The following is a 57,266-nucleotide window of genomic DNA, read 5'->3' on the forward strand; positions in this document are numbered from 1 at the left end:
TCCGCTACCGGCGCGATTCAGTCTGGTGGGACCGGCTGCTGGCCGGTCGCAGCGCACGGGTGATCACCACGCTGGATACGCCGCCCTGGTATTACCGCTGGATCTACCGCGACCCGGGCATCACCCAGATCCGCGCCACTATTCTGGAATTCTGCGGCATCCGCCCGGTGCGGGTCAGCCGACTCGGTGCGGTGCGCAGCAGCTCGCCGGAGCAACGCAACCGGTGGCTGGCGTTGGCAGCGGAGCTGGGCTCACGGGCCAACTAGCTGGAAGAGCGTGCGAACCAAGGTTCGCACCCACCTGGAGCGTTCGCACCCACCTGGGGCGTTCGTTGCGGGTGTCGCGTTTGCCAATTGACCGTCAGGCACTGCGCCTCAAGGCTGTGGGCCCTTGTTACGGCCCAGGCAAAGCCCATGAAATCCTCGACCGTCTTCAGCAAGTGCGCCAGGAAGACCGGCTTTGCCGGTACGTCGACGACCCGCTACCGCTTGCTGGACGCCGCGCTGCTTGTCGTGAATCACCAGCGCGCCAGCGAAAGCCGGGGCTTCTATGTGAATGCTGGACTCTACTTTCCGGAACTGCTCACGTATCCCCTCGCGCCTGACGATCTTGAAACGGCTTTCCGGTACCGCTCCAGCATCCCCACGCCCCATGTCGACTGGCGGATCGAAGAAACGCCGGGCCTGCGCCGGACCTTCATCCAGCAGGATCTTGAAGATCTGCTGGAGGCCGGTAACCGCGACGCGTTGAAGGCCCTGCTGCTCGATGCCCTGGCCGACGTGGCGGGTTTCGCGGCAGCCCATGGGAACAGGGAATCGGTGCGGCGATTGAACCGGGACGGGAGCTTCCGGGCAATCATCCGCAGAGAAGTCTGAACCCCGAGAGCGTGCGAACCAAGGTTCGCACCCACAGGGCGAAGGTTCGCACCCACAGGGCGAAGGTTCGCACCCACAGGGCGAAGGCCCGCACCCACCGGCCGAAGGTTCGCGCCCACCAGGCGGCCGCAGCCGAACAGGCTCGACGCTACTTCACTTCTTGCTCGGCCCGCAGCTGTCGCAACCGCCACAGGCACCACCACCACCCGTTGCCGGCGGCGCGATCTTCCGCCCCAGCGCCTGCAGCCAGGCGGCGCGGCCCGGCTTCAACAGGGCCAACGCCAACGCACCGCGCAGCGTGCGCACGGTGCCCGGGAACTGCTTCTTCAGCACCACCCAGGCACTGACCAGCACAGCCACCGCGATGATCAGGTACTGGATCAGCAGGCCGGTATCCATCAGCCGCCTCCCAGCGCCCTGGTCACCTGGTAGGTGATCAGTGCGGCCACATAAGCCGCTGCGAACAGGTAGAACGCGGCAAAGCCCATCTGCTTCCACGAATTGGTCTCGCGCTTGATGGTGGCCAGCGTCGAGATGCACATCGGGGCGTAGATGTACCAGACCAGCAGCGACAGCGCGGTCGCCAGCGACCAGCCATCGCTGATCAGCGGGGTCAGCGCCTGGCTGGCGGCATCGTCATCGGCGGCCGACAGCGCATACACGGTGGCCAGCGACGACACCGCCACCTCGCGCGCGGCCAGGCCCGGGATCAGCGCGATGCAGATCTGCCAGTTGAAGCCCAGCGGCGCGAAGAACACCGCCATCGCATGGCCGATCTGGCCGGCGTAGCTGTAGTCGATGGCTGGCATCGTGGCGTCGGCCGGTGCCGCCGGGAACGACAGCAGCACCCACAGCAGGATGGTCAGCGCCAGGATGATGCCGCCGACGCGCTTGAGGAAGATCATGCCGCGCTCGTACAGCCCCACGGCCAGGTCGCGCACATGCGGCAGGCGGTACGACGGCAGCTCCAGCATCAGCGGGTGCTCGCTCTTGTCGCGACGCCACTTCTTCATGATCCACGACATCGCCAGCGCGCTGAGAATGCCCGCCGCATACAGGCCGAACAGCACCAGGCCCTGCTGGTTGAACACGCCCCACACCGTCTTCTGCGGAATGAACGCACCGATCAGCAGCGCGTACACCGGCAGGCGCGCCGAGCAGGTCATCAGCGGCGCCACCAGGATCGTGGCCAGGCGGTCACGCGGGTCCTGGATGCTGCGCGTGGACATGATGCCCGGCACCGCGCAGGCGAAGCTGGACAGCAGCGGGATGAACGAGCGACCGGACAGGCCGGCGGCCGCCATCATGCGGTCGAGCAGGAACGCCGCACGCGGCAGGTAGCCGGACTCCTCCAGCACCAGGATGAAGAAGAACAGGATCAGGATCTGCGGCAGGAACACCACCACGCCGCCGACGCCTGCGATGATGCCGTCGGTCAGCAGGCTGGCCAGCGGGCCTTCCGGCAGCACGCTGCCAACAAAGGTGCCGAGCCAGGCGAAGCCAGCCTCGATGCCGTCCATCAGCGGCGTCGCCCAGGCGTACACCGCCTGGAAGATCAGGAACATCACCACCGCCAGGCTGACCAGGCCGAACACCGGGTGCAGCAGCCAGCGGTCCAGCGCGTCGTCGATCTTCGCGGTCCGTGCCGGCATCCGCACGGCGACCGACAGGATCCCGCGCACCTTGGCGTGGTAGTCGATGCCACCTTCCGGGCCCGGCACCGGTGCATCCAGGTGCGGCACCATCGCGTCCAGGCGCTCGACCAGGGCCTTGGCGCCCTGCTTGCGCACCGCCACGGTCTCCACCACCGGCACACCCAGCTCGCGCTCCAGCGCGGCCACATCCACCTGGATGCCGCGGCGCTGGGCCGCATCGACCATGTTCAGGGCCACCACCATCGGCTTGCCCAGTTCGCGCAGCTCCAGCGCGAAGCGCAGGTGCAGGCGCAGGTTGGTGGCGTCGATCACGCACAGCAGCACGTCCGGCGCGGCCTCGCCCGGGTAGAAGCCCCGGCACAGGTCACGGGTGATCGCCTCGTCCAGGCTGGCCGGATGCAGGCTGTAGGCACCCGGCAGGTCAAGCACGGCGAATTCACGGCCGGACGGCGCACGCAGGCGGCCCTCCTTGCGCTCGACGGTGACGCCGGTGTAGTTGGCGACCTTCTGCCGGCTGCCGGTCAGCTGGTTGAACAGCGCGGTCTTGCCGCTGTTGGGGTTACCGACCAGCGCAATGCGCAGGGGGGCGGTGGCGGCGATTGCGGTCATGCACGTCGTTCCTGGCTGGCGGCGTCGACCACGACCCGCTTGGCTTCACTGATCCGCAGCGCGAACCGGGTGAACCCGACCTGCACCAGCAGCGGCTCGCCGCCCACCGGGCCCTTGGCCACCAGGCGCACTTCCTCGCCGTTCACGAAACCCAGCTCGCGCAGGCGACGGGCAATGGCATCGTTGGCATGCAGGTCCTGCACGGACTCGACCACGGCCGAGGTGTGCAGCGGCAGTTCGGACAGCGTCATCTAGCGTGTTCTCTGCTGGATGTAAATGGTTCTCGATTCTAACATTCCCGCGTCGCGTCATGGCCCATGACCAATGGCCCGCTATGATCCATACAGGTATGGAGTGACCCTGGAATCCCATGAACGATGCTTTGCAGATCGAGCGCCGTGGCGCCGTCCTCACCCTCTGGCTGAACCGGCCGGAGCTGCACAACGCCTTTGACGCCAGCCTGATCGCCCGGCTGACCGCCGCGCTGGAAGCCGCCGGCCGCGATGATTCGGTCCGGGCCGTGGTGGTCGCCGGCCACGGCGCCTCCTTCTCGGCCGGCGCCGACATGCAGTGGATGCGCGGCATGGCGGCGGCCAGCGAGGCCGACAACCGCGAGGACTCGCTGGCACTGGCACGGCTGATGCGCACCCTGGACGAGCTGCCCAAACCGACCCTGGCCCGGGTCCACGGCGCGGCCTTCGGTGGCGGCGTCGGCCTGGTTGCCTGCTGCGACATTGCCATCGCCAGCACCTCGGCCCGCTTCGGCCTGACCGAAAGCCGCCTTGGCCTGCTGCCGGCGGTGATCTCGCCTTACGTGATCGAGGCCATCGGCCCGCGCCAGGCGCGGCGCTGGTTCGCCACCGGCGAGCACTTCGACGCCGATACCGCACTGCGCATCGGCCTGGTCCACCAGCTGGTCGAGCCCGAGCGCCTGGACGAAGCGCTGGAGCGCCAGCTGGCCCTGCTCGACAAGGCCGGCCCGATCGCCTCGTCCACCGCCAAGCAGCTGGTCCGGCAGGTCCGCGACAGCCATGACCGCGACGCGCTGGATCGGGATAATGCCGCCCTGATCGCGCGCCTGCGGGTGTCCGCCGAGGGCCAGGAAGGCCTGGGCGCCTTCCTCGACAAGCGCGCCCCCCATTGGGTCACGGAAGCCTGAACATGCTCGATCATCTTGGTTTGACCAGCGCCGACCTGGCGCGCAGCAAGACCTTCTTCCTGCAGGCGCTGGCGCCGCTGCAGATCGGCGTGGTGATGGAAGTGAGCGCCGAACAGACCGGCGACCACGACCACATCGGCTTCGGCAGCGACGGCAAGCCGTTCTTCTGGCTCGGCAATGGCGGCACCGCCAGCCACGGCGTGCACGTGGCCTTCGCCTGCGCCAGCCGCGCGCAGGTGGACGCCTTCCACGCCGCCGCCCTCGCCGCCGGTGGCCGCGACAACGGCGCGCCGGGCCTGCGCCCGTGGTACCACCCGGATTACTACGCCGCCTTCGTGCTCGACCCGGACGGCAACAACATCGAAGCGGTCTGCCATCGCCCCATCGGCGAGGTGGCTGCATGAGCGACTACGTCCGCATCGTCGAGGTCGGCCCGCGTGACGGCCTTCAGAACGAAAAGCAATCGGTGTCCACCGCCGACAAGATCGAACTGATCAACCGCTTGTCGGCCACCGGCCTGCGCAGCATCGAGGCGACCAGTTTCGTCAGCCCGAAGTGGATTCCGCAGCTGGCCGATGCCGCCGAGGTCTACGCCGGCATCCAGCGCCGGCCGGGCATCCACTACCCGGTGCTGGTGCCGAACGAACAGGGCTACGACCGCGCCCGCGCGGTGGGCGTGGAGGAAGTGGCGGTGTTCACCGCTGCGTCCGAGGCCTTCAACCGCACCAACACCAATGCCGGCATCGACGAATCGCTGGCCCGGTTCGAGCCGATCCTGCGCCGCGCCGCCGCCGATGGCGTGCGCGTGCGCGGCTACGTCTCTACCGTGCTCGGCTGCCCCTACCAGGGCGAGGTGCCGCTGGCCGACGTGGTGCGGGTGGCGCGCGCGCTGCACCAGATGGGCTGTTACGAAATCTCGCTGGGCGACACCATCGGCGTCGGCACCCCACGCAAGGCACGGGCGATGCTGCAGGCGGTCGCTGCCGAGATCCCGATGGAAGCCTTGGCCGTGCACTTCCACGACACCTACGGCCAGGCCATCGCCAACATCGCCACCTGCCTGGAAGCAGGCGTGCGCGTGGTCGACAGTTCAGTCTCGGGCGCCGGTGGCTGCCCGTACGCGAAGGGGGCCAGCGGCAACGTCGCCAGCGAGGACGTGGTCTACCTGCTGCAGGGCCTGGGCCTGGACAGTGGCGTGGACCTGCCGGCACTGGCCGAGACCGGCCGCTGGCTGGCCGGCCTGCTCGGCCGCGCCACCGCCAGCCGCACCGGCCAGGCGCTCGCAGCGGCCGGCTGAGCACCCCGCTGCGCCGCTCCCGCTCGGGCGGCGCAGCGCACAACGGCGACGGTCGCCGCTTCCGTTAGAATCGGCGGCTCTCGAACCTGCAGGACCGTTCAATGCAGCTGTCTTCCGTACGTGCCGTGATCACTGGCGGCGTCTCCGGCCTCGGCCTGGCCGTGGCCCAGCACCTCGTCGCCCAGGGCGGCAAGGTGGCTCTGTTCGACCTCAACGACGACAAGGGTGCAGCTGCCGTTGCCGGGCTGGGTGCCGACAAGGCCCGCTATTTCAATGTCAATGTCAGCGATGAGGCGGCCGTGGCTGCAGCCATCGACCAAGCCCACGATTTCCTCGGCGGCCTGAACGTGGCGATGAACTGCGCCGGCATCCTCGGCGCCGGTCGCGTGCTCGGCAAGGAAGGCCCGATGCCGCTGGCCGGCTTCCAGGGCACGGTGATGGTCAACCTGGTCGGCAGCTTCAACGTCGCCAAGGCCGCGGCCAACCGCATGCAGCACAACGACGCCGGCGAAGACGGCGAGCGCGGCGTGATCATCAACACCGCCAGCATCGCTGCCTATGAAGGACAGATCGGCCAGGCCGCGTATGCCGCCAGCAAGGGCGGCGTGGTGTCGATGACGCTGCCGATGGCGCGCGAACTGTCGCGCTTCGGCATCCGCGTCAATACGATTGCTCCTGGCGTGTTCTGGACGCCGATGGTCGATGGCATGCCCGAAGCCGTGCAGCAGTCGCTGGCCGCCTCGATCCCGTTCCCGTCGCGCCTGGGCAAGCCGGAAGACTTCGCCAGCCTGGTCGGCTTCATCCTCGGCAACACCTACCTCAACGGCGAGACCATCCGCCTGGACGGCGCTACCCGCCTCGCTCCGAAGTGATTCCCCCCGGGCGCCGGGACGGCGCCCTCCCCCAACGACCTAGATCACCATGAAAGCCAACGACATCAAGAAGGGCAACGTCGTCGAGTACAACAACGGCGTGTACCAGATCCGCGACATCGAGCGCAGCTCGCCGCAGGGTCGCGGCGGCAACGTCCGCTTCCGCTTCATCATGTACAGCGTGCCGGGCGGCAACAAGCTCGACGCCAGCTTCGATGCCGACGACAACCTGGTCGAGGTCGAACTGCTGCGCCGCCAGTCCACCTATTCGTACAAGGACGGCGATGCCTTCGTGTTCCTCGATGACGAGGACTACACGCCCTACACCCTGGACGCGGACGTGATCGGCGACGACGCCGGCTACATCACCGACGGCCTGACCGGCATCTACGTGCAGGTGATCGACGAGCAGCCGGTGGCGATCCAGCTGCCGGCCTCGGTGGTGCTGGAAGTGATCGAGACCCCGCCGGAACTGAAGGGCGGCACTGCCACCAAGCGCCCGAAGCCGGCCAAGCTCAACACCGGCATCGAGATCATGGTGCCGGAATACATCGTCAACGGCGAACGCGTGCTGGTGAACACCGCCACCGGCGAATTCGCCGGCCGCGCCGACTAAGCGCCTTGCGCTGATCGGCTGCCTGTCCCTGCTTGCGGCGTGCTCGCCGCAGGCAGCGGGCAGCGCATCGGATGTAGCGATCGTGTAGAGCCGAGCGTGGACTCGGCTCTACAGAAGGCTTACGGCTGCTTCGCGCCGAAGTTGCCGCAGCCGTGGTACTGGCGGGTGCCGATGGTCAGGTTCACCTTGGCATCGAACGCCTCGCCGCTCATGTCGTCCTGGCAGGTGGTGCGCTGGAAGCTGAGCTTGACGTCGGTACCGTCGGACGCCTTGCCACTCCAACCGTCAGCACCTTCGGTGGGCGTGGCGACGTCGAAGCGACGCTCGCCATAGTCAACTTCCACCCGCAGGCCCGGCGCGTCGCCATCGACGACCGCCAACCAGCCCGGCTCGTTGCCCGTGGCGCGGAACGCGGCCGTGCCCGCGCTGCCATCGCCTTCGGTCGCTTCGACCGCATGGCACTCGCGGTCCGCCTCGCCCTTCAGGCTCAACAGGCCGTCATCGCTGCCCTTGGCCCAGAAGCTGTTGCCCTGGCCATCACCGTACCTGGCACCCGACGCCGTACGTTCGGAGGTCATGGCGAAGGTACGTTCGCCGATCACCACCGTGGCCGCATCCTCGCCATTGAAGGCCGCGCGCACGCTCAGATCACCACACTGGTACGTGGTCTCGCTGCCAGTACCGGCGCTGGTGCTGGCAGCCGGTTCGGGCGCCGCCGGCGGCGCGGCATCGGTGCCGCCCGCAGCGGGTGCCTGGGCCGGCTGGCACGCGGCCAGCACCAACCCGAGCGAGGCTGCCAACAGACTGGGAACTACACGCATGGCTCGACTCCTTGTCGACACTACAGAGACCTTCGACCCTACCACCTGCCGGTGAGCGCGGCCTGAAAGCGGCCTGACCGTACTCACGCGGCCAGTACCGCCATCGACAACAGCTGCGCACCGCTGCCGGCGGAACTGCAGGTCCAGACCCGCAGCAGGCGCAGCTTCACTTCACGCTCCCGGCCCTGCCGCCACACGGACAACCGCACGTCGCTGGACAGCAACGCCAGGCGGCCACACAGCAGCGCCTCCACCGCGTGCAGCTGCAGGCTTCGCACCTGCAGGCTGCCGGCCAGCCAATCGCCCAGCCATGGCAGATCGAGCATGCGGCCGCCGTGGCCTTCCATCATGAACAAGGCCGGCGATACCAGCGCGTTCAACGCATCGTGGTCATTTTCCAGCAGCGCCGCGCACAGGCGCTGCTCCAGCGCCATCAACTGTTGCTCATGCAGATCTTCAACGATGTTCCGTTCCATCCACGGTTCCTCCCGGCATCGGCCGGCGCCTGCGCAGGCGCTGCGCGATCCACTGCCGCGCGCCCTGCACCACTACATAGAAGACCGGCACGAAGAACACGGCCAGCACGGTCGCACTGACCATCCCGCCGAACACACCGGTTCCAATCGCCTGCTGGGTTTCCTTCGACGCGCCCTGCGCCAGCATCAGCGGCACCACGCCCAGCGCGAATGCCAGCGAGGTCATCACGATCGGGCGCAGGCGCAGCCTGGCCGCCTCCAATGCCGCCTCGACCAGGCCGCGCCCCTGCTGCTGCAGCTGCCGCGCGAACTCGACAATGAGGATCGCGTTCTTCGCCGACAGCCCGATCACGGTGATCATGCCGACCTTGAAGAACACATCGTTGGGCATGCCACGCAACAGCACCGCGGCGACCGCACCGAGCAGGCCGAGTGGCACCACCAGCATCACCGCCAGCGGGATCGACCAGCTCTCGTACAGCGCCGCCAGCACCAGGAACACCACCAGCATCGACAACAGCAGCAGCCACGGCGCCTGCGCCCCCGACTCACGCTCCTGCAGCGACTGGCTGGTCCACTGCAGGGCAAAACCGGACGGCAGCTTCCCAGCCAACCGCTCCATCTCCGCCATGGCCTGGCCGGTCGACACGCCGGAGGCCGGTGCGCCGGACAGATTCAACGCCGGGAAGCCGAGGTAGCGCTGCAGCTGCAGCGGCGCCTCGGTCCAGTGCGGGGTCACCAGTTCCGACAACGCCACCATGCCGCCCTCGCTGTTGCGCACGTACAGATTCAGCACGTCCTCCAGTTCCATGCGATGCGGCGCGTCGGCCTGCAGGATCACCTGCTGCAACCGGCCCTTGTTGGGGAAATCATTGACGTACTGCGAGCCCATCGCCGCTGACAGCGTGCTGCTGATGTGCTCGAAGCCCACGCCCATCGCCTCGGCCTTGGCGCGATCAATGTCCAGCCGCACGCTGGTACCTGCCGGCAGGCCATCGGCATGCACCTCCGACAGCAGCGGACTGGCGTCGGCCAGCTTCAGCAGCTGCTGCAGGGCCGCGCGCAGCTCGGCCTGGCTCTGCCCGGTACGCGCCTGCAGGGCCAGCGAGAACCCGGACGAACGGCCCAGGCTGTCGATCGCCGGCGGCATCACGCTCATCACTTCGCCCTCGGCAACCGTGGCCATCGCCTGCTGCGCGGCCTCCACCTCGCCGGCCGCGGTGGCGCCAGCACGCTCGCCCCAGTCCTTCAGCATGGTGTAGGTCAGCGCCGCGCTCGGGCCGGAACCGGAGAAGCTGTAACCGAGGATCGACTGGTTGGAGCCGATGCCCGGGCGCGAGGCCACGTGCCGTTCGTAGGCTTCGACCACCGCCAGCGTGCGTTCGGCGGTGGCTTCGGCCGGCAGCTGGATCGAGGTCATGAAATAGCCCTGGTCCTCTTCCGGCAGGAACGCGCCCGGCAGCCAGTGCAGGCCCAGCAGCAGCGCCGCCACCAGCGCGGCGAACACGCCCATCACCCGGCCGCTTCGCTGCAGCACGGAGGCCACGCCACGCTGGTAGCGCCCGGTCAACGCCTCGAAGCCACGATTGAAGGCGCCGAACAGCCCGCCACGACCATGATGGCCGTAGGTGTTCGGGCGCAGCAGGGTCGCGCACAGCGCCGGTGTCAGGCTCAGTGCCAGCAGCGCCGAAAACAGGATCGACACCGCCATCGCCACGGTGAACTGGCGGTAGATCGCGCCCACCGAGCCGCTGGCCAAGGCCATCGGAATGAACACCGCAGTCAGCACCAGGGTGATGCCGATCACCGCGCCGGTCAGCTCGCGCATCGCCTTGATGGTCGCCTCGCGCGGCGGCAGGCCCTCCTCGGCCATGATCCGCTCCACGCCCTCGACCACCACGATCGCGTCGTCGACGATGATGCCGATCGCCAGCACCATGCCGAACATGGTCAGCACGTTGATCGAGAAGCCCAGCGCCAGCATCACCGCGAAGGTACCGAGCAGCGCGATCGGTGCAACCAGCGCCGGAATCAGCGTGTAGCGCCAGTTCTGCAGGAACAGGTACATCACCGCGAACACCAGCAGCATCGCCTCCAGCAGCGTCTGCACCACCTTCTGGATCGAGATCTTCACGAACGGCGCGGTGTCGAACGGGATGCTCGCCTCCACGCCGCGCGGCAACAGCGGCGCCAGTTCCGCCATGCGCTCACGGACCGCCGACGCCGTGCGCACCGCATTCGCGCCCGGCCGCAGCTGCACCCCGGCGGCGGTGGCCGGATGGCCATCCTCGCGGGTGCCCCAGGCATAGCTCTGCGCGCCCAGTTCGACGCGGGCGACATCACCCAGCACCACCCGTGAACCGTCGGCCCCGGCGCGCAGTACGATCGCCGCGAACTGTTCCGGCGTGGACAACTGGCCGTCGGCGCTGAGCGGCACGGTGATGCGCTGGCCTGGAACACCCGGCGAATCACCGATGCGCCCCGGCGAGATCTCCAGGTTCTGCTGCTCGATGGCAGTGGCCACATCGCCCATGGTCAGGCCGTAGCCGGTCAACCGGGTCGGGTCCAGCCACACGCGCATCGCCTGCTCGGCACCGAACAACTGCACGCGACCGACGCCATCGATGCGGCGCAGCTCTTCGATGATGTTGCGCGCCATGAAATCGCCCAGCGCGGCCTCGCTGACGCTGGCATCCGGCGAACGCAGGCCGACCAGCATCAGGAAGCCGGAATCGGCGGCCTCCACGAACAGGCCGTTCTGCCGCACGCTGCGCGGAAGGCGCGGCTCGATCGCCTTGATCCGGTTCTGCACGTCCACCTGCGCCAGTTCCGGATTGGTGCCGGGCTTGAAGGTGGCGGTGATCGAGGCTTCGCCGGAGGTGTCCACCGACGATTCGAAGTACAGCAGATGCTTGACGCTGGACAGCTCGCGCTCGATCAGGCCGACCACCGCATCGTTCAACGTCTGCGGGCTCGCACCCGGGTAGCTGGCATAGATGCTGACGCTGGGCGGCGCGACCGCCGGATAGCGCTCCACGGCCAGGCGCGGAATCGCCAGCGCGCCGGCCAGGATGATGAAGATCGCCAGCACCCAGGCGAACACCGGGCGATCGATGAAGAAACGTGCCATGTTGGATTTTCCTGGAGGGGCTGTCCCGGGAAAGGCTCAGCCGTTGCTGCCGGCCTGCACCGCACCGGCGCTGGCGACCGGCTTCTGCCAGTCGCGCGCATCGACCACCACGCCTTCCTGCAGGCGCTCCTGGCCCTCGACCACCACTTTCTCGCCGGCCTTCAGGCCCGCGCGCACCAGCCACTGGCGATCGACGCTGCCGTCCACCTCCAGCGTGCGGATCACCGCCCTGCCGTCGGCGCCTATCACCCAGGCATAGGCCTGGCCACCGGCGCTGCGCAGCACGGCCTGCTGTGGCACGGTCAACGCGCTGGCCGGGGCACCCCGCGGCACCCTCGCGCGCACATACATGCCGGGCAGCAGCTGCCGCCGCGGGTTGTCCACCAGGATGCGCAGGATCACATCACCCGTCCGTGCATCGACATTGATACCGGAGAACAGCAGCTGGCCACGCTCGGGCAGCGGCTTGCCGGCGGCACCGATGATGGTCACCGGCAGCTTGTCGCCGCCGGCCGCACTGCGCTGCAGCGACTCCAGCTGCGCCGCCGGCTGGCGCACATCCACGTAGACCTGGTCGATCTGCTGTACCACGGCCATCGGCTCGGCATCGGCCACGCCGACCAGCGCACCTTCGGTCACCAATGCCTGATCGATACGACCGGCAATCGGTGCGCTGACCGTGGCATAGCGCAGGTCGAGCTGGCGACGGGACAGGATCGCGCGCGCTTCATTCACTGCCGCGCGTGCCTGCTCGTACTCGGCGCTGGCGTCGTCCCGATGCTGCTGGCTGACCGCCTGCGCGGCAGCCAGGGCGTGCAGGCGCTGCGACTGCACGCGACTGCGGCCCAACGCCGCCTCACTGCGCTGCAGTGCGGCCAGCGCCGAATCGACGTCGGCCCGGAACGCTGCCGGGTCAATCTGGAACAAGGCCTGGCCTGCACTGATTTCCGCCCCCTGGTCGAACAGGCGCCGCTGCACGATGCCGCCCACCTGTGCGCGGATCTGCGCGGTGCGCACCGCCGCGACGCGGCCTGGCAGTTCGTCGTCACGTTGCACCACCTGCGGGCCGACGCTGATCACGCTGACGCGCGGCGCCGCCTCGGGGGTGGCTTCGGGAGTGGAGCAGGCCGTCATGGCCAAGGCGAGGGCCGCGATCAACGCGACCGGAGTCCTGAAGGTTCTCATTGCTGTGCACAATGCCGCGCAGGCGGCGGATAGGTTCTGAAGCGCGCAGTCTGCGTGGCGATGATGGGGTTTCGATGGAGGAACTGTGGAGATACGATGGAGGCAAGCACCTTACGGCCCCGCCCCTGCATGCATGCCTCCCCTGCCCTCGCCGCCCTCGTCCTGATCGTCGAGGATGAGGCCGAGATCGCCGACATCCTTACTGCCTACCTGGAACGCGAAGGACTGCGCACGCTGCGCGCCGCCGATGGCCACAGCGCACTGGACCTGCACCGCAGCGCCCGGCCCGACCTGGTCCTGCTCGATGTGCAGCTGCCGCGCCTGGACGGCTGGAGCGTGCTGACCCAGCTGCGCCAGCGCGGCGAGACGCCGGTGATCATGCTGACCGCACTGGACCAGGACCTGGACAAGCTGACCGCGCTGCGGATGGGCGCTGATGACTACGTGGTCAAGCCCTTCAACCCGGCCGAGGTGGCCGCGCGCGTGCGCGCCGTACTGCGGCGCACGCTGCGCGCCGCGCGCGTGGACGCACCCACCGCGTTGCGCGTCGGCCCGCTGCTGATCGACTCGGCCACCCACGCGGTGCACGTGGAGGGCGAAGGCTACAGCCACGAAGTGCTGCTCACCCTCACCGAGTTCAAGCTGCTGCACTGCATGGCGCTGGCGCCGACGCGCATCTTCAGCCGCAGCGAGCTGATGCACGAATGCCTGCCGGAAAGCGAAGCACTGGAGCGCACCGTCGACAGCCATGTCAGCAAGCTGCGCCGCAAGCTGGATGAAGTGGGCATGGTCAACGTCCCAGCCAGCGTGCGTGGCGTCGGCTACCGGCTGATGGCCGATCGCTGATGCCCTCCCTGCGCCGCTCCGGGCTGAGCCGCCACATCATCGTTTCGATGTCGCTGATGGTGATCGGCGTCATCGTGATGATGATCCTGTCATCGTGGCTGCTGTACGCGGTGCTGGTCGAGTTCTTCCCCGGCAGTGCCGAGGAGCCGGAAAGCTGGCTGCCGACCGGCCCGGAACTGGCATGGATGGTGGGCGTGATCCTGACCGGGCTGGCGCTGGCCATCGCCGCCTCGTTCCGCCTCGCCCACCGCATCCTGTCGCCGCTGAATTCGCTGGTGGACAGCGTGCGTGCGCTCGCGGGCGGCGACCTGGGTGCACGCGCCAGCGTCGAGGAAAATTCGCCGGGCGAAGTGGCGACCCTGGTCGAGGACTTCAATGCGATGGCGCGCCGCCTGCAGCACATGGAGAGCGAGCGCGCGATGTGGCACGCGGCCATCGCCCATGAGCTGCGCACGCCGGTGACGATCCTGCGTGGCCGCCTGCAGGGGCTGGCAGAGGGTGTGTTCCAGCCAGACGAGTCGCAGTTCCGCAGCCTGCTGGCCCAGGTCGAAGGGCTGTCACGGCTGATCGAGGACCTGCGCGTGCTGAGCCTGTCCGACAACGCGCGGCTGGACGTGCGTCGCGCGCGCACCGACGTGGCGGCCGAGGTGCATTCGGTGATGACCCTGGTCGATCCACAGTTCCGCGCCGCCGGCTTCGTGCTGGAGCTGGAAACCAGCCGCGAGGAACACAACGCGCACTGCGACCCGACCCGCCTGCGCCAGGCATTGCTGGCGCTGCTGGAGAACGCGCGGCGCTATGCCAGCCCGGGCAAGGTGCGGATTGCAGTGCATGACACGCCCGGCCACGTGCAGGTGGCGATCGAAGACGAGGGTCCGGGCATCGACCCGGAACTGCACGCGGATATCTTCACCCCGTTCATGCGTGGCGACGGTTCGCGTTCGCGACAGGGCGGCGGCAGCGGGCTCGGCCTGGCGGTGGTCAAGGCCATCGCCGACGCGCACGGTGGCCGCGTCTACTGCATCCCGGGCAGCGCCGGCGGCAGCCGCTTCGTCATCGAACTGCCGCGCCAGTAGCCGGGCGGGCTGCCTGCGTACGCAGGTGTGCACCGAGTGCGGCCAGATTGGCGTCGATCGCATCCATTTCCTCGCGCTGGCGGATCGGCAGCTGCTGGCGCAGCTGGCCGCGCAATGCCTGCCACGCCGGGACGGCCTGCGCACTGGCAGTGGCCACGGCCGCGGACAGCAGCGCCTGCTCGTCGCCCAGCGGCAATCCATAGCCGTCATCCTGCAGCAGCGTCCCCGGGCGCAGCCACTGCCCGCTCTGCTCCAGCAACCCGCGCAGGCTGCGCGTTTCAGCGCTGTCCGGTGCGGCCAGCAGCTGCCGCTTGAGCACATCGCGTGCGCGCAGCTCGGCGCGCCGCTGCGCGGCCTGTTCCAGCAGCAACAGGCCGGCACTGGCACGCAGGTCACCCTGCAGCAGCCACGGTGCGCGTTGCTGTGCAGGCAGCTTCAACCAGCCGCGCACATCACGAGCGGGCAAGGCCAGCTGGGCCGCGGCCACTGCGAACAACTGCTGGTAGTGGTCGCGCGCCGAGGCGAAGTAGTAGCCCTGCGCCTGCGCTGCAGTGCGGTCCGCCAGTACCCTCTCGTCGAGCACATCCAGCCGCACCAGTCGCCGCTTCAGGCCGCGCGGGCTCAGTTGGGCCAGGCCCGCCTCGCCAAGGCGCGGCACCCCGGCCTGCAGCAGCTTGGCGGTTTCCACCGCGCAGTTGTTGCTGACGAAGTAATAGCGCCCGTCATAGCTCCAGTGCACCTGCGCGGTGCGCTCGAGCAGGCTGGCGATTTCGCTGCGGCCCAACTGCAGCGGCAGCGACTGCAGCCCGCGCAGCTCGACCTTGGTGTACTCGTCCACCACCTGCTGCAGGGGCAGCACGAACAGCCGCGACGGATAGCCGCCGGTCAGGCCACGCCAGTTGGATATCTGCACGTCGCCCACGAACGCGCGGAACGACAGCACGCGGTGGTACTCCAGGTCCAGGCGGCAGTCCGGCCCAGGTACGCGGCCCGGCTTGCAGACCACCAGCCGCAGCATGCTGTGGCCCCAGCGACTCATCGGCTGCGCACTGCCTTCGGCGAACAGGTAGTCCACCGCGTAGACGCGCGCCGGGTCGAGCTGCAGCAGCGATGCAGCGCCCTCCTCCGATTCGGCCTGCAGCAGGGGCAGCGTCGTGGCGCACCGCGGCCGTGGCAGCGACGGTGGTGTTCCGAAATGCGCCTGGTACCACTGCGCCAACGCGGGCCGCCGGCAGGCGAACTCGCCGTCGAGCACGAAATGCTCGGCATTCACGGCCAGGTACTCGGCCGGGTTCGCCAGTTCATAGACATCCGGGCTGCGATCACGGAAATCGTTATCGCCCCGGCCGAGGTGCCAGGGCCTGCGCTGCCAGCCCGCAAGGTCACGCCATCGCACGCTCTGCGACCAGTTCGCACCGCCACGGTCGGCGACGTGGGTCAGTTCATGCACCAGCGCACTGCGGCGCGCACGGCGGTTGCCGGGCATGCCGTCATCCAGCAGGGTGCGGCGCAACGTAATGCGGCCGGCGAAAGCGCGCCCGTGCACCTCGGCGGGAAGGTCATCACTCCAGCGCACCTGCACCTGAGCCGGCAAAGCGCGCAGCAGGCCTTCCGGCAGCAGGGACTGCACGTCGGCCAGGGTCTGGCTGGCGAGCTGCTGCTGCGTCGGATCGAGACCGGAGGGATCGAGCTGCAGCCGATCAGCCGCGTGGACGGAAGGGATGAGCAGCCATGCCAATGCGGCGATCCACCCGCACCGCACGCTGTGCTTCCGTAGAGCCGAGCCATGCTCGGCTGCTGTTGCGATCCGGGTGCGCCGGGCATCCAGCCGGGCATGGCTCGGCTCTGCAGAAAGCGATGACGCCGAGGTCATGCAGCCCGCATCAACGCGCCAGCAGCGCGCGGGCCAGTTCCAGGTCGCTCTGTTGCTGTGCGGCAGCGCTCTGCTCACGCAGGTGGACCAGCGCGGCCTGCAGGCGGGCGCCACGGATCTGGCCGTCGCTGGCGACGAACGCAGCGGCATCGTCGCGCGCGGCTCGCACCACCTTGTCGTCGCCCGAGCTGCTGCCCGAGGAACCGGAGGAGGCACCGGTCGCCGAACCGGCCGAGGTGCCAGCGAAGCTGGAAGCGAAGCCGGCCAGCGGCAGGGACAGCAGGGCGAGCAGCAGAAGCGGACGGGTCATCGGTTCGAAGCCGGTTGTGAAGGTGCGTGGAGCGTAACGGGTACGTGAAGGATTTGCCCGGCTCAGGCGTCGAACAGCTTGCCGGGATTCAGCCGCGCTTGGGGATCGAACGCGCGTTTGACCGCCTTCATGAGCGCGATCTCGGCGCGGCCGCGGGTGCTGTCCAGGTAGCCCTTCTTGACCAGTCCGATGCCGTGCTCGGCCGAGATGCTGCCATCGAAGCGGGCCAGCACCTGCGCCAGCAGCTTGGTCACGTGCTCGCACTGCGCCACGAAGTCGGCGTCGCTGGTGTCGTCCGGCTTGAGCACGTTGATGTGCAGGTTGCCATCGCCGATATGGCCGAACCAGACCACGTCGAAGTGCGGGTAGGCCTGCCCGATCAGTGCCTGGGTCTCGGCCAGGAACGCCGGCATCGCCGAGATCCGCACCGAGACGTCATTCTTGTAGGGCTTGTAGCGCGCCAGCGACTCGGTGATGCCTTCGCGCAGGCGCCACAGCTGGGCGGCCTGGGCATCGCTGGCACTGATCACACCGTCGCTGACCCAGCCGTTGCCCATGCAGTCCTCGAAGGCCGCCATCGCCGCGGCTTCCTGTGCCTCGTCGTTGGCCGCGAACTCGGTGACGACGTAGTACGGATGCACCTCGTCGAACGGTGCCTGCGCGCCATGCGCCAGCACGTGCTCCAGCGCCCGGTCGGTGAAGAATTCGAAGGCCTGCAGCTGCAGGCGCGCGCGGAACGCGGCGAACACCTGCATCAGCACCTCGAAGCTGGGCACGGCCAGCAGCATCACGTTGCTGGCCGGCGGCGGATCGGTGAGTTTCACTGTCGCCTCGACGATCACGCCCAACGTGCCTTCCGAACCGATCAGCAGCTGGCGGAAGTCATAGCCGCTGGAGTTCTTGATCAGGCCCTTGTTGAGTTCCAGCAGTTCGCCGCTGGCGGTAACCACCTTCAGCCCGGCGATCCACTCGCGGGTATTGCCATAGCGGATCACGCGGATGCCGCCGGCATTGGTGGCGATGTTGCCGCCGATCGTGCACGACCCGCGCGCAGCGAAGTCCACCGGGTAGATCAGGCCGTGGTCCAGCGCGGCGTTGTGCACGGCCTCCAGCGGCATGCCGGCCTGCACCACCAGGGTGCGATCGACCGCGTCGTAGGCCAGTGCCTTGTTCATCCGTTCCAGGCTGAGCACCAGCTCGCCGTTGGCGGCCACCGCGCCACCGGAAAGGCCGGTACGTCCGCCGGACGGCACCACGGCCACGCCCTCGCCCGCACTCCAGCGCATCACCGCCTGTACTTCCTCGACCGTGGCCGGCAGTGCGATCGCCAGCGGCGCTGGCGTCCAGCGCCGGGTCCAGTCGCGCCCGTAATGCTCCAGGTCGGCCGGGTCGGTCTTCAGCTTCAGGCCGGGACAGGCCTGCTGCAGCGAGGCAATGCGGGAATCGGTCATGACGGTCCAACGCGGTGCGTGAAGACGGGCAAGCGTGCCAGCGGTACGCGCCAGCGTCCAGCCCCGCAGCGATACAGATAGCTACGGATGCAACCAATTGCGCACTGCACCATGGGCGCTTCGATCTGGCATAGTGGTCAGCCCCTGTCCCACTGGCCGTGTTGCCCCATGTCGCCGAAGAAGACCTCGTTCCCGAAGCAGGATATCCGCGTGCTGTTGCTGGAGGGGGTCAGCCAGACCGCCGTGGAGGTGTTCAGCGCCGCCGGCTACAGCCAGATCGAGGCGCACACCAAGGCGCTGCCCGAGGACGAACTGAAGGCGCGCATCGCCGAGGCGCACATCGTCGGCATCCGCTCGCGCACCCAGCTCAGCGCCGAGGTGCTGGCCGAGGCCAAGCGCCTGATCGCGGTGGGCTGCTTCTGCATCGGCACCAACCAGGTCGACCTGGACGCAGCCGAGCTGGCCGGCATCCCGGTGTTCAACGCGCCCTACTCCAACACCCGCAGCGTGGCCGAGCTGGTGATCGCCGAGGCGATCATGCTGACCCGCGGCATTCCGCAGAAGAACGCCGAATGCCATCGCGGCGGCTGGTCGAAGTCGGCCAGCGGCAGCCATGAAGTGCGCGGCAAGACGCTGGGCATCATCGGTTACGGCCACATCGGCACCCAGGTCGGCGTGCTGGCCGAATCGCTGGGCATGCAGGTGATCTTCCACGACGTGGAAACCAAGCTGGCACTGGGCAATGCCCGTGCAGCGGCCAGCCTGGACGACCTGCTGGCACGGGCTGACATCGTCACCCTGCATGTGCCGGAGACCCCAGCCACGCAATGGATGATCGGCAGCACCGAGCTGGCGAAGATGCGCAAGGGCGCGCACCTGATCAATGCCGCGCGCGGCACCGTGGTCGACATCGATGCACTGGACGCGGCCCTGGCCAGCGGCCACGTCGGTGGTGCCGCGCTGGACGTGTTCCCGGTCGAGCCGAAGGGCAATGGCGATATCTTCGAATCGCCGCTGACCCGCCACGACAACGTGATCCTGACCCCGCACGTGGGCGGCAGCACGCTGGAAGCGCAGGACAACATCGGCGTGGAGGTGGCGGCCAAGCTGGTGCGCTACAGCGACAACGGCAGCACGCTGTCGGCGGTCAACTTCCCGGAAGTGACCCTGCCCGAACACGAGGACAGCCTGCGCCTGCTGCACATCCACCAGAACGTGCCGGGCGTGCTGTCCAGGGTCAACGAGATCTTCTCGCGCCACAACGTCAACATCGACGGCCAGTTCCTGCGCACCGACCCGAAGGTGGGCTACGTGGTGATCGACATCACCGCCAGCGAGGCGCAGGCCGCCGCCGTCCGCGACGAACTGGCCGCGATTCCGGGCACGCTGCGGACGCGCATCCTGTACTGACGCGCGTTCCGCCTTGCACTTGTAGAGCCGAGCCCATGCTCGGCTGCACTTCTGGCCGACATTGAGCCGAGCATTGGCTCGGCTCTACATATGGCTAGCGCGCCAGCCAGCGGTGTGCCATGCGCTGCATGGATTCATCCGATTCCGGATCGGCCGCGACCTCGGTCACCGGCCGCCAGGCCAGGTCGAGCGATTCCTCGCTGAGCACGAAGGCCTCGCCCCCCAGCGCCCGTATCACGAAACGCACGTCGTAGTGCCAGTGTCCCGGCACGTCCTTGCGCTCCGGAATCCAGTGCTTGTCCAGATCGAAGATGGCCGGGTCTTCCAGCACCAGGCCGCTCAGGCCCGACTCCTCCTCGGCTTCCTTCAGCGCCACCCGGGCCAGGTCACGGTCGCCGTCGGCGTGGCCGCCCAGCTGCAGCCAGCGCTGCAGCTTGCGGTGGTGGGTGAGCAGCAGGCGCTGGCCATCGGCGCTGACCAGCCAGCAGCTGGCGGTGAAGTGGCCGGCCAGGCGCTCGCGGCGGAACGGATCTTCCGGATCATCCAGCAATGTGCCGAATTCGGCAGCCAGGGCGTCGTGGGCGGGTTCGCGGCGCGCGTAGTCCCGGAGCAGGCCGCGCAGGCGATCGTCAAGCGCGGCAAGGGTTTCGGCGGTCTGGCTCATGAATGGGGGCGGTTCGGAAAAATACTGCTCATTATCGCCGTTCATTGTTGCGATTGCGCTTGTGCGTTGGCTTCAGCTTTGGCTAAGGTACAGCGGGCCGTTCGCACGGCCTTCACCATCAAGGCAGCCGGCAACGTATCGGCCGCCCACCCCATCCGATCACTAGGAAGTACTGCATGCTGAAAGCTCTGTTGAGGGTCAAGCCGGTCGAGCCGGCCGGGCACGTCGATGCCGGCGAACCCATCGAAGGCAGCCTGGACGGCGAAGCCACGTTGAAACGGACCCTCACGGCTAAACACCTCATCCTGCTGGGCGTGGGTGCGGTGATCGGCGCAGGCATCTTCGTGCTGACCGGCCAGGCCGCAGCCAACCACGCGGGCCCGGCGGTCATGCTGTCGTTCGTGCTGGCCGGTTTCGCCTGTGCGCTGGCAGGCCTGTGCTATGCCGAGTTCGCGGCGATGATGCCGGTCTCCGGCAGTGCCTACTCCTATTCCTACGCCACCCTCGGCGAAGGCATGGCCTGGTTCATCGGCTGGTGCCTGGTGCTGGAGTACCTGTTCGCCTCGGCCTCGGTCGCGGTGGGCTGGTCGGCCTACCTGATCAGCTTCATCACCACCACGCTGCACATGCCCTTCCCGGACATGCTCAGCGCCGCGCCCATCGCCTGGACCGGCAGCGAGTTCGTCTCCTCCGGCAAGCTGTTCAACCTGCCGGCGGTGCTGATCGTGGCGGCGGTATCCGGCCTGCTGTACGTGGGCGTGACCCAGTCGGCGTTCGTCAACGCCATCATCGTGGCGATCAAGGTCACCGTCATCTGCCTGTTCATCGGCATCGGCGCGGCCCACATCGACCCGGCCAACTGGCACCCATTCATTCCGGAAAACACCGGCGTGCCGGGTGAGTTCGGCTGGAGCGGTATCTTCCGCGCCGCCACCATCGTGTTCTTCGCGTACATCGGCTTCGATGCGGTCTCCACCGCTGCCGGTGAGACCAAGGACCCGCAACGCAACATGCCGATCGGCCTGCTCGGCTCGCTGGCCGTGTGCACGATCGTCTACATCATCGTCTGTGCGGTGCTGACCGGCATGATGCCGTACCACCTGCTGGGCACCGACAAGCCGGTGGCGACCGCGCTGGAGCCCTACCCGACCCTGTCCTGGCTGAAGACGTTCGTGGAAGTCGGCGCCATCGCCGGCCTGTCCTCGGTGGTGCTGGTGATGATGATGGGCCAGACCCGCATCGCCTACACCATCTCCCGCGACGGCCTGCTGCCGAAGTTCTTCGGCAAGGTCCACGCCCGCTTCCGCACCCCGTACGTCGCCACCATCGTGGTCGGCGTGATCGCCGCCGCGCTGGCCGGCCTGGTGCCGCTGAACGTGCTGGGCGAGCTGGTCTCGATGGGCACCCTGCTGGCCTTCGCCACGGTCTGCATCGGCGTGCTGGTGCTGCGCTATTCCAAGCCGGACCTGCACCGCCCGTTCCGCGTGCCGATGGTCTGGATCATCTGCCCGCTCGGCGCGGCCACCTGCCTGTTCCTGTTCTGGCAGGCGTTCGTGGTGCATTGGCACCTGTTCGTTGGCTGGACGCTGCTCGGCCTGCTGATTTACCTGGGCTACGGCATCCGCAACAGCAAGCTCGCCAAGTCGCCCTGATCCGCCTTCGGGCCGGCCTCGCGCCGGCCCGTCCGTTTTCCCGCGCGCCGCCCATGGCGCGCTTCGACAAGACCACCACACATGTTCAAGCAACTGTGGGCCACCAAGCATCCGCATGCCGCCCATGAAGACGCCAACGGCCTGAGCCTGCGTCGCCACCTTGGCCCCTGGGGGCTGACCGCCCTGGGCATCGGCGCGGTGATCGGCGGCGGCATCTTCGTCATCACCGGCCAGGCCGCCGCCAACCACGCCGGCCCGGCGATCATGCTGTCCTTCGTGCTGGCCGCCATCTGCTGCGCCTTCTGCGCGCTGGCCTATGCCGAATTCGCCTCGATGGTGCCGGTCTCCGGCAGCGCCTACACCTACACCTACGCCACCTTCGGCGAGCTCTCGGCCTGGTTCATCGGCTGGATGCTGGTGCTCGAGTACGGCGTCTCCGCCTCGGCGGTGGCGGTCAGCTGGACCGGTTATTTCCTCAGCCTGCTCAGCCAGTTCGACATCCATCTACCGGCGGCACTGGTCAGCGCGCCACTGGACGCGCAGCTGCGCCCCACCGGCGCGATCGCCAACCTGCCCGCCGCCGCACTGGTGCTGCTGCTGACCTGGCTGTGCTACGTCGGCATCAGCAAGTCCTCGGCGATGAACATGGCGATGGTCGTGCTCAAGACCGGCCTGATCGTGCTGGTCATCGTGGTCGGTTGGAAATACGTGGACACCAGCAACTGGACCCCGTTCATTCCGGCCAATGAAGGCCCGGGCAAGTACGGCATGGAAGGCGTGCTGCGTGGCGCGGCGATGGTGTTCTTCGCCTACATCGGTTTCGAGGCGGTATCGGTGGCGGCGCAGGAATCGAAGAACCCGCAGCGTGACATGCCGATCGGCATGATGCTGTCGCTGGTGATCTGCACCGTGTTGTATATCGCAATGGCCGCAGTGATGACTGGCCTGGTGCCGTTCCAGCTGCTGGGCACCGACGAGCCGGTGGTGACTGCCGTGGCCGCGCACCCACAGCTGGGCTGGCTGCGCTGGGTGGTCGAGGTCGGTGCGCTGGTCGGCCTGTCTTCGGTGGTGCTGGTGATGATCATCGGCCAGCCGCGCATCTTCATGATCATGGGGCGCGACGGCCTGCTGCCACCGGTGTTCACCCGGATCCACCCGAAGTACCGCACGCCGCACATCAACACCGTGATCACCGGCATCGGCATCGCGCTGCTGGCGGCGCTGTTCCCGCTGGACATCCTCGGCGAGCTGACCTCGATGGGCACGCTGATCGCGTTCGCCGCAGTCTGTGCCGGCGTGCTGATCCTGCGCCGCACCCAGCCGGACCTGCCGCGCCCGTTCCGCATGCCGATGGCGTGGCTGATCTGCAGCCTGGGCGTGCTGAGCTGCCTGGCGCTGCTGTCGGCGATGACGATGCACAACTGGATGCTGATGGGGGTGTGGACGGTCGTCGGTTTCGTGATCTATTTCTGCTACGGGCTCCGGCACAGCCGCCTGCGGGGTCAGTAAGGGGTTTTTGTATTGCAGGGCCTGCGGCCCTGCACCCGCCTTTGAAGCCGGAGCGACGGCAAGAGCTGGGCTGAGGGTTTGGCGGGGAGGGGGGAGATTGCGGGGGACGCTGCAAGTACATCCCTGTAAGCTCGGTCGCCGCATCCATGCGGCTCACGCCCCCGCAACCTCCCCCCTCCCCGCCTCCGACAGTCTCCTGGCACGTCCAGTAGATCCACGCCATGCGTGGATGAATTGCGTCTGAGAGATGAATTCTCTCCGGTCGATGAATCCCCTGTAGAGCCGAGCCATGCTCGGCTCCGAGCAAGCCCAGCGCCGCGACCCGCTTTTCGCTTTTCCTTCTTCACTCCGTGGCTGGCCGCACGCCGGAACCTGTCCGAGGCGGGTGGGTGGGCCGTGCAGGGGCGTTGGTGCCATGTATGGCGCCATCGAGCTTACAGGGACGTACTTGCAGCGTCCCCTGCACGGCCCACCCGCCCCGCCCGCCCATGAACCGCTCTACACGACCCGCCACGAGGGGCTCAGCCGTTGGCCGAATCCAGTAAAATCGCCGGCATGAACGCCCCCACCTTCCCGTACGACACCGCGCGCCTGAGCGAACTGGCCCAGCTGCTGATCGACAACGTCCGCGAACTGGCGCACGCCGGCTGGACCCCGGCCACCAGCAGCAATTTCTCCCACCGCCTGGATGACCGCCACGCCGCGATCACCGTGTCCGGCAAGGACAAGGGCCGGCTGATCGAGGACGACATCATGGTGGTGGACTTCGACGGCCTGGCCGTCGGTCGCCCGCTGCGCCCGTCCGCCGAGACCCTGCTGCACACCCAGCTGTACCGCCGCTTCCCGGAAATCGGCTGTGTGCTGCATACGCATTCGCCGGTGCAGACCATCGCTTCGCGCCTGTACGCGCCGCAGGGTCATATCCGCCTGGAAGGCTACGAGCTGCTGAAGGCCTTCGCCGGCAACAGCACCCATGAAATGGCCATCGACGTGCCGGTGTTCGCCAACACCCAGGACATGAACGTGCTCTCGGCGCAGGTCGACGACCTGCTCGACCGGCAGAACCTGTGGGGTTACCTGATCGACGGCCACGGCCTGTATGCCTGGGGCCGTGACATGGCCGAGGCGCGCCGCCACCTGGAAGCCTTCGAATTCCTGTTCCACTGCGAGCTCGAGCTGCGCAAGCTGCGCGGCTGAGCCTGCGCGCAGGTGCAGATGCCGATCCGGAATCTGCGCCTCGCCCCCACCCTGCTACCCTGTCTTCCCCCCGAGACGTTCAAGCTGCCGCCATGAGCCGACTGCGCATCTACGACGACACCCGCCCCGAATCGCCGCTGCTGGACACCCAGGACGGCGCGGTCATCGCTGCCGAGCTGCAGAAGATCGGCGTCACCTTCGAGCGCTGGCAGGCCACCGCGCCAGTCGCGCCGGGCGCCAGCCAGGAGGAAGTGTTCGCCGCCTACCGTGCAGACATCGACCGCCTGGTCGCCGAGCGCGGCTTCAAGAGCGTGGACGTGGCCTCGATCGCCCCGGACAACCCGAACCGCGCCGAGCTGCGCAAGAAGTTCCTCGACGAGCACTTCCACAAGGAAGACGAGGTGCGCTTCTTCGTCGCAGGCTCGGGCCTGTTCACCCTGCACGTGGGTGACAAGGTCTATGAGATCGAGTGCGTGAAGGACGACCTGATCGCCGTGCCCGATGGCACCACCCACTGGTTCGACATGGGCGATGAACCGAGCTTCGTGGCGATCCGCTTCTTCACCGAGCCGGACGGCTGGGTGGGTCATTTCACCGGCACCGACATCGCGCAGAAGTTCCCCCGTTACGTACCTACCCAGGCGTCCTGATCCATGCAGCCCCGCGTCATCCTGACCGACATCGAAGGCACCACCAGCAGCATCTCGTTCGTCAAGAACGTGCTGTTCCCCTATGCCCGCAAGGCCTTGCCCGCGTTCGTCGCCGAACATGGCCAGCAGCCGGAGGTCCGCCGCTGGCTGGACGCGGTGGCTACCGAGATCGGCGGCGCCTGCCAGGACAGCCTGGTGGCCGAGACGCTGCAGGGCTGGATTGACCAGGACCGCAAGCACACCGCACTGAAGGCGCTGCAGGGCCTGATCTGGGATGAGGGCTACCGTCGCGGCGACTACACCGCGCACTTCTACCCGGAAGTGGCACCGGTGCTGAAGGGCTGGCATGCCTCCGGCCTGCCGCTGTACGTGTACTCCTCCGGCTCGGTGCCGGCACAGAAGCTGTTCTTCGGCTTCAGCGATGCCGGTGACCTCAGCCCGCTGGTGTCGGGCTGGTTCGATACCGAGATGGGTGGCAAGCGTGAGGCCGACAGCTACCGCCGCATCGTGCAGGCCATTGGCGTGCCGGCCGGCGAAATCCTGTTCCTGTCCGATGTGGTCGAAGAACTGGATGCTGCCCGCGAAGCCGGCCTGCAGACCCGGCTGATCGACCGCCTGGATGACTACCCGATGCCGCGTACCGGCCAGTCCGCCAACGGCCACGAGCGGGTCGAGAACTTCCAGCAGATCCAGCTGTAAGCAAAATGGTAGAGGCCAACCTTGGTTGGCAGGCTCCTGGTGTGCCAACCAAGGTTGGCACCTGCCAAAGCGGGATATCCCTCAACGGTCGTTGAGGGTCTTCACCCTCAGCGCCTCGCGCAGGGTAACCAGATCCACCGGGCCGCGCACCGCGATATCGCGGGTTTCGCCCGGCAGCAGATCCAGCAGGTTTTCTTCGACCTGCACGTCCAGCGCGCCGAAGTCGATCCACCCCGCGCGCACGTACGCCGCGCTTTCCAGCCGCAGTCGATAGTGGTCGCCTTCGATGGACAAGGTGGCCTTGAGCTTCTGCCGCGGCAATACCTGGTCCTTGGCTTCGACGAATCCGACCACCTGCCGTGCGCTCACCGCCCCGTTCTGCAGCAGTTCAAACACCGCCACCGTGCGCTTCGGATCGGCACCGGCCAGCAACTCGGCATCGCGAAAATCACCGATCGAGGTGACGCCCGACGCCGCAAGCGTCACCGCATCCTCGCGACGGCGCAGCACCTTCCCTTCCACGTCCATCACCCGCAGCCGCCAACGTGCATCCAGCGCCACACCGTCATTGATCAGGCGTACCCGCGTGCTGCCCTCATCGCGCAGCGCGGCTACCGTGACCGGCGCGAAGAAGCGCCGCGCGGCGAAGTGCAGCGCCTTCCAGCGGCCGAAATAATCCACGCTGGACCACGAGGCGCCTGGCCAGACATCGTTGAGCTGCCAGTACAGCGAACCCATCGTGTATGGCCGGGAGGCGCGATGATGCAGCGCCGCCAGTGCGATGCCATCGGCCTGCATGACCTGGCTGAGGTAGACGAAGTCCTCGAAGTCCTTCGGCGTGCCATAGCCCTGTTCGATGTAGTGCAACAGGCGGCTGTTGCCCTCGCCGGCCATGAACTTCTGGTGCGCACGGATCACCGGGCTGTCGATGCGCTGCTCGGCGCGGGTGGCGATCTGGTCCACCGTCGCCACCGACGGCCACGCCTGCAGCCCGTACTCGGACATGAAGCGCGGCGTCTCACGCAGGTAGGCCTGCACCGGCAGCGCCGGATTGCCCCAGACCTGCCAGTAGTGCTTGTCGCCGCGGGTGGAATCGTTGGCCTTCTCGTCCAGATCGTTGCTGGGCGAACTGGACCAGTACGGTACGCCCAGTCCTTCCTCGCCCACCACCTGGCGCAGGTCGTTGCCAAACAGGTCGACATAGCCCTGCCAGACCTTCGCCGCAAATGCCGGGTCGGCCGCCTTCAGGTCGCGGCCGTGACCCCAGTCCTTCCAGGCGGTTTCTTCCTCGTTGTTGCCACACCACAGCACGATGCTGGGGTGATGGCGCAGCCGGCGCACGTTGTCGCGCGCCTCGGCCACCACGCTGGCACGGAAGGCCGGATCATAGCCCGGCTGCATGCCGCCGCCGAACATGAAGTCCTGCCAGACCAGCAGGCCCAGCTCATCGGCGATGTCGAAGAACGCGTCGTCCTCGTAGTAGCCACCGCCCCAGTTGCGCAGCATGTTCATGTTGGCGTCGCGCGCGGCGGTCAGCACCTGGCGCAGGCGTGCTGCGTCGACGCGGGCGGGGAAGGCATCGAACGGAATGACGTTGGCGCCCTTGGCGAAGATCGGCACGCCGTTGATGACGAAGGCGAAGCCCTGCCCGCCCTTGCCGTCCTCTTCGCGGCGCAGTTCGACCGTGCGCAGGCCGATGCGCTGCTCGCGCACCAGCGTTGCGTCGGCACCGCCATCCAGGCGCGCCTGCACGGTATAGCGATCCTGCGCACCATGGCCGACCGGCCACCACCGCTTCGGTTCCGCCAGTTCAATCGGTAGTTCAACACTGTTCTGCCCGGGCTTCAGCAGTACGGTGCGCTGCTGCTGGGCCACGCTGCGACCCTGCGGATCGAGGACTTCCACATTGACGACCGCAGAACCGGTGGCGCTGCCCTGCTCCACCTGCAGCAGCACCGCCAGCTTCGCCTGCTCCGCGCTCAATGCATCGGTGCGCACGGCAAGACTGGTCAGGCGGTGCGTATCCCAGGCCTGCAGGTCGACCCCGCGCCAGACCCCGGCGGTGACATAACGCGGGCCCCAGTCCCAACCGAAGTGGTAGGCCGGCTTGCGCGCGAAGTTTCCGACCATCGCGTCCTTCGGCTCATCGCCATACGGCGACGGGTAGTTGCCAGCGATCCTGTGTGGCATCGCCTGTACGCCCGGAAGCAGCGTGCGGATCGGTGAGCGGAACACGATCTGCAGTTCATTGCCCCTGGCGCGCAGATGCCCTTCCACGCGCGCGCGCCAGGTCCGGTGCGCGTTGTCCGCGCGCAGCAGCGGCTTGCCGTTGAGGCTTACTTCGGCATAAGTGTCCAGCCCGTCGAAGCGCAGTTCGGCATGGGGCTTGGCCAGCATCGCCGCGTCCACGTCGAAGCGCGCGCGGTACTCCCAGGCCGCCAGGCCGATCCATTGCAGCTCCGCTTCGGGCGCACCCACGTACGGGTCGCGGATCAGCGCATGCGCCAGCAGGTCGGTGTGCACGCTGCCCGGCACCGTTGCCGCACGCCATTGCTGCAGGCCTGGGTGGGCGGCGCCCTGCGCGTCGCCGGGCAGCATGCGGAACTCCCACTGTGCCTGCAGAGGCGCTGCAATTGCCGGGAAGGCCGACGTTGCGACCAGCAGCAGGAGCAGACGGACAACGAGGGAAAGACGATGCACGCGGAGCTCCTGTTTTTCCGCCGGGCGTGGCCCGGCGCTACTGATTCCGATTCATCATGCGTATGGCGACACGCGCCTCAACGCACCACGTTCAACACTTCGTAGCACGCGCCCATGGTGTGGTAATCCACCTTGCCGGCCGGGCTCTTCTCGTCGCTGTACTTGCGGTTGTCGGCATCGAGGATGCGGAACCAGGCGCCGAACTGATGGTCGACGAAGTGTTCCCACGAATACGCCCAGATGCGTTCGTACCACTGCCAGTAGCGGTCATCGCCGGTGCGCTTGGCCATCAGTGCGGCGGTCGCCAGCGTTTCGGCCTGCACCCAGAAGTACTTGTCGTCGTCGCAGACAAAGCTGTCGCCGCCGATCGGCGCGCCATCCATGCCCGGCTGCCGGCGCGATTCCGGTGCGAAGCCGTAGTACAGGCCGCCTCGCGCGTCGTCCCAGCTGCGCGCCACGGCCACGTCGAACAGGTGCTGCGCGGTCGGCACCAGCCAGTCGGCCTGCACGTGGCGATCAAGGATCAGCAGCAGCTTGGCCCACTCGGTCTGGTGCCCCGGTTGGAAGCCCCACGGGCGGAACAGGTGCTTGGGGTCGTCCAGGTTGTAGTCCCAGTCGATCTCCCAGTTCTCATCGTAGTGCTCCCAGACCAGCCCGCCGGCCTTGGCCGCCTGGCGGCGGGTCATGTTGTCGGCCAGCTGCAGCGCGCGCTCCACATAGCGCTGCTCGCCACTGGCCTCGAACGCGGCCAGCATCGCCTCGCACATGTGCATGTTGGCGTTCTGTCCACGGTAGCCGGTGAAGTTCCACTGGCCATCCGCTTCATCCTTGTAGAGCCCGTGCTGCGGCTCCCAGAAGCGCGCTTCCAGCAGCTGCCAGGTCTCGTCCATCCACGCGCCGGCCTGCTCGATACCTGCCTTCAGCGCGCAGCTGTAGGCCAGCAGCACGAAGGCCACGCCGTAGCAGTGGTTCATGTCGTCCTCGACCTTGCCATCACGCAGGGTCCAGGCGTAGCCGCCGGTGGCGGGGTTGCGGTGCACCTCGCGCAGGTAGCGCACGCCGTGCTCGACCGCGTCGCGGTACTCGGCATTGCCGAACTCGCGGTAGGCCATCGCGTAGTTGAAGACGAAGCGGGTGCTGCTCACCAGGTGGCGATGGCTGGCATCGTAGATGCTGCCGTCATCACGGAAGTAGTGGAAAAAGCCACCATTGGGATCGATGCAGCGCGGGTGGTAGAACGCCATGGTGTCGGCGATGTGCGCGCGCAGGAACGCGGGCGAACGGAAATCGGGCGCGGTGCTCATGCGGTAATGTCCTGTGCCTGCAGCAGCTGCTGCACTTCATCGAGCGAGGGCATCGCGGCGAACGCGCCCTTGCGGGTAACAGCCAGCGCGCCGACCGCAGCGCCGAAGCGCAGCGTGGCGGTGATCGCCTCGGGGTCCTGGCAGAAGGCGGTAAAACCGGCACCGGCCCCGCCGCGCTCCAGCAGGCCGACCAGCACGCCGCCGACGAAGGCATCACCGGCCGCCGTGGTGTCGACCGTGGCCACGCGGAAGCTGGTGACCGTGCCGTGGTTGTCGCGGGTGTACCAGTGCAGCGTGGCTGCACCATCGGTGACGATCACCCAGCGCGCCCGCGCGGCCAGCAGGCGCCGCAGCACCGCCGCCTCGCCATCGGCGCCCAGCGGCGCGGCCAGGTAGTCCAGCTCCTCGCGCGACAGCTTGACCAGGTCGGCGCGTTCCAGCGCCTGCCACAGGCGCGGCGCCGGGTCCTCGTTCGCCGGCCACAGGGCAGGACGCAGGTTGAGGTCCAGGCTGACCACCGCACCGGCAGCGCGGGCCCGTTCCATGCCGGCGAAGGTCGCCTCGGCGATGGCCGGCTCGGTCAGGCTGTTGGAACAGACGTGGAAGCATTGCGCGCTGTCGAGGCACGCCGCCTGGAAGTCGCTGTCACGGAACAGCAGGTCAGCCGCCGGCGGGCGGTAGAAACTGAAGCTGCGCTCGCCATTGGCATCCAGAGCCACGAAGGCCAGTGCGGTCTTGGCCGCGTCGGTGCGCACGATGTAATCGGTACCCACGCCGTGCTCGACCAGGCTGTCGGCCAGGAAGTCGCCGAACATGTCACGGCCCAGCATGCCGACGAACTGGGTCTTCGCACCCAGCCGCGCAGCCGCCACCGCGACGTTGGCCGGCGCCCCACCGGCGTACTGCAGGAACGCACGCGGGGTGTCGGCCGAGGCCGGCGGCTGTGCTAGTAGATCGATCAAAATTTCGCCGAAGCAAACGATGGCACCCATTCCGGACTCAGCCTCCCTGCGTTGCGGAGGCCGGCGTACGCGCACCGACCAGTCCGTAGAAAATGATGTAGCCGTAGCACAGCAGCGGCAGGATGAAGCTGGCCTGCACGCCGATGTGGTCGGCCAGCACGCCCTGCAGGTACGGCACCACGGCACCGCCGACGATGGCCATGATCAGCAGGCTGGACCCCTTGTTGGTCAGCGGGCCGAGGCGCTCGATGCTCAGCGCGAAGATGGTCGGGAACATGATCGAGTTGAACAGGCCGATGGCCACCACCGAGTACAGCGCGACGTTGCCGGAGCTCAGCATGGTGGTGACCAGCAGCGCCACGTTGACCAGCGCGAAGATCGCCAGCAGACGGCTGGGCGAGAAGCGCGCCAGCAGCGCCGAACCGGCGAAGCGGCCGATCATCGCCATCGTCCAGTAGGCAGACACGTAATGCGTGGCCTGCTGCTCGCTGAAGCCACCGATGTTCGGCATCGACAGGTAGTTGACCAGGAAGCTGCCAATCGACACTTCGGCGCCGACGTAGAAGAAGATGCCCAGCACGCCCAGCAGCAGGTGGCGCTTGCGCAGCGCATCCAGGTAGCTGTGGTGGTGGCCCTGGTCGGCCTGCTCGGTGGCGTCGCTCAGCGCCGGAAGGCGGAACAGGAATACGAACAGCGCCAGCAGCACTAACGCCACCGCCAGGCCCACGTACGGACCCTGCACAGCCTGCGCCTCGGCGGCACGGTAGGCCAGCTGCTCGGCGGCCGGCAGCGCCGCGATGTCGTCAGCGCTCTTGACCGTGTTGGACAGGATCAGCATGCCGCCGAAGATCGGGGCGATGGCCGTGCCCAGCGAGTTCAGCGCCTGCGCCAGGGTCAGGCGGCTGGAGCTGGTCTGCTCCGGGCCCAGCAGCGCGACATAGGGGTTGGCGGCCACCTGCAGCACGGTAATGCCGGTGGCCAGCACGAACAGTGCGCCGAGGAAGGCGCCATAGACGCGCAGTTCGGCCGCCGGCCAGAAGCCCAGCGCGCCGATGCCGGCGATCACCAGGCCGGCGACGATGCCTTTCTTGTAGCCCAGCGCCGCCACCAACCGCCCCGCCGGCAGCGACATCAGGAAATAGGTGCCGAAGAAGGTGAACTGCACCAGCATCGCCTTGGCGTAGTTCAGCTCGAACACCGCCTTCAGGTGCGGGATCAGGATGTCATTGAGGCAGGTCAGGAAGCCCCACATGAAGAAGATCGTGGTGACGACAGCCAACGCCTTGCCGTTGGTGACGGCGGGTGCGTTGCCCGAGGAACCCGATGGACGGGGCGTTGCGGAAATCGGCATGCGGTACGCGCCTCGATGCGCGGAAGGTCGTTGTTGCGTGGAAGGGGTGTATGAAAGGAATCAGTTCGGTCGCGCAGCACTGCTTTCGCGGATGCGCAGCTGCACCGGCGCGACCGTGCGCCGTGGCGGCGCATCCGGTTCGTCCAGCCGTTGCAGCAGCAGCGCGGCCGCTTGCCGGCCACGCTCGCGCGGGTCGGCAGTGAGCGTGGTCAACGGTGGCACCGCCACCGCAGCCTCGGAAATGTCATCGAAACCAGTAACGGCAAAGTCGCCACCGGGACGGATGCCACGCGAGTTCAAGCCCAGCATCAGGCCCAGCGCGACGGTGTCGTTGTAGCAGACCGCCGCACTCGGACGATGGCCATCGGCAAACAGTTCATCGGTGCGCGCTGCTGCTTCCAGGCGGTTCGGCGCCGACTCGATCATCCAACCCGGCGGCAGCGACAGCCCGGCCTCGGCCAGCGCCTGCTGGAAACCGGCGCGGCGCTGGTGGCAGGAACTGGATGCGGCGTGGCCGCCGAAGAAGGCGATCTGGCGATGGCCGCGCTCGATCAGGTGGCGCGTGGCCAGATAGGCGCCGTGCTGGTTGTCCAGGGTCAGGAAGTCCCAGTCAGCCCCGGCCAGTTCGCGGTTGAACAGCAGCACGTTGGCATTGGCGCCCAGCGCCTGCCGCAACTGCGCGGTGTCGCTGCCCTCGGCAGGCGACAGGATCAGGCCGGCCGGGGTGTGCTCCATCAGCGTGGACAGCACGGCCTGCTGGCGCTCTGGCGATTCCCCGGTGCTGCCCAGCAACGTCACGTAACCGCGCCCGCCCAGCGCCTCGTCCACGCCTGACGCGAATTCGGCGAAGAACGGGTTGGACAGGTCGTTGATCACCAGCGCGATGCTCGACGAGGTGCGCCGGCGCAGGTTGGCCGCCGCGCGGTTGTAGACATAGCGCTGGCGGCGCAGCTCGGCCTCGACCTTGGCGCGGGTATCGACATTGACCAGCGGGCTGCCGCGCAGCACCAGCGACACGGTTGCCCGTGACACGCCGATCGCACGCGCGATGTCGGTCACCGTCACCGCCTTACCGGCGCGCTTGCTGGGACTGCTGCCGTTGTCGTTCATCGTCTTCCCGGACTCCGCTGGAAGCTCAAGCCTAATGGATCAGGGCCGTGTCGTGCCGTGCCGTTCGCTGGGTCACCGCGAACGGCACCGTCCGGCTCAGCGCAGCTGGCTGCCCGGTGCCGCGCACCAGGATACCGGCAGATCCTTCACCGCCGTGCCCCAGCCCTGCTCCGGCACCTTCGCATCCAGCGCAAAGCGCACGCGCGGGCCCTGCTGCAGGCGGTTCCAGTCCAGCCACACCGGTGCATGCGCCTGGCCATCGACCTGCACGCCCTGCACATACTGCAGGCGGCGGCCATCGGCGCCCGGCGCGTCGATGCGCAGGGTGCGGCCATTGCCCATGTCCACTTCCACCTTGCTGAAGCGCGGGGTGTGCAGCAGGAACTGGCCGCTGCCCGGCACCGCCGGGTACACGCCGATGGCACTGAACAGGTACCAGGCCGACATCGTGCCGAGGTCATCGTTGCCGGTCACACCGTTGGGGGCATTGGTGAACAGCTGCTGCGCCGCACGCACCACGGCCGCGGTCTTCCACGGCTGGCCGATCAGCGTGTACAGCCACGGCGAGTGCAGGTCCGGCTCGTTGTTCGGGTTGTAGCGGAACTGGTTGTAGTAGCTGTACGGCCCGACCACCCACGCCTTGCGGGCGGCATTGAGCGGATCGGCCTGCAGCGCGTCCATCGCGAAGAACGCATCGAGGCGGCGGCCCGCCTGCTCGCGGCCGTCCATCGCTTCGACCAGGCCCGGCACGTCCTGCTGCGCCAGCCACTGGTACTGCCACGCCGTGCCCTCGTGGAAACCGTGGTGCGAACGCGGGCTGTAATGGCCGTCGGACGGGGTGTACCACTGGCCGTCCTCGGTACGCGGGCGCGGGAACCCGGTGAAGCCGGTCTCGGCGTCGCGCACCTGCGGGTCCCACACCTTGCGCCAGTTGCGGCCGCGCTCGCGCAGCGTCGCCGCATCCTGGGCATGGCCCAGGCCGTCGGCCATCTGCGAGAGCGCGCAGTCGGCCAGCGCGTACTCCAGCGTGGCCGAACCACCGTGGTGCGGATCGACGTCCATGCCCTTGGACGGGAACGCACGGTCATAGGCCACGTAGCCCTTGTCCAGGTAGGTCGGGTTGCCGGAGCGGCCGGCCATGCGCGAGTTCAGCGGCGGCGTGCCGAAGGCATTGCGGCGCAGCGCATCCCACGCCTGCGATTCACGGCCCTTGAGTGCACCGAACCGCCACAGGTCGACCATGAACGGGGTGACCGGATCGCCGGTCATGATGTTGGTTTCGAAGTTGGCATAGCCCCAGCGCGGCAGCCAACCGCCCTGCTCATCGATCGCCAGCAGGGTGCGGCCGATGTCGCGCGCCACGTCCGGGCGGGTCAGTGCCAGCCACTGGTTCTGCGCGCGGTAGGTATCCCACAGCGAGAAGTACTCGTAATAGGTCCAGCCTTCGGCACGGTGGATGCCATCGTCATAGCCGCGGTAGCGGCCATCGGCATCGTTGCCGGTCATCGGCTGCAGCAGCGCGTGGTAGACCGCGCTGTAGAACACGGTGCGGTCATCGGCGGTGCCGCCCTGCACGCGTACACGGCCAAGCTGCTCACGCCAGGCCTGCTGCGACAGCGCGCGCATGCGGTCGAAACCGAGCAGCGACCCACCCTGCATGCCCTCGGCACGCAGGTTGGTGCGCGCGCCTTCGGCATCCACGTGCGAGATCGCGCTGACCGCCGTCACCGACTGGCCCTTGGCCAGGTCGAAGCTGAGCCAGGCACCGTTCGGCTTCTGCTCGCCTTCCATGCTGTGGCGCGCGCCCGGCAGGCCGCCGCCCTCACCCCAGGTGCCATGCGCCTTGAACGGACGGTCGAACTCGATGCGGAACCAGGTGGTGTACTGATGGCCGCCGCAGAAACTCTTGGTGACCAGCTTGCCCTCGACCACGCGGTCGCCGACCACATCGACCACGCTGCCGATCACCGAATGGCGCTCGTTGGCCTGGCCGACATTGACCAGCACGTGGCCATCGCCACTGCGCTGGCTGAAGGTGTAGCGCTCGGCCGCAGCACGGGTACGCGCGGTCGCCTCGGCATCGATGCCGCCGTAGCTGGTCAGCCGCACCTTGTAGTAGCCGGCCTGGCCGACCTCGCCATCGTGGGTGTAGGACGCGGCGTAGGCCTTGTGGTCGAACTGCCTGGCGTTGCCGGTATCGAAATCGCCGCCCGGACCGATCGAGCCCGTGACCGGCAGCACCGACACCTGGCCGCCCTGTTCCCAGCAGCCGGCACCGGAGATGAAGGAGTGGCCGAAGCCACGGATCTTCTCGTCGTCATAGCGCCAACCCGAATAGTGGCTGCCGATCGGGCTGACCTGGATCAGGCCGAACGGTGCCGACGCACCCGGGAACGTGTTGCCGTCGTCCTTGCTGCCGATGAAGGTGTTGACCTCGCGCTCCAGCGCTGCCGGCGCGGCCTGCAGCAGCATCGGCGCCGCCGACAGCGCAAGCAGGCAGGCCAGGCGCGCCAGCGGGCGCGAGGATGATGGGACGGCGGGAGCGGACGGCACTGGACGCATGTCGGGTTCCTGTAGTCGATGACGCAGAGACAGACGGCCCGGGCCTTCCGGCACCGTTCCGCTGAGCTCTGCCTGGACCGGCAGAAGGCTCCCCCTGGAATGACGCCCGACCCACGTGACCGTGGATTTAGATCGATTCAAGTAGAGCATGCAGGTTCAGCCGAATGCATTCTGCGGCGCAGCATGAGGGGGTATTCGGCAGGGCTGCGCCCTGCACCCGCGGTAGTGCCGGCCGCTGGCCGGCAACCTCAGAAGCAACAGCCGAAGCAACAGCAAAAGCCGGCGATCCGTGGAATGGCGGGGTGGGTCCGGTTGCGAGGGACGCCGTAAACCCATCCCTGGGGGCTTGGCCGCGGCATCCATGCCGCGGACACCCCCGCAACCGGACCCACCCCGCCTTCGACAGATTTCCGCGAACTGTGGATGGATCCACGCCATGCGTGGATGAATCTCTGTCAGATATCGAAATCAATCCGGGGTCAGATCCGTTTTCCAACGGGAAACGGATCTGACCCCATGACCCCATGTCGCTCCAGGATCAGTCCAACCGTCACCGGGAAACTGCCAAAGGTGGGGCGGTGTGGGCTGGCAGGACCGTTGGCGCCATGGATGGCGCCATCGAGCCCCTATGGAAGGGTTTACGGCGTGTCCTGCCAGTCCACACCGCACCGCCAAACCCAGACAACCCAGAGCCGCTTTGGCTTTGGCTCTTGCCGGCCAGCGGCCGGCACTACCCGCAGGTGCAGGGCGCAGCCCTGCCGCCCCCCTCCCTGCGCACGAAAACGATTTCACTGATTTCAGCAAACCGTCATCCCTACGCCACGCCAGTACCATATTGCGGAGCAGCATGCGCCCAAGGGCGACCCATGCTAAAAATCGCCCGCCCATCGCTTAGATCGATCCAAGACGACGCTGCGATGGCCGGGAGTTGGGGGAGCAGCAACAGGACGTACACCAGGCCACGCGTGCGGTGCTACTGCCACTGCATGGCGACAGCGACAAATTCACTTCAAATTAGATCGATTCAAGTTGTCCGTGCCACGTCACCGGATCAATCCAGGAGAGAGGGAGAGATGGGAATGAAGCATTCAACACGTACGCACGGCCAGGACGCATTGTCGCTGGCCATCGCGCTGGCCCTGGCTGCCGCCGTCATTCCGGCAGGCGCCGCCGCGCAGCAGGCCACGACCACCAGCTCGCAGGACGCCACGACTCTGGACAGCGTCCAGGTCACCGGCTACCGCTACGCCATTGAAAAGAGCCTCGAGCAGAAGCGCGATGCCAACGCCGTGGTCGAAGTGATCACCGCCGAAGACGTCGGCAAGTTCCCCGACAAGAATGTGGCCGACGCCCTGCAGCGCGTGCCCGGCGTGGTCATCACCCGCAGCGGTGGCGAAGGCAAGAGCGTCAGCGTGCGCGGCCTTGCACCGGACCTGACCCTGACCCAGTTGAACGGCAACTTCGTCGCCTCGTCGGAGACCAACAACGAAGCGACCCGCTCCTTCAACTACACCCTGCTGCCGTCGAACATGCTGTCCAGCGCCGAGCTGTTCAAGTCGCCGGAAGCACGCATCGACGAAGGCGGCATCGGCGGCACGGTCATCCTGCATACCCGCCGTCCGCTCGACATGGAATCCAACTCCGGCTACGTGAACCTGGAGGGCACCACCTCAGACACCAGCCACGACGTCGATCCGCAGGTGTCGGCGCTGTATTCCTGGCACAGCAAGGACGAGCGCTTCGGCGTGCTGGTCGGCGTGACCCAGCAGAAACGCACTACCCGCACCATGGAGGCCAGCACCGAGGACTACCAGTGGTACGGCAACGGCACCACCGCCCGCGATGCCAACGGCAACCTGCTGGAGCAGGATGGCATCCACTACTGGTGGGGCGAGTCCGGTTTCAACAACCAGACCGGCAAGAACTACAGTGAGTTCTTCATGCCGACCTCGGTGAACTTCGCGGTGAAGGAAGAGAAGCGCGAACGCAAGGGCGGGCAGCTGACCTTCCAGTTCAAGCCGGTCGACAACGTCACGATGACGGCCAACTACTTCCGCTTCGAGCTGCAGGGTGACTACACCCAGAACATGCTGAAGGTGCCGGAGTGGAACCTGGCCCGCTACAACCAGGACGGCAACTGGGCCGGCGGCCGTCTGCTCAATGGCCTGGACTTCGATCCGAGCGGCAGCATCGTCACCGGCGCGCAGTACCAGAAGCTGGCCGGTAAGACCTACTACTGCAGCGAGGATGAAGCGGCTGCCGCCGGCCTCAAGCCCGGTGGCTGGGGCCCGGACGACTGCACCATCCCCACCCCGCAGCTCACCGGCGGCTACAGCAAGGAAAAGGCACTGTCGCAGACCGCGGACCTGACCATTGACTGGGACATCAGCCCCCTCTGGAAAGCCTCGTTCACCGGCGGCCGCACCTGGTCCGAAGGTGGTCCGTCGATGAACTTCCGCATGTCGGCCAAGCCGCGCCGCAAGGTGGGCAACCAGTGGCAGTCCGGCAACCAGTACACCGCGTGGGACCTCACCGGCACGCCGTCGGTGCAGTTCTCTCCCGACCTGCAGCAGCAGCTGATGGCCGGCGTCGCCGAAGTCGATACCGGTTCCACCGACTCGTCGTGGATGCAGACCGAAGTCAAGCAGAACTACTTCCAGGCAGACGTCACCAAGCTGTTCGAGGCCGGCTGGCTGGACTCGATCCAGTTCGGTGCCAAGTACCGCGACGGCAAGGTCCACCGCAACACCGGCAACACCTACTGGGTGTGCCCGGGCCTGGACCCGTCCGACTATGACAACAACCGTTACCAGGCCGGTTGCGATCCGACCGCTGGCAACGCGCAGCCGGGCTTCTTCCTGTCCAACCCGATCAGCAACATCACCGGCGCCTTCAACGCCAATGTGTTCCCGGGCATCAACTACCCGGCCTACATCGATTACCTGAACAAGACCTACGGCGGCTCGCACAACCGCACCGAAGAAGACTTCGTCTACGACGTCAACGAGAAGATCTACTCCGGCTACTTCCAGGCCAACTTCCGCACCGAGCGCGTGCGCGGCAACGTCGGCGTGCGCGTGGTGCGCACCAAGCAGTTCGCCCAGTCCAGCGACTCGGTCGAGCGCTTCAACGACTACTTCGTCGACAACGCCAGCGGCGCGCCGATGAGCTGCGATGATCCGGCCGCCGATCCGAACCTGCGCTGCCAGGGTGGCTTCGTCCGCCTGCCCGACGCCCAGGTGCGCGACAAGGTGTACGCCCTGTCGTCGCTGGAGAAGACCTATACCGACGTGCTGCCGAGCTTCAACATTGCCTGGGACATCACCGACAACCTGGTGCTGCGCGGTGCGGCGTCGAAGGTGGTCGCGCGCCCGAGCTACACCAGCATCGCCTATCCCGGTGGCCTGCGTTACATCAGCGAGGAGTACGCCAACGATCGCCGTGTCACCGGCGGCACCGACACGCCCGGCTGGTACGGCTCGGGCAGCAACAAGGCGCTGGAGCCGTTCAAGGCGGTCCAGTTCGACCTGGGCCTGGAGTGGTACTTCCAGCCGGGCGCGGTCGCAGGTGTTTCGCTGTTCCGCAAGAACGTGGACAACTTCACCGTGCCGGTGGTGCGCGACCAGCAGATGAACGTCGGCGGGCAGTCGGTCACCGTGCAGAAGTACGAGACCCAGGCCAACGGCCGCGATGGCGTTTCGCAGGGCGTGGAGCTGTATGGCCAGTACACCTTCGACTTCGGCCTGGGTGTGCAGGCCAACTACACCTACAACGACACCAACCTGGCCTCGATCGTGCTGGACGGCGAGGAAATCGGCTCATCGCCGCTGGTCGGCAGCGCCAAGAACCAGGCCAACGTCACCGTGTTCTACGAGAACGACAAGTTCCTGGCGCGTGCCTCGTACAACCGTCGCGGTGAAGTGGTCGGCGGGCTGAACAATGGCATGACCACCTACACCAAGCCGTACAGCCAGCTTGACCTGAACGTGGCCTACAACCTGACCCCGGACTGGACGGTGACGGCTGCCGTGCTGAACGCCACCAAGTCCGAGCTGCGCAGCTACATCGGCAACGACAGCCAGGCCCGCCTGCTGTCCAACCTGTACGCCGGTCGCCAGTTGTACTTCGGCGTGAACTGGAAGTTCTAAGCCCGCACCGGGTTGCCCGGGCGCGCCCCGGTGCAACCCGTGCCCTGCCCTGGCGGGGACGTTCCTCCACGGCAGCCGCGCTGGTACAGGTGGCTGCCGTTTTTTTTGTCCGCGCCTTGTTCGTCGTTCAGCCCGACGCTTGACCCTGCCATCGTTGGAAGGTGCACACTGGTCCCATCCCAAGAGCAGCGAAGGAGCTACAGATGGAATTCCATGTCGACGGCATGACCTGCGGCGGCTGCGCGCGCAGCGTGACCCGTGCGATCCAGCAGATCGATCCCAACGCCAGCGTGGTGGCCGATCCGCCGACCGGGCTGGTCAAGGTGCAGACCACCGCGTCGCAGGAACAGGTGTTCGCCGCGGTGAACGATGCCGGCTTCCCGCCTCGCACTGCCTGATTCCCTGAACTGCATCCAGAACCAAGCCCGCCCCGTGCATGTCACAGGGCGGGCTTTTCAGTGCACGCGATATCGATTCAATGCTTCTGTGCGCGTCGCCGCACCGCGCCGGTCTTGGCGGCGACGACCGGCACCGGGGCATCATGGTCTTCGCCCAACCGCTCCAGGATCGGGCATTCCGGGCGCTCGTCACCCGCGCAGCAGCTGATCAGCGACTTCAACGTGTCGGCCATCTGCCGCATGTGCTCGATGCGTTGCTCCAGGTCGGCAATGTGCTGTTCGGCCAGGTGCTTGACGTCGGCGCTGTGCCGCGAGGTGTCATTCCACAGGCCCAGCAGATCGGTGATCTCGGCCACCTGGAAGCCGAGGTCGCGCGCGCGGCGGATGAAGCGCAGGCGGTGGATGTCCGCCTGCGAGTACGCCCGGTAGCCCGACTCGGTGCGATCAGCCGCAGGAATCAGGCCGATCTGTTCGTAGTAGCGGATCATTTTCGCCGACACGCTGGAGGCCTTGGCGGCTTCACCGATATTCATGCGGTTCTCCCTCAATGGATCGCGGCGGGGGCGTCCGCCATCGGCGGCTGGAAGCGGCGCAGGCGCAGCGCGTTGCCCAGCACGAACACGCTGGACAGTGCCATCGCACCGGCCGCGAACACCGGCGAGAGCAGCACGCCCCAGACCGGATACAGCACGCCGGCCGCCACCGGAATCAATGCGGTGTTGTAAGCGAAGGCCCAGAACAGGTTCTGGCGGATGTTGCCCAGCGTCACCTTCGATAGTGCAATGGCATTCGGCACGCCCTGCAGGTTGCCCGACATCAGCACGACATCGGCCGACTCGACCGCGATATCGGTGCCGGTGCCGATGGCCAGGCCGACATCGGCCTCGGCCAGCGCCGGCGCATCGTTGATGCCGTCGCCGACGAAGGCGACATGGCCATGTGTGGCCTTCAAGCGGCGCACCGCCTCGACCTTGCCTTCCGGCAGCACCTCGGCCACCACGTCGTCGATGCCGAGCTGGCGCGCGATCGCCTGCGCGGTACCAGCGTTGTCACCGGTGATCATCGCCACCTTGAGGCCAAGCTGATGCAGTGCCGCGATTGCGGCCGGCGTGCTCGGCTTGATCGGATCGGATACCGCGATGATTGCGGCCAGGCGGCCGTCGATGGCGGCATACAGCGGCGACTTGCCCTGGATGCCCAGCTCTGCCGCCAGCGTCGCAAACAAAGTGATGTCCACGCCCAGGTCGCGCATGAAGCGATCGGCACCGACCTCCACGCGTGCACCCTCGACACTGGCCCGCACGCCCATGCCGGTGACCGATTCGAAGTCGACCATGCCCGGCAACGCGATGCCCTGGCCGGTCGCGGCATCAACAATCGCGCGGGCGATGGGATGCTCCGAGCGCGACTCCGTTGCGGCAACTGCCGCCAGCACCGTGTTGTGATCGAAGCCGGCAGCAATCTCCAGATCGGTCAGGCGCGGGCGCCCTTCGGTCAGCGTGCCGGTCTTGTCCACCGCCACCACCTGTGCATCCTTCAACAACTGGAGCGCTTCACCCTTGCGGAACAGCACACCCATCTCGGCGCCACGGCCGGTCCCGACCATGATCGAGGTCGGCGTCGCCAACCCCATCGCGCACGGGCAGGCAATGATCAGCACCGCCACCGCATTGACCAGCGCGAAGCTCAGCGCTGGCGAGGGCCCGAAGATCAGCCAGACTGCGAAGGTCGCCAGCGCGGCCAGCATCACCGCCGGCACGAACCACAGGGTGACCTTGTCGACCACCGCCTGGATCGGCAGCTTCGAGCCCTGCGCCTGTTCGACCATGCGGATGATCTGCGCCAGCATGGTCTGCGCGCCCACCGCCGTGGCACGTACCGTCAGTGCGCCCTTCTGGTTGACCGTACCGCCCACCACGCTGCTGCCCGGCTGCTTCTCGACCGGGATCGGCTCGCCGCTGATCATCGACTCGTCGATGTAGCTGCGGCCCTCGACCACCTCGCCGTCGACCGGCACGCGCTCGCCCGGGCGCACTTCCACCACGTCGCCGCTCAGCACTTCATTGACCGGGACATCCACCGTCCGGCCGTCACGGACCACGTGGGCAACCTTCGCCTGCAGATTGACCAGTCGCTTGATCGCCTCGGAGGTGCGGCCCTTGGCCCGGGCCTCAAGGAAGCGGCCGAGCAGGATCAGCGCAACGATCACCGCCGCTGCTTCGTAGTAGACGTTCACCGTGCCCGCCGGCAACAGCGTCGGCAGGAACGTGGCCACCACCGAGTAGCCAAACGCTGCGGCAGTGCCCACCGCCACCAGCGAATTCATGTCCGGCGCCAGCCGCAGCAGCGCGGGGATGCCCTTCTGGTAGAAGCGGCGGCCCGGGATGGCGAGCACCAGCGCGGTCAGCACGAACTGCAGGTACCAGCTGGCCTGCATGCCGATGGTGGACATCACCCATTCGTGCATGCCGGGGATCAGGTGCGACCCCATCTCCAGCACGAACACCGGCAGCGCCAGCGCGGACGCCACGATCAGGTCGCGCTTCAGTTCGGCGCGCTCGGCATCCTTCTTTTCCGCGGCCTCGTCATCGGACTGCACGCCGGCTTCAATCACGCGTGCGTCATAGCCGGCCTTGTCGATCGCGGCGACCAGCGCTGCAACTTCCGCCATGCCACGCACCGTGGCGCGCTCCGTGGCCAGGTTCACGCTGGCCTGGCTGACGCCGGGCACGGCCAACAGCGCACGTTCGACTCGGCCCACGCAGGACGCACAGGTCATGCCCTCGACCGACAGCTCGGTGGTGGCAGCGGGCACGTCGTAGCCCACCCGCTCCACCGCCTGGATCAACGCGGCCCGATCGACCGGACCGGACGGGCGGATATCCGCGCGCTCGGTGGCCAGATTGACCGAAACACTGCCCACGCCTTCGACCCTGGACAGCGCCGCCTCGACCCGGCCGACACAGCTGGCACAGGTCATGCCCTCGATGGGCAGGCTGATGGTGGCAGGGCTTGCGGGGGCTGCAGTGGCGCGGGGCGTGCTCATGATCGGATTCCCGGGGCTCCTTCTGGATGCGGACAGGCTAAACCTTGCCATCGTGGGAAGGTCAAATCCAGCCTGTCCGCATTTCCTGAATGGGCACCCGGGTGTCCATATCCACGCATGGCGTGGACCTACCGGCGGAGGCAGGTCACCTCAGAAGGTGAACACATACTCCAACGCGAACTCGCGGCCGACCGCGCCCAGCAGGCGGGTCGGAGCGAAGTCGTAATCCAGCTTGTACGGGTCCTTGTGGTTCCAGCTGGCGGCGTTGAAGGCGTTGTTGACGTACACGTTTACCTTCGCGTGTTCGGTCACCTGGTAGCCCACGTTGAAGTTCCAGGTGATGAACGGCCCCACTCGACCGTAGTAGCGCGCCGTCTGCTGCCCGGCGTTGGGGTTCGGGTTCACCGAACCATCCGGCAGCCGTGCCGGCTCCAGGCAGTTCAGCGACGGGCTGTCACTGGGCACGTAGCCATCGGCGAACGGCAGGCAGCCACCAGGGTTGTCCAGGCGGTCGGTACCCCAGTGGTAGCGCACGCCCGGCACCGAACCGATGCGGTCGGCATAGACATTGGCGTTCCAGTTGCCGCGCTGCCAGGCCAGGCTCGCGCGCAGCTTGCTGCGCAGGTCACGATCGCGGCGTTCCGGATTCGGGTCGGCGGCGTAGCGTTGCTCCTTGGTCGAGATCTGGTTGGTGTAGTTCACGCCCAGCTGGAAGCTGCCCCACCGCGCGGTTTCCAGGCGATAGCGCGCGGTCAGGTCGATGCCGCGCACCTCGCGGCTGGCCAGGTTGAACGGGCCGCGCTCGATCGATACCAGGCGACCGTTGCTGTCACGGTTCACGCGGGCCAGGATGCCGGCGCAGTACTCGCCACCGGCCGGGTTGGCCCATGGCGTACCGTCCATGTTCTTGCCGGTCAGGCAGCCGGCCTCGCTGGCCAGCACCTCATCGGCGCCGACGTCGACGATCATGTCTTCCAGCTTGATCGCCCAGTAGTCGGCACTGACCGACAGGTTCGTCAGCACGTCCCAGACGAAGCCGACCGTCCACGAATCACCGGTCTCCGAGCGCAGCAGCGGCGTCCCACGCCGGTTCACGTCGAACGTGTACCAGACGTCGGTGTTGCCCACGCCACAGTTGTTGACCAGGTACGCGCCGCTCTGGATGCAGCGCAGGCGGTCATAGGTCTGCACTTCCGAACTGCTCGGCTGGCCCAGCAGGTAATGCATGTCCGGCGCATGGAAGCTGGTGGCGTACGAGCCACGCACCAGCAGCGATTCGACCGGGCGCCATTCCAGGCCGACGTTCCAGGTGGTTTCCTTCTGGCTGCCGATGTCCAGCGCTTCGCTGCTGTCATCGGCCTTGTAGTTGCCATAGCGGTCGTAGCGCGCGGCCGCAGTGGCGGTCACGCTGTCCAGCAGCGGGATCTTGAACTCGACGCCGGCCGAGTAGCGGGTACGCTCGCCGCCGCCGCGATCGACATTCTGCAGGTCGAAGTCGATGCCAGCGCGCGGGTCCGGACTGAGGTGATAGCCCTGCTGCGCGACTTCAGCCACCGCCGCAAACGAAATCGGGCCGGCCCAGCCCTGGAACAGCTCGCCGGTGATATCCGCCGACGCCTGGTTGACCCATGACGCCGCGCGGTTCTTCGCCACGGTCCCCATCTGCCAGTACTGGTCCGGCGTCAGCGGGTTCCACCAGCGCGATTCGTTCAACGCATAGATCGCCTCGCCATCGGCGGTGGTGCCCAGGCGCGGGCCAAGGAAGTAGTCATACGACTTCTGCTTGTCGACCACGTTCTGCCGTTCTTCCACGCGGTAATAGGAACGCCCCACCGTGGCACTCCAGTCAAAACGGTCGGCCAGGCGCCCGCGCAGGCCCGCGCTCCAGTCCCAGGACAGTTCGCGGTTGGTGTTGCGCAGCGTATCCAGGCCCCCGACTTCGTTCGGGGTGAACTGGCGCACGCCCAGGATCGGCCGGTTGCGGTTGGCATCCCAGTAATAGCCGTTGTCATCGTCGATCAGCGACACGCCGGGCGGATTGGTGCCCCAGATCGCTTCGGAGCGATACACCGCCAGGTTGGTCCAGGCCTGCAGGTCATTGCTGAAATCGAAGGTGGCGTACAGGTTTCCGGACACGTTCTCGGCGCCGCCGGTAAGCAGCCAGTTGGCGTAGTCGGCGCTCATGCCGCACAGGCGGCCGGTGTTGGTGATGCGGTTGGCGGCGTAGTTGTAGACCAATCGATCGGCGGTGTAGTACTCGCCGTCGAATTTTTCGCAGGTGCCGGTGGGCGGCGCCAGGCGCTGGCCCGTGGTCGGATCGATCAGCGCCAGACCGGCGGTGGGACGGAAGCCGACCTTGCGTTGTTCCATGTTCCAGGACGGGTACGGCGCATCGTCGGCATCGTCCATCTGCGGGCGATCACGCCCGAACAGCGGGTCGCGCTTGGTGTACTGCAGCGCGTAGGTCACGCTCCAGTTGTCGCCGGTCTTGCCACCGGCCCAGGACAGATCCCAGGTATCACGTCCGCCTTCGCTGGAAGTGCCGCCGCGCACGCGCACTTCGTCGCCGTCGTAGTTGGTTTTGAGGATGACGTTGACCACGCCGGCGATCGCATCCGAACCGTAGATGGCCGAGGCGCCACCGGTCAGCACTTCAATGCGCTCCACCGCCGCGGCCGGAATGTTGCCGTAGTTGGAGAAGTTGGTTTCGCCACCGTAGGGCAGCGGGTAATCCGCTACACGACGGCCATTGACCAGCAGCAGCGAGCGGTTCGGGCCCATCCCGCGCAGGTTCAGGCCGCTGGCATTGGGCGTATGCGAGCCCCATTGCGATGCGGCTTCAACGGTGCCTGTGGCCTCGGTGAGGGTCTTCAGCGCGTCGTACACGCTGACAAAGCCTTCCTTCTGGATCTGCGCGGCGGTGATCACGTTGACCGGCGCCGGGCCCTCGACGCTGGCGCGCTTGATGCGCGAGCCGGTGACGGTGACCGCGTCCAGATCCTTGGTGGACGAACTGGCAGCTTCCTGCGCGCTGGCCGCCAGCGGCAACAGGGCCAGGATCAGGGCCTGGGACAGCAGGTGGCGACGCTTGTGGACGATCTGAGCCATGGGTGGTTGCTCTTCGAAGATGTGGACGCACGGGCGGACGGTGGCGCGGCACTACGACGGATCCAGGCGCTTGGATCGGTTCACGACCGATATGGCACCTCCCCTGTGGATCGATCCAAACTAAAGCACAGCTGAACCACGCCCGGCATGCGGCAACGCAGCAACAGCCGGCGAGATGCCGCTATCGGCTGCCGGTGTCCAGAACAATCAAAGAGTTGCGACGCATCGCTGACAGAACGGCGCACGAAGTAGTGACATGATCACGACAATCGCGCGCGGAACGGTTTTGTCCGTCGCGTGCCTGCGGCCGGGGTTGCGACAGGGGTCAGATCCCTTCGCAGAAGGGATCTGACCCCGGGCCATGCCCGACGGATTCGATCAGCCGTCCAGCGCCTGCCGCAGCGCGGCCACGGTAGCGGCGGCGGTCTGGCTCCAGTCCGGGTCCAGACCGCGCAGCGCCGGGTTCTGGAACTGCATCGCCGAGCGGCGCAGGCCTTTTGCGGAGGCGTGCAGTTCGGTACAGCCGGTCTGCCGCGCGACGGTTGCGATGTTGCCCGGGGCCAATCCGGCGCCAGCCATCACCGTGATGCGCCCCGCCGCCTGGGTGACCAGGCCCGCCAGCACATCGGCACCGGCCTCGGCGCTGGCCTGCCCGCCCGAGGTCAGCACGCGCTGGCAGCCCAGCCCGATCACCTGCTCCAGCGCCGCCGGCAGATCGCGGGCGGCGTCGAAGGCGCGATGGAAGGTCACCTGCAACGGCCCGGCGGCCTGCACCAGTTCCCGGCACAGCGCCAGGTCGATGCCGCCCTGCACGTCCAGCGCGCCGATCACCACGCCATCGCAACCCAGCGCGCGGCACTGCGCGATGTCACGCAGCATCAGTTCGGTTTCCAGCGCGTCGTAGTGGAAGTCGCCCGGGCGTGGCCGCACCAGCACGAACAGCGGAATCGACAGGCGCTCGCGGGCCATCGCGATGCTGGCGAACGACGGCGTGGTGCCGCCCTCGGCCAGATTGTCGAACAGTTCGATGCGGTCGGCGCCGCCAGCCTGCGCGGCCAGCGCCGAGGCCAGCGAGTTGCTGGCGATCTCCAGGGTCAGCCGCGTACTCACGCCTGGGTGCTCGTGTAGATCGACGGCGAGTCACGCAGGTCATCCTGGCGCTGCGCATCGCACACCGCATAGACGAAGCCACGATGCAGCGCATAGGCGCCGACCTCGCCCTGCTTGTTCATGGCCAGGAAGCACACCTGCAACGTTCTGCTCGCTTCCGGGCGCTTGCGCACCACGCGGTCGATGGCTTCACGGCAGGCCTGCGCCGGTGAACGCCCCTGGCGCATCAGCTCGACCACCAGGAACGAAGCCGCGTTGCGGATCATCTCTTCACCCACCCCCGAAGCAGTGGCCGCGCCGACGTCGTTGTCGACGTACAGGCCGGCGCCGATGATCGGACTGTCGCCAACGCGACCGTGCAGTTTCCACGCCATGCCGCTGGTGGTGCAGGCACCGGCCAGCTGGCCCTTGGCATCCAGTGCCAGCATGCCGATGGTGTCGTGGTTGTCGCTGTTGCCGGGAATGCCACGGCGCTCGGCATTGATCTGCGGCTGGTACTTCTCGGTCTTCAGCCACTCGCGCCAGGCCGCTTCGGCCTGCGGCGTCAGCAGATGCTTGCGCTCGAATCCCTGCTGCACCGCGAACTGCTGCGCGCCCTCGCCGACCAGCAGCACATGCGGGCTGTTCTCCATCACTTTGCGGGCCACCGACACCGGATGCAGGATGTCCACCAGCGCGGCCACTGCACCACAACGGCCATCGCCGTCCATGATGCTCGCATCCAGGCTCAGCACGCCGTCGCGATCCGGATTGCCGCAATGGCCAACGGTAGGGTTGCACAGCTCGCTCTCGGCCCAGCGTGCGCCCGCCTCCACCGCATCCAGTGCGCTGCCACCCTGCGCCAGCACCTTCCATGCGGCCTGGTTGGCCGGTACGCCGAAGTCCCAGGTGGAGACCACCCGGGCCCCACCCTGCGTGCGCGCCTGCACGCCCGGCAATGCCGCCATGCCTGCGGCCAGTGCACCGGCCTGCAGGAACTGCCTGCGATCCACCATTTTCCCCTCCCAGTCTGCAATGCACGGCCGGCCCGATGCCAACCCTGCCGATCAGTCGTGCGTGGGCTGCCGTGCGGCGTGCCAGACCGCTGCGCCGAGCACGCCCAGCTGGCCATGCTCCACGCGCCACACCGGCACCTGGCGCAGCACCTCGGTCAGCACGCCCTTGTTGAGGAAGCGCTCACGGAAGCGGCCATCGGCCAGGAAATCCTGCACATGCGCGGAAATGCCACCGGCCAGGTACACCGAGCGCGCGCCGACGGCGATCGCCGCGTCGCCGGCCAGGCTGCCCAGCCACGCACAGAAGACCTGCAACGTTTCCACCGCCAGTGCATCCTCACCGCCACGCGCGGCGCCGATCAGCGCCTCCGTACTGTTCCACACCGGAGTGACGCCGCGCAGTTCGCACAGGCACGGATACAGGTTCATCAGGCCGCTGCCGGACAGCACGCGTTCGTTGTCCACGTGCGGCCAACGCTGCAGCAGGCGGCCCAGCACCTGCAGTTCCAGCGCGTTGCCGGCGCCCAGCGCGGCATGACCGATCTCGCTGGCCAGCACCGGACGCTCGCCATCAGCGAAACGCAGCGCGGCGCCCAGCCCGGTACCCGCGCCCAGCACCAGCGCCGGGAAGGCCTTCGCCGGATCGGCGTCACCGTTCAGTGGCACCAGGGCTTCCGGCTGCAGGTAGGGGATGGCCAACGCCACCGCTTCGAAATCATTGATCAGCTGCAGGTCGTGCAGCCCGGACTGCGCGCGGGTGGCCGACAGCGAGACCGTCCACGGCAGGTTCGAGTTGATCAGCACATCGCCATCCAGCAGGCCAGCGATGGCGACCACCGCGGTCTGCACCGGGTGGCCGAGGCCGGCGGTGAAATCGGCCAGGATCGCGGCCAGGCTGGAATGCTCGGCACAGGCATAGGTACGGTGGCTGCCCAGCAGCGGCGTCTGGCCGGGTCGGGTTTCCGCCAGCGCGAGCCGGGCAAAGGTGCCGCCGACATCGGCGACGACCAGACGGCGCGGAAGACCGCCGCGGGCGGAGTCGGAGGAAACCGTTGACGCTGCTGCGATGGTCACGCTGGCCTGCTTGGATCGATTGAATCGCCCCGATTCTCAGGCATCGGGACGGCTTTGCCTAGCGCGCCGGTGGTTCAGGTGAACCTACATGCCTTCCTGTTCGGCCACCTGCACCCCATCCACCAGCACGCGCAGGCGCTGTGGGCGGAAGCCGGCGAAAAACAGCGGCCGGGTGCGCTCGACCAGCACTTCGTGGCCGGCGATGTGGCGCAGCCACGACTGTACCAGCGAGAACGAGAAGTGGGTGCCCGGATGCAGCGGGTGCTGCACCCAGACCTTCTCGGTGGCGCTCTGCAGCAGCATCGCGCCGGTGAACCAGTGGCGGCTGAGGGTCACCGGTGTGGTGCCGGCCATGAAGCGGATATCCATGCGGGGTCCTTTCGCTGGAGCGCTGGTGCGCGGGGGTCAGGGCTGGGCAGTCTGCAGGCTGTAGCTGGTGGTGGCGGTGAACACTGCGCCATCAGGCTGGGTGGAGCGTACCTCGACCTTATGGCTGCCCACTGCAAGATCGGTCGGCAGCGCGCCACGCCACAGGTGCGGCGACGCAGTGGCCTCCGGCGAACGGTCGTAGCCGCGCAGGCTGCTGGCCAGATCATCGGCCACGTTCTCCACCATCAGGCGCGGGTCGGGCTGGCTGACCTGCTTCATCGGCTGCCAGGCGCCGCCATCGACACGGTACTCGACCACGCTCCGATCCTCGCCCATGTAGACGTTGGCGTAGACACCCCACGCCGGGTAGGCCCCCTGGCGCAGCACCTTCGGCGCGTGCAGGCCGATCTGCTCGCTGGCCGGCCTGCCGGCCACGCGGTACTGCAGGCGATAGCTGCCGTTGCCGGCCACGTCGAGCAATGCATAGCCCTTCGGCGTGCCGTCGCTCATGGTGCTGTCCGGCACGCCAGCGGCATTCTTCACGCCCGACCAGAACGCACCGCAGTTGGCACCGACGTTGTATTCGTGCAGTGGCTTGTCGCCGTTCCAGCCCTCGGCCTTGCCGTGGTAGACGTGCTGCTGGGTGTGGCTGTGGCCGCTGAGCACCAGTACGTTGCGGAAGTCCTTCAGCAGGTCGAACAGGCGCTGGCGGTCAGCATGGCGGAAGGTCTCGCGCCCCGGCGCCGCGTCGAACAGCGGGATGTGCATGCCCAGCACCAGCAGGCGGTCCTTGTGCAGGCCCTTCAGGTAGCTGGCGAGGAAGGCGAACTGGTCTTCGCGCAGGCCGCCGATGTACTTCGGCCTGGCCTTGGGGTCGTACACCACGTCGTCCAGGAACACGAAACTGGCGCCGCCCTCTTCCACCGCGTAGGTGTCCGGGCCGTAGATGTTGCGCCAGCTGTCCAGTGAGTGTTCGTCGCTGGCCGCATCGAAGTCGAGGTCATGGTTGCCCGGCACGTGGAACCACGGCACGCCGAGTTCGGTGGTGACCTTGTTGATCGCCGGGTACAGGGTCAGGTCGTCGTTGACGATGTCGCCCAGGGTGGTGCCCATGCGTGCCCTGGTCTGGCCGACCAGTGGCGCCACGATCGACTGCTGGTAGTAGCCGATGTCCTTCAGGCTGGCGGTCTGCGAATCGGTGAATACCAGCATCTGGAAACCACGACGGCTGTCATGCCGATCCGACTGCAGGGCGAAGTCCCAGTTGCGGGTGACGTCGCTGGTCGCGGCGATGCCGCCGTACTTCAGCGCCGGCGAGCCGTTCGGGCGGTAATGGCGCCAGAACGAAGGCAGGCCGTCCGCCGCCTTCGGGAAGGCGTAGGCATCGGGCTTGATCACGAATACGGTCTGGCCGTCGCGCACCGGCAGGCTGTAGCTGCCGTCAGCGGCAGTCTTGACGATGGTCTCGCCGTTGGAAACCTGCACCCCGGCCAGGCCCGGATCGGTCGCACCGCGGCCGGGCTTGCCGTCACGCTCCAGATAGACCTTGCCGCTGACCACGGTGTCCGCGGCCCAGGCCGGCGAGGTCAGCAACAGGCAGCACAGCCAGGCGGCAGGCAGTTTCATGGGCGGTCCGGGAAAGAAGAAGACCACCTATTGTAGAGCCGAGCCATGCTCGGCTGCATTGCAGAGGTGGGTGCGGACCGTTGGTCCGTACGCCTTCCTCAACGATGGCGTTTTTCCAGCACCGCGCGCGCATCATCCAGCGACAGCCCGCGCGCGCGCAGCAGCACCAGCAGGTGGTACAGCAGGTCCGACGCCTCGCCCAGCAATGCCTCATCATCCTGCGCCACGGCGGCCAATGCGGTCTCCACGCCCTCCTCACCCACCTTCTGCGCGATGCGGCGGATGCCGCCTTCAAACAGGCTGGTGGTGTAGCTGCCGGGAGGGCGCTGCGCGTCACGCATGGCCACCAGCTGGCCCAGCCCACCCAGGAAATCCTTCGGCGCCTGGTCGAAACAGCTCTCGGCACCGGTGTGGCAGGTCGGCCCGGCCGGGCGCGCCATCACCAGCAGCGTATCGGCGTCGCAGTCGACACGGATCGACTGCACCACCAGCACGTTGCCGGACTGCTCGCCCTTGGTCCACAACCGCTGCTTGCTGCGGCTGAAAAAGGTCATGTGGCCGATGGCCAGCGTAGCCGCCAGCGATTCGGCGCTGACATAGCCCAGCATCAGCACCTGCAGGGTATCGGCATCCTGCACCACGGCCGGCAGCAGGCCGTCGCCCTTGCCCCAGTCCAGCGCCTGCAGCGCATCCAGCGATGGCCTCACTTCAATAGACATCCCGCACCTCGATCTGCTGTCCGCGCAGGTAGCGCTTCAATTCTGGAATGGCGATGGCGCCGCTGTGGAACACACTGGCCGCCAACGCACCGTCGACGTCGGCCTGGTCGAAGGCGTCGGCGAAGTGCTCCATCGCTCCGGCACCACCGGAGGCAATCAGCGGCACCTGGCACAGCGCCCGCGCCTGCTGCAGCTGCACGACATCGTAGCCACGGCGCACACCGTCGCTGTCCATGCAGTTCAGCACGATCTCACCGGCTCCACGCCGTTGCGCTTCGACGATCCAGTCGAGCGTGCGCAGCGGCACCGCCTGGGTCTTGTCCGGATCGCCGCTGAAACGACGCACCCGCCATTGCCCGTCGGCCTCGCGCACCGAATCGACCCCCACCACAACGCACTGCACGCCGAACTCGTCCGCCAGCTCGGTGATCAGCTCCGGCCGGCCCAGCGCCGGCGAATTGATCGACACCTTGTCAGCACCGGCGAACAGCACGCGGCGCGCGGTTTCCACGCTGTCGATGCCACCGGCCACACAGAACGGAATGTCGATCAGGCGCGCGATGCGCTCGATCCAGGCGACGTCAACCGACCGTGCCTCGGGACTGGCGCCGATGTCATAGAACACCAGCTCGTCCGCGCCCTGGTCGCGATAGCGCTGTGCCAACTCGGCGATGTCGCCCATGTCGACGTGATCGCGGAAGCGCACGCCCTTGACCACGCGGCCATCGCGCACGTCCAGGCACGGAATGATGCGGCGGCTCAACATGCCAACGCCTCGCTCAGGTCCATGCGCTGCTCCAGCAGTGCCTTGCCGAGGATGGCACCTCCGCAGCCGGCGGCACGCGCCTCGGCCACATCGGCCACGTCACGGATGCCACCGGACGCCTGCACCGCCACACCCGGCAACAGCGCCGACAGGTGCTGGTAGAGGCTGATGTTGGGCCCGGCCAGCATGCCGTCGCGGGCGATGTCGGTGCACAGCAGATGGCGCATGCCGGCGCGCGCGTAGCGCCGGGCCAGGTCATCCAGGGTCACCCCGGCGTTCTCGGTCCATCCGTGCACCGGCAGCTGCCACTGCCCCTGTGCGTCCTGGCGCGCGTCCAGCGCAATCGTGATGCGATCGGCGCCGAATTCCTCCAGCCAGCCGACCACTTCATCGGGACGACGCACCGCCAGCGAACCCACCACCACGCGGCCGGCGCCAGCGTCGAGGATGCGCGCCACATCGTCGCGGCCGCGCACGCCACCGCCGGTCTGCACCTGCAGCGGGGTCTGCGCACGAATGGATGCCAACAGCGGCGCCAGCGTGTAGCCACCGGCCCGTGCGGCATCCAGGTCGACCAGATGCATCCACTGCGCGCCCTGCGCGGCGAAGGCCTGCGCGCGCGGCAGAGGGTCATCCCCATAGGAGGTTTCCTGCGCGTAGTCGCCCTGGCGCAGCCGCACCACGCGGCCGTCGCGGATATCCAGCGCGGGGTAGACGATGAAACTCATGCAGCAGTGCCCTCGAGGAAGTTGCGCAGCATCAGCGAGCCGGTCTCGCCGGAGCGCTCGGGATGGAACTGTGCGCCGCAGTAGCGCCCCTGCTCCACCACGGCGGTGAACAGGCCACCGTGGTCGCAGGCAGCGACGGTGTGGGTATTGAGCGGCGCCGCATAGCTGTGCACGAAGTAGGCGCTGGCGCGTTCCGGCACGCCCTGCAGCAACAGCGATTCGCGCAGCGGCAGCAGGCGGTTCCAGCCCATGTGCGGCACGCGGATGCCACAGGCCGGCACCAGCTTGCGTACCACGCCCGGAATCAGTCCCAGTGTCTCTACGCCCGCTTCCTCGGAGCGTTCGAACAGCAGCTGCATGCCAAGGCAGATGCCCATCAACGGCACCTCCAGTCGCTGCAGCGGTTCCACCAGGCCCTGAGCGTGCAGGCGCTGCATGCCGGGACCGGCGGCGCCGACGCCGGGCAGGATCACCCGCCGCGCACCAACCAGGCCGTCCGCATCGCGCACCAGCCGCACCGTCGCGCCCAGGCGCTCCAGTGCGTAGCGCACCGAGCCCAGGTTGGCGCCACCGGCATCGATCAGCGCAACATCGCTCACAACGCCCCCTTGGTACTCGGCAGTGCCGTGCCCTGCCGGGCCAGCGCCGGACGCAGCGCGCGCGCCAGCGCCTTGAAGCAGGCCTCCACCTTGTGGTGATCGTTGTCGCCGCGCACCTGCAGGTTGAGGTTCAAACCGCTGGCATCGCACAGCGAACGGAAGAAGTGCGGCACCAGCTCGGTCGGCATATCGCCCACGCGCTCGCGCTTGAACTCGCCCTCGAACACGAAATAGGGACGGCCGCTGAAGTCCAGCGCAGCGCTGGCCAGGGTCTCGTCCATGGGCAGGGTGAAGCCGTAACGGCCAATGCCGCGCTTGTCGCCCAACGCCTCGCGCAGGGCCTGGCCCAGGGCCAGCCCGGTGTCCTCGATGGTGTGGTGCTCGTCGATGTGCAGGTCACCCTCGGCCTGGATGTCCAGCGCGAAGCCGCCGTGCTTGCCGATCTGCTCCAGCATGTGGTCGAAGAACGGCAGGCCGGTGGCAATGCGTGCATCGCCCGCGCGGTCCAGGTCCAGCTCAACGCGGATCTTCGTTTCTTTGGTGTTGCGCTGGACAACGGCGGTGCGCGGCGCGTCGGCCAGCGCATGGGCGATTCCCGGCCAGTCCCACTCCCCACCAAACTGCGCGGTGCGCAGCTGGAAACCACGGATGTTGAGGTTGGCGGCAAACTGCAGGTCGGTGATCCGGTCACCGACCATGCCCGAGCGTGCCCAGTCGATGCTGCGGTCCTGCAGGTAGGCGGTCATCAGGCCGATGCCCGGCTTGCGGGTCGGCGCATTGTCCTGCGGCCAGCTGGAATCGATCAGCACGTCACGGAAGGTGATGCCCTGGCTCTCGAAGATCTGCAGCATCAGGTCGTTGGGGCCATCGAAGCTGGCGCGCGGGTAGCTGTCGCTGCCGAGGCCGTCCTGGTTGGTGACGATCACGAACTGGTAGCCGGCATCACGCAGCTTCAGCAGCGCCGGGATCACCTGCGGCACGAAGCGCAGCTTTTCGTAGGCGTCGATCTGGAAGTCGGACGGCTCCTCGATGAGGGTACCGTCGCGGTCAATGAAGAGGATCGGGGTCATGCTGCGGCCCTCCGCGCCGACAGGGCCGCAAGCACGCGGTCATTCTCTTCGGGGCTGCCGATGCTGATGCGCAGCGCATCACCCAGCTGCGGCGCAGCACGCTGGTCGCGCACCACCACGCCCGCAGCCAGCAGCGTATCGAACGCGGACTGGGGATCGGCGAAGCGGACCAGCAGGTAGTTGCCGGCCGAGGCATACACCCGGCACACGCCGGGCAGGCCGACCAGGGCTGCACGCAGGCGCTCGCGCTCGGCGATCACCGTGGTCACGCGCTCGGCGGTGCGCGCCAGCGCGGCCGGCTGCAGTGCCTGCACGGCCAGTTCCGCGCACGGCGTCGGCACCGGGTACGGCGCCTGGCAGCGACGCAGCAGGGCAATCAGCTCCGGGGCAGCGATCAGCGTGCCAACGCGGGCGGCCGCGAGCGCGTGCGCCTTCGACAGCGTGCGCAGCACCGCCAGATTGGCGTGCGCGGCCAGCAACGTGGTCGCCGACGGCCGTTGTGCATACTCGACATAGGCCTCGTCCACCACGACCAGCGCCTGCCCGCGCAGCGCAACCGCCACGCGCTCGACCTCATCCAGGGCGATGTCACTGCCGGCCGGGTTCGACGGCGCACACAGGAACACCAGCTTGGCACCCTGCGCCTTGGCCGCGTCGATCACCGCATCCAGATCGGTGCGCAGTCCATCCTCGCTGTCCACCAGCGGCACTTCAATCAAGGCGGCACCCTGCAGGCGAGCGCAGACGGCGTACATGCCAAACACCGGCGGCGTGACCAGCACGCCATCGCGACCCGGCACGCACAGCGCGCGCACCAGCAGATCAATGGCTTCGTCGCTGCCGCGACCGATCAGCAGCTGCTGTGGCGTCACGCCGTACAGCGCCGCCAGTCCCTCGCGCAGCGCGAGCGGCTGCGGCTCCGGATAGCGCCGGCTGCTGCCTGCGGGATCGGCCGCATTGGCCCAGGCCGACTCATTGGCATTCAACCAGACCTCGCCCTGCACCGCCGCGCTGCGTGCCGAGCTGTAGCCGGCGAAGGCCTGCAGGTCCGGGCGCACCAGTGCCAGCACCTCATCGATCGCCGCGCTCATGCCGCCACCTCCATGCGCAACGCAACGGCACGCTCGTGCGCATCCAGGCCTTCGGCACGGGCGATGATGCGCGCGCAGCCGCCGATCGCGGCCAGGCCGGCGGCGCTGGCGCTCTGCACGCTGATCAGGTTCTGGAAGCTGGCAACGCTCACGCCGCTGTAGGCACGCGCGGCACCGGCGGTGGGCAATACGTGGTTGGTGCCGCTGCAGTAGTCACCCAGTGCTTCGGGGGTGTAATCGCCCAGGAACACCGAGCCGGCCGCCTGCACCTTGTCCAGCCATGCGCGCGGATCACGCAGGGCCAGGATCAGGTGCTCTGGTGCATAGCGGTTGCTGATCGCGAACGCCTCGTCCAGCGCATCGACCTGCACCAGCCGCGATGCCGACAGTGCCTGGCG

At 67.5% G+C, this 57,266-nt stretch carries 49 protein-coding genes (2 of these 49 only partly in view); 17 read left to right on the top strand and 32 right to left on the bottom strand.

Annotated features, from left to right (window positions below):
• Both J3A72_RS14525 and J3A72_RS14530 read left to right on the top strand, forming a co-directional pair.
• Positions 1-266: the final stretch of an NAD(P)H-dependent oxidoreductase gene (locus J3A72_RS14525; protein WP_049408776.1), read on the top strand. Its footprint begins 316 nt before the window's first position; the window shows 266 of its 582 coding nt (coding positions 317-582); its start codon lies off the left edge, out of view; it ends in the stop codon at positions 264-266.
• A gap of 147 nt (positions 267-413) precedes the next feature.
• Positions 414-875 (top strand): DUF4304 domain-containing protein, encoded by a 462-nt coding sequence (locus J3A72_RS14530; protein WP_075077087.1) that lies wholly within the window; start codon positions 414-416, stop codon positions 873-875.
• 153 nt (positions 876-1,028) lie between these two features.
• On the opposite strand, the gene J3A72_RS14535 is transcribed toward J3A72_RS14530, so the two are convergent.
• Genes J3A72_RS14535 through J3A72_RS14545 form a run of 3 tightly spaced genes read right to left on the bottom strand, consistent with a single transcriptional unit; the run spans position 1,029 to position 3,390 of the window.
• Positions 1,029-1,274, bottom strand: a complete 246-nt coding sequence (locus J3A72_RS14535) for a DUF6587 family protein (protein WP_049440085.1) — start codon at positions 1,272-1,274, stop codon at positions 1,029-1,031.
• Positions 1,274-3,139 (bottom strand): ferrous iron transporter B, encoded by a 1,866-nt coding sequence (locus tag J3A72_RS14540; RefSeq protein WP_032959475.1) that lies wholly within the window; start codon positions 3,137-3,139, stop codon positions 1,274-1,276. The genes J3A72_RS14535 and J3A72_RS14540 overlap by 1 nt, the downstream gene beginning before the upstream one ends.
• A complete protein-coding gene (locus tag J3A72_RS14545) occupies positions 3,136-3,390 on the bottom strand; it encodes a FeoA family protein (protein ID WP_005416370.1) in 255 nt (84 codons plus the stop codon). Before J3A72_RS14545 ends, J3A72_RS14540 begins: the two co-directional genes overlap by 4 nt.
• A gap of 119 nt (positions 3,391-3,509) precedes the next feature.
• Between J3A72_RS14545 and J3A72_RS14550 the strand changes: the two genes are divergently transcribed.
• From J3A72_RS14550 to yeiP, 5 genes are all read left to right on the top strand, one after another.
• Positions 3,510-4,298, top strand: coding sequence for an enoyl-CoA hydratase/isomerase family protein (locus J3A72_RS14550; RefSeq protein ID WP_014037048.1), 789 nt, complete (start codon positions 3,510-3,512; stop codon positions 4,296-4,298).
• A gap of 2 nt (positions 4,299-4,300) precedes the next feature.
• Positions 4,301-4,702 carry a VOC family protein gene (locus J3A72_RS14555; protein ID WP_014646985.1) on the top strand — a complete coding sequence of 134 codons (402 nt, stop codon included), beginning with the start codon at positions 4,301-4,303 and terminating at the stop codon, positions 4,700-4,702.
• Complete coding sequence (locus J3A72_RS14560; protein WP_075077088.1) at positions 4,699-5,595, top strand: hydroxymethylglutaryl-CoA lyase; 897 nt, start codon at positions 4,699-4,701, stop codon at positions 5,593-5,595. Before J3A72_RS14555 ends, J3A72_RS14560 begins: the two co-directional genes overlap by 4 nt.
• A 101-nt stretch (positions 5,596-5,696) precedes the next feature.
• Positions 5,697-6,467 carry an SDR family oxidoreductase gene (locus tag J3A72_RS14565; protein ID WP_014646983.1) on the top strand — a complete coding sequence of 257 codons (771 nt, stop codon included), beginning with the start codon at positions 5,697-5,699 and terminating at the stop codon, positions 6,465-6,467.
• 49 nt (positions 6,468-6,516) lie between these two features.
• Positions 6,517-7,083, top strand: coding sequence for an elongation factor P-like protein YeiP (yeiP, locus tag J3A72_RS14570; protein WP_005409468.1), 567 nt, complete (start codon positions 6,517-6,519; stop codon positions 7,081-7,083).
• Positions 7,084-7,202: 119 nt separating this feature from the next.
• On the opposite strand, the gene J3A72_RS14575 is transcribed toward yeiP, so the two are convergent.
• From J3A72_RS14575 to J3A72_RS14590, 4 genes are all read right to left on the bottom strand, one after another.
• Positions 7,203-7,904 (bottom strand): MliC family protein, encoded by a 702-nt coding sequence (locus J3A72_RS14575; protein WP_075077089.1) that lies wholly within the window; start codon positions 7,902-7,904, stop codon positions 7,203-7,205.
• A gap of 83 nt (positions 7,905-7,987) precedes the next feature.
• Positions 7,988-8,380: a nuclear transport factor 2 family protein gene (locus tag J3A72_RS14580; RefSeq protein WP_075077090.1), complete on the bottom strand. Its 393-nt coding sequence runs from the start codon at positions 8,378-8,380 to the stop codon at positions 7,988-7,990.
• The gene (locus J3A72_RS14585) at positions 8,361-11,510 is read right to left on the bottom strand and encodes a multidrug efflux RND transporter permease subunit (protein WP_075077091.1); all 3,150 of its coding nucleotides are present in this window, start codon (positions 11,508-11,510) and stop codon (positions 8,361-8,363) included. The genes J3A72_RS14580 and J3A72_RS14585 overlap by 20 nt, the downstream gene beginning before the upstream one ends.
• Positions 11,511-11,546: 36 nt before the next feature.
• On the bottom strand, positions 11,547-12,695 hold the full coding sequence (locus J3A72_RS14590; protein WP_075077092.1) for an efflux RND transporter periplasmic adaptor subunit: 1,149 nt from the start codon (positions 12,693-12,695) through the stop codon (positions 11,547-11,549).
• Between the two features lie 129 nt (positions 12,696-12,824).
• Here J3A72_RS14590 and J3A72_RS14595 point away from each other — a divergent pair, with 129 nt between their 5' ends.
• A complete protein-coding gene (locus J3A72_RS14595) occupies positions 12,825-13,541 on the top strand; it encodes a response regulator (RefSeq protein WP_172617733.1) in 717 nt (238 codons plus the stop codon).
• On the top strand, positions 13,541-14,617 hold the full coding sequence (locus tag J3A72_RS14600; RefSeq protein WP_075077094.1) for an ATP-binding protein: 1,077 nt from the start codon (positions 13,541-13,543) through the stop codon (positions 14,615-14,617). The genes J3A72_RS14595 and J3A72_RS14600 overlap by 1 nt, the downstream gene beginning before the upstream one ends.
• Here the strand turns inward: J3A72_RS14600 and J3A72_RS14605 are convergent.
• The 3 genes from J3A72_RS14605 to J3A72_RS14615 form a co-directional block, all read right to left on the bottom strand.
• Positions 14,595-16,355 (bottom strand): DUF4105 domain-containing protein, encoded by a 1,761-nt coding sequence (locus tag J3A72_RS14605; RefSeq protein ID WP_049440070.1) that lies wholly within the window; start codon positions 16,353-16,355, stop codon positions 14,595-14,597. The genes J3A72_RS14600 and J3A72_RS14605 overlap by 23 nt on opposite strands.
• A 145-nt stretch (positions 16,356-16,500) precedes the next feature.
• Positions 16,501-16,800, bottom strand: a complete 300-nt coding sequence (locus J3A72_RS14610) for a DUF2388 domain-containing protein (RefSeq protein WP_014646975.1) — start codon at positions 16,798-16,800, stop codon at positions 16,501-16,503.
• Positions 16,801-16,862: 62 nt separating this feature from the next.
• Positions 16,863-18,251 carry an FAD-binding oxidoreductase gene (locus tag J3A72_RS14615; RefSeq protein WP_075077095.1) on the bottom strand — a complete coding sequence of 463 codons (1,389 nt, stop codon included), beginning with the start codon at positions 18,249-18,251 and terminating at the stop codon, positions 16,863-16,865.
• A gap of 168 nt (positions 18,252-18,419) precedes the next feature.
• On the opposite strand from J3A72_RS14615, the gene serA reads away from it, so the two are divergent.
• The gene (gene serA, locus J3A72_RS14620) at positions 18,420-19,661 is read left to right on the top strand and encodes a phosphoglycerate dehydrogenase (RefSeq protein ID WP_005416356.1); all 1,242 of its coding nucleotides are present in this window, start codon (positions 18,420-18,422) and stop codon (positions 19,659-19,661) included.
• A gap of 94 nt (positions 19,662-19,755) precedes the next feature.
• Here the strand turns inward: serA and J3A72_RS14625 are convergent, their stop codons facing one another.
• Entirely contained in the window at positions 19,756-20,370 is a 615-nt protein-coding gene (locus tag J3A72_RS14625; RefSeq protein WP_080469304.1) for an NUDIX hydrolase, read from the bottom strand.
• A 131-nt stretch (positions 20,371-20,501) separates the two neighbouring features.
• Between J3A72_RS14625 and J3A72_RS14630 the strand changes: the two genes are divergently transcribed.
• The 5 genes from J3A72_RS14630 (at position 20,502) to mtnC (ending at position 26,032) form a co-directional block, all read left to right on the top strand.
• Entirely contained in the window at positions 20,502-21,977 is a 1,476-nt protein-coding gene (locus tag J3A72_RS14630; protein WP_014646972.1) for an amino acid permease, read from the top strand.
• Positions 21,978-22,058: 81 nt separating this feature from the next.
• Complete coding sequence (locus J3A72_RS14635) at positions 22,059-23,486, top strand: amino acid permease (RefSeq protein WP_075077097.1); 1,428 nt, start codon at positions 22,059-22,061, stop codon at positions 23,484-23,486.
• Positions 23,487-24,041: 555 nt separating this feature from the next.
• Complete coding sequence (locus J3A72_RS14640; protein ID WP_041863375.1) at positions 24,042-24,683, top strand: methylthioribulose 1-phosphate dehydratase; 642 nt, start codon at positions 24,042-24,044, stop codon at positions 24,681-24,683.
• Between the two features lie 92 nt (positions 24,684-24,775).
• The gene (locus J3A72_RS14645) at positions 24,776-25,333 is read left to right on the top strand and encodes an acireductone dioxygenase (RefSeq protein WP_005409451.1); all 558 of its coding nucleotides are present in this window, start codon (positions 24,776-24,778) and stop codon (positions 25,331-25,333) included.
• Between the two features lie 3 nt (positions 25,334-25,336).
• Positions 25,337-26,032, top strand: a complete 696-nt coding sequence (gene mtnC / locus J3A72_RS14650; RefSeq protein WP_014646969.1) for an acireductone synthase — start codon at positions 25,337-25,339, stop codon at positions 26,030-26,032.
• An 81-nt stretch (positions 26,033-26,113) separates the two neighbouring features.
• Here mtnC and J3A72_RS14655 read toward each other — a convergent pair whose 3' ends face one another.
• From J3A72_RS14655 to J3A72_RS14680, 6 genes are all read right to left on the bottom strand, one after another.
• Complete coding sequence (locus J3A72_RS14655) at positions 26,114-28,732, bottom strand: glycoside hydrolase family 2 protein (protein ID WP_075077214.1); 2,619 nt, start codon at positions 28,730-28,732, stop codon at positions 26,114-26,116.
• A 77-nt stretch (positions 28,733-28,809) separates the two neighbouring features.
• On the bottom strand, positions 28,810-30,036 hold the full coding sequence (locus tag J3A72_RS14660; protein WP_075077213.1) for an AGE family epimerase/isomerase: 1,227 nt from the start codon (positions 30,034-30,036) through the stop codon (positions 28,810-28,812).
• Positions 30,033-31,028 (bottom strand): carbohydrate kinase, encoded by a 996-nt coding sequence (locus tag J3A72_RS14665; protein ID WP_075077212.1) that lies wholly within the window; start codon positions 31,026-31,028, stop codon positions 30,033-30,035. Before J3A72_RS14665 ends, J3A72_RS14660 begins: the two co-directional genes overlap by 4 nt.
• A gap of 7 nt (positions 31,029-31,035) precedes the next feature.
• A complete protein-coding gene (fucP, locus tag J3A72_RS14670) occupies positions 31,036-32,349 on the bottom strand; it encodes an L-fucose:H+ symporter permease (protein ID WP_032957977.1) in 1,314 nt (437 codons plus the stop codon).
• 60 nt (positions 32,350-32,409) lie between these two features.
• Positions 32,410-33,459: a LacI family DNA-binding transcriptional regulator gene (locus J3A72_RS14675; protein ID WP_014646964.1), complete on the bottom strand. Its 1,050-nt coding sequence runs from the start codon at positions 33,457-33,459 to the stop codon at positions 32,410-32,412.
• A gap of 96 nt (positions 33,460-33,555) precedes the next feature.
• Positions 33,556-36,021: a GH92 family glycosyl hydrolase gene (locus tag J3A72_RS14680; RefSeq protein ID WP_075077211.1), complete on the bottom strand. Its 2,466-nt coding sequence runs from the start codon at positions 36,019-36,021 to the stop codon at positions 33,556-33,558.
• 1,073 nt (positions 36,022-37,094) lie between these two features.
• Here J3A72_RS14680 and J3A72_RS14685 point away from each other — a divergent pair.
• Positions 37,095-40,169 (top strand): TonB-dependent receptor, encoded by a 3,075-nt coding sequence (locus tag J3A72_RS14685; protein WP_075076821.1) that lies wholly within the window; start codon positions 37,095-37,097, stop codon positions 40,167-40,169.
• A 203-nt stretch (positions 40,170-40,372) separates the two neighbouring features.
• The gene (locus J3A72_RS14690; protein ID WP_008267227.1) at positions 40,373-40,567 is read left to right on the top strand and encodes a heavy-metal-associated domain-containing protein; all 195 of its coding nucleotides are present in this window, start codon (positions 40,373-40,375) and stop codon (positions 40,565-40,567) included.
• Between the two features lie 77 nt (positions 40,568-40,644).
• Here the strand turns inward: J3A72_RS14690 and cueR are convergent, their stop codons facing one another.
• From cueR to hisD, 15 genes are all read right to left on the bottom strand, one after another.
• Positions 40,645-41,100, bottom strand: coding sequence for a Cu(I)-responsive transcriptional regulator (gene cueR / locus J3A72_RS14695; protein WP_049440847.1), 456 nt, complete (start codon positions 41,098-41,100; stop codon positions 40,645-40,647).
• A gap of 11 nt (positions 41,101-41,111) precedes the next feature.
• The gene (locus tag J3A72_RS14700) at positions 41,112-43,613 is read right to left on the bottom strand and encodes a heavy metal translocating P-type ATPase (RefSeq protein ID WP_075076820.1); all 2,502 of its coding nucleotides are present in this window, start codon (positions 43,611-43,613) and stop codon (positions 41,112-41,114) included.
• 150 nt (positions 43,614-43,763) lie between these two features.
• Positions 43,764-46,721 (bottom strand): TonB-dependent receptor, encoded by a 2,958-nt coding sequence (locus J3A72_RS14705; RefSeq protein ID WP_075076819.1) that lies wholly within the window; start codon positions 46,719-46,721, stop codon positions 43,764-43,766.
• A 378-nt stretch (positions 46,722-47,099) separates the two neighbouring features.
• The gene (locus J3A72_RS14710) at positions 47,100-47,831 is read right to left on the bottom strand and encodes a copper homeostasis protein CutC (RefSeq protein ID WP_075076818.1); all 732 of its coding nucleotides are present in this window, start codon (positions 47,829-47,831) and stop codon (positions 47,100-47,102) included.
• A complete protein-coding gene (locus J3A72_RS14715; protein ID WP_041863371.1) occupies positions 47,828-48,826 on the bottom strand; it encodes a N(4)-(beta-N-acetylglucosaminyl)-L-asparaginase in 999 nt (332 codons plus the stop codon). The genes J3A72_RS14710 and J3A72_RS14715 overlap by 4 nt, the downstream gene beginning before the upstream one ends.
• A gap of 51 nt (positions 48,827-48,877) precedes the next feature.
• Positions 48,878-49,900, bottom strand: coding sequence for a glucokinase (locus J3A72_RS14720; RefSeq protein ID WP_075076817.1), 1,023 nt, complete (start codon positions 49,898-49,900; stop codon positions 48,878-48,880).
• 84 nt (positions 49,901-49,984) lie between these two features.
• Positions 49,985-50,269, bottom strand: a complete 285-nt coding sequence (locus J3A72_RS14725; RefSeq protein WP_075076816.1) for a hypothetical protein — start codon at positions 50,267-50,269, stop codon at positions 49,985-49,987.
• 36 nt (positions 50,270-50,305) lie between these two features.
• The gene (locus J3A72_RS14730) at positions 50,306-51,895 is read right to left on the bottom strand and encodes a calcineurin-like phosphoesterase family protein (RefSeq protein WP_032957989.1); all 1,590 of its coding nucleotides are present in this window, start codon (positions 51,893-51,895) and stop codon (positions 50,306-50,308) included.
• A gap of 98 nt (positions 51,896-51,993) precedes the next feature.
• On the bottom strand, positions 51,994-52,614 hold the full coding sequence (hisIE, locus tag J3A72_RS14735) for a bifunctional phosphoribosyl-AMP cyclohydrolase/phosphoribosyl-ATP diphosphatase HisIE (protein WP_014646954.1): 621 nt from the start codon (positions 52,612-52,614) through the stop codon (positions 51,994-51,996).
• A complete protein-coding gene (gene hisF / locus J3A72_RS14740) occupies positions 52,604-53,380 on the bottom strand; it encodes an imidazole glycerol phosphate synthase subunit HisF (protein ID WP_014646953.1) in 777 nt (258 codons plus the stop codon). The genes hisIE and hisF overlap by 11 nt, the downstream gene beginning before the upstream one ends.
• Entirely contained in the window at positions 53,374-54,108 is a 735-nt protein-coding gene (gene hisA, locus J3A72_RS14745) for a 1-(5-phosphoribosyl)-5-[(5-phosphoribosylamino)methylideneamino]imidazole-4-carboxamide isomerase (protein ID WP_014646952.1), read from the bottom strand. Before hisA ends, hisF begins: the two co-directional genes overlap by 7 nt.
• Positions 54,105-54,707 (bottom strand): imidazole glycerol phosphate synthase subunit HisH, encoded by a 603-nt coding sequence (gene hisH / locus J3A72_RS14750; RefSeq protein WP_075076815.1) that lies wholly within the window; start codon positions 54,705-54,707, stop codon positions 54,105-54,107. The genes hisA and hisH overlap by 4 nt, the downstream gene beginning before the upstream one ends.
• Complete coding sequence (gene hisB, locus J3A72_RS14755) at positions 54,704-55,777, bottom strand: bifunctional histidinol-phosphatase/imidazoleglycerol-phosphate dehydratase HisB (protein ID WP_014646950.1); 1,074 nt, start codon at positions 55,775-55,777, stop codon at positions 54,704-54,706. Before hisB ends, hisH begins: the two co-directional genes overlap by 4 nt.
• Positions 55,774-56,868 carry a histidinol-phosphate transaminase gene (gene hisC, locus J3A72_RS14760; protein WP_049440829.1) on the bottom strand — a complete coding sequence of 365 codons (1,095 nt, stop codon included), beginning with the start codon at positions 56,866-56,868 and terminating at the stop codon, positions 55,774-55,776. The genes hisB and hisC overlap by 4 nt, the downstream gene beginning before the upstream one ends.
• On the bottom strand, positions 56,865-57,266 hold the 3' portion of the coding sequence (hisD, locus tag J3A72_RS14765) for a histidinol dehydrogenase (protein ID WP_032957995.1). Its footprint extends 894 nt past the window's final position; 402 of the gene's 1,296 nt are visible here — the last part of the coding sequence; its start codon lies off the right edge, out of view; the stop codon is at positions 56,865-56,867. The genes hisC and hisD overlap by 4 nt, the downstream gene beginning before the upstream one ends.

The organism is Stenotrophomonas sp. PvP093 (assembly GCF_017876915.1).
In the GTDB taxonomy this organism is placed as follows: Bacteria; Pseudomonadota; Gammaproteobacteria; order Xanthomonadales; family Xanthomonadaceae; genus Stenotrophomonas; species Stenotrophomonas muris.

What these genes read in the sequence shown, in the direction of transcription:
- J3A72_RS14530 (WP_075077087.1), top strand. Translation starts at nt 414, where the DNA reads ATGAAATCCTCGACCGTCTTCAGCAAGTGCGCCAGGAAGACCGGCTTT.
- J3A72_RS14535 (WP_049440085.1), bottom strand. Translation starts at nt 1,274, where the DNA reads ATGGATACCGGCCTGCTGATCCAGTACCTGATCATCGCGGTGGCTGTG.
- J3A72_RS14540 (WP_032959475.1), bottom strand. Translation starts at nt 3,139, where the DNA reads ATGACCGCAATCGCCGCCACCGCCCCCCTGCGCATTGCGCTGGTCGGT.
- J3A72_RS14545 (WP_005416370.1), bottom strand. Translation starts at nt 3,390, where the DNA reads ATGACGCTGTCCGAACTGCCGCTGCACACCTCGGCCGTGGTCGAGTCC.
- J3A72_RS14550 (WP_014037048.1), top strand. Translation starts at nt 3,510, where the DNA reads ATGAACGATGCTTTGCAGATCGAGCGCCGTGGCGCCGTCCTCACCCTC.
- J3A72_RS14555 (WP_014646985.1), top strand. Translation starts at nt 4,301, where the DNA reads ATGCTCGATCATCTTGGTTTGACCAGCGCCGACCTGGCGCGCAGCAAG.
- J3A72_RS14560 (WP_075077088.1), top strand. Translation starts at nt 4,699, where the DNA reads ATGAGCGACTACGTCCGCATCGTCGAGGTCGGCCCGCGTGACGGCCTT.
- J3A72_RS14565 (WP_014646983.1), top strand. Translation starts at nt 5,697, where the DNA reads ATGCAGCTGTCTTCCGTACGTGCCGTGATCACTGGCGGCGTCTCCGGC.
- yeiP (WP_005409468.1), top strand. Translation starts at nt 6,517, where the DNA reads ATGAAAGCCAACGACATCAAGAAGGGCAACGTCGTCGAGTACAACAAC.
- J3A72_RS14575 (WP_075077089.1), bottom strand. Translation starts at nt 7,904, where the DNA reads ATGCGTGTAGTTCCCAGTCTGTTGGCAGCCTCGCTCGGGTTGGTGCTG.
- J3A72_RS14580 (WP_075077090.1), bottom strand. Translation starts at nt 8,380, where the DNA reads ATGGAACGGAACATCGTTGAAGATCTGCATGAGCAACAGTTGATGGCG.
- J3A72_RS14585 (WP_075077091.1), bottom strand. Translation starts at nt 11,510, where the DNA reads ATGGCACGTTTCTTCATCGATCGCCCGGTGTTCGCCTGGGTGCTGGCG.
- J3A72_RS14590 (WP_075077092.1), bottom strand. Translation starts at nt 12,695, where the DNA reads ATGAGAACCTTCAGGACTCCGGTCGCGTTGATCGCGGCCCTCGCCTTG.
- J3A72_RS14595 (WP_172617733.1), top strand. Translation starts at nt 12,825, where the DNA reads ATGCATGCCTCCCCTGCCCTCGCCGCCCTCGTCCTGATCGTCGAGGAT.
- J3A72_RS14600 (WP_075077094.1), top strand. Translation starts at nt 13,541, where the DNA reads ATGCCCTCCCTGCGCCGCTCCGGGCTGAGCCGCCACATCATCGTTTCG.
- J3A72_RS14610 (WP_014646975.1), bottom strand. Translation starts at nt 16,800, where the DNA reads ATGACCCGTCCGCTTCTGCTGCTCGCCCTGCTGTCCCTGCCGCTGGCC.
- J3A72_RS14615 (WP_075077095.1), bottom strand. Translation starts at nt 18,251, where the DNA reads ATGACCGATTCCCGCATTGCCTCGCTGCAGCAGGCCTGTCCCGGCCTG.
- serA (WP_005416356.1), top strand. Translation starts at nt 18,420, where the DNA reads ATGTCGCCGAAGAAGACCTCGTTCCCGAAGCAGGATATCCGCGTGCTG.
- J3A72_RS14625 (WP_080469304.1), bottom strand. Translation starts at nt 20,370, where the DNA reads ATGAACGGCGATAATGAGCAGTATTTTTCCGAACCGCCCCCATTCATG.
- J3A72_RS14630 (WP_014646972.1), top strand. Translation starts at nt 20,502, where the DNA reads ATGCTGAAAGCTCTGTTGAGGGTCAAGCCGGTCGAGCCGGCCGGGCAC.
- J3A72_RS14635 (WP_075077097.1), top strand. Translation starts at nt 22,059, where the DNA reads ATGTTCAAGCAACTGTGGGCCACCAAGCATCCGCATGCCGCCCATGAA.
- J3A72_RS14640 (WP_041863375.1), top strand. Translation starts at nt 24,042, where the DNA reads ATGAACGCCCCCACCTTCCCGTACGACACCGCGCGCCTGAGCGAACTG.
- J3A72_RS14645 (WP_005409451.1), top strand. Translation starts at nt 24,776, where the DNA reads ATGAGCCGACTGCGCATCTACGACGACACCCGCCCCGAATCGCCGCTG.
- mtnC (WP_014646969.1), top strand. Translation starts at nt 25,337, where the DNA reads ATGCAGCCCCGCGTCATCCTGACCGACATCGAAGGCACCACCAGCAGC.
- J3A72_RS14660 (WP_075077213.1), bottom strand. Translation starts at nt 30,036, where the DNA reads ATGAGCACCGCGCCCGATTTCCGTTCGCCCGCGTTCCTGCGCGCGCAC.
- J3A72_RS14665 (WP_075077212.1), bottom strand. Translation starts at nt 31,028, where the DNA reads ATGGGTGCCATCGTTTGCTTCGGCGAAATTTTGATCGATCTACTAGCA.
- fucP (WP_032957977.1), bottom strand. Translation starts at nt 32,349, where the DNA reads ATGCCGATTTCCGCAACGCCCCGTCCATCGGGTTCCTCGGGCAACGCA.
- J3A72_RS14675 (WP_014646964.1), bottom strand. Translation starts at nt 33,459, where the DNA reads ATGAACGACAACGGCAGCAGTCCCAGCAAGCGCGCCGGTAAGGCGGTG.
- J3A72_RS14680 (WP_075077211.1), bottom strand. Translation starts at nt 36,021, where the DNA reads ATGCGTCCAGTGCCGTCCGCTCCCGCCGTCCCATCATCCTCGCGCCCG.
- J3A72_RS14685 (WP_075076821.1), top strand. Translation starts at nt 37,095, where the DNA reads ATGGGAATGAAGCATTCAACACGTACGCACGGCCAGGACGCATTGTCG.
- J3A72_RS14690 (WP_008267227.1), top strand. Translation starts at nt 40,373, where the DNA reads ATGGAATTCCATGTCGACGGCATGACCTGCGGCGGCTGCGCGCGCAGC.
- cueR (WP_049440847.1), bottom strand. Translation starts at nt 41,100, where the DNA reads ATGAATATCGGTGAAGCCGCCAAGGCCTCCAGCGTGTCGGCGAAAATG.
- J3A72_RS14700 (WP_075076820.1), bottom strand. Translation starts at nt 43,613, where the DNA reads ATGAGCACGCCCCGCGCCACTGCAGCCCCCGCAAGCCCTGCCACCATC.
- J3A72_RS14705 (WP_075076819.1), bottom strand. Translation starts at nt 46,721, where the DNA reads ATGGCTCAGATCGTCCACAAGCGTCGCCACCTGCTGTCCCAGGCCCTG.
- J3A72_RS14715 (WP_041863371.1), bottom strand. Translation starts at nt 48,826, where the DNA reads ATGGTGGATCGCAGGCAGTTCCTGCAGGCCGGTGCACTGGCCGCAGGC.
- J3A72_RS14725 (WP_075076816.1), bottom strand. Translation starts at nt 50,269, where the DNA reads ATGGATATCCGCTTCATGGCCGGCACCACACCGGTGACCCTCAGCCGC.
- J3A72_RS14730 (WP_032957989.1), bottom strand. Translation starts at nt 51,895, where the DNA reads ATGAAACTGCCTGCCGCCTGGCTGTGCTGCCTGTTGCTGACCTCGCCG.
- hisIE (WP_014646954.1), bottom strand. Translation starts at nt 52,614, where the DNA reads ATGTCTATTGAAGTGAGGCCATCGCTGGATGCGCTGCAGGCGCTGGAC.
- hisF (WP_014646953.1), bottom strand. Translation starts at nt 53,380, where the DNA reads ATGTTGAGCCGCCGCATCATTCCGTGCCTGGACGTGCGCGATGGCCGC.
- hisA (WP_014646952.1), bottom strand. Translation starts at nt 54,108, where the DNA reads ATGAGTTTCATCGTCTACCCCGCGCTGGATATCCGCGACGGCCGCGTG.
- hisB (WP_014646950.1), bottom strand. Translation starts at nt 55,777, where the DNA reads ATGACCCCGATCCTCTTCATTGACCGCGACGGTACCCTCATCGAGGAG.
- hisC (WP_049440829.1), bottom strand. Translation starts at nt 56,868, where the DNA reads ATGAGCGCGGCGATCGATGAGGTGCTGGCACTGGTGCGCCCGGACCTG.